We start from the raw sequence: 55,684 nt of genomic DNA on the forward strand, positions 1-55,684 counted from the left end.
GGCTCCCCGGAGACCGTTCCGGCGGTGTACCAGGAGTGCTCGCCGATCACCTATGTCGGCGCGGTCGCCGCGCCGGTGCTCGTGCTCGCCGGGGACAACGACCCCCGCTGGACGATCCGGCAGGTGGAGAACTACCTCGACCGGCTCGCCGCGCGCGGCATCCCGTACGAGTTCTACCGCTACGACGCCGGGCACGGTTCCCTGGTGATCGCCGAGACGATCCGGCAGACCGCCGCCGAGGTGCACTTCGCCCTCCGCACCCTCGGCCTCCGCTAGACCCTTTCATGAGGGGACCCCTCCAGACGGAATTTGTCCGGAGGGGTCCCCTCATGACAGACGGCTAGCGGCACTCCTCGTTCGGTGAGTCGACACCGCCAGCCTAGGGATCAGTGGTGGAAGGCGGTGCCGGTCGAGGAGTCCCGCACCGGCCCCGGCTGGCGTTCCAGATCGGGCAGGAGCCGTTCCAGGTCGCGCACCAGCAGGTCGGCGAGGTCGTGGGTGAAACCGTTGCGGCACACGATCCGCAGCACGGCGAGATCGGTCCGGTTCTCCGGGAAGGTGTAGGCCGGAACCAGCCAGCCGCGTTCCCGCAGGCGCCGGGACACGTCGAAGACGTCGAACGCGGTCACCTCCGGTTTCGTGGTGAACGCGAACACCGGGAGCTGATCGCCCCGGGTGAGCAGCCGGAACGGGCCGAGCTCGCCGATCCGGGCGGCCAGGCCGGTCGCCACGTCCCGGCTCGCCTGCTGGACCGCGCGGAAGCCGTCGCGGCCGAGCCGCACGAACGTGTAGTACTGCGCGGCGACCTCGGCGCCCGGGCGGGAGAAGTTGAGCGCGAAGGTCGGCATGTCCCCGCCGAGGTAGTTGACGTTGAAGATGAGGTCGGACGGCAGCGCCGCCTGGTCGCGCCAGAGCACCCACCCGACGCCCGGGTAGACGAGGCCGTACTTGTGGCCGGAGGTGTTGATCGAGGCGACGCGGGGCAGCCGGAAGTCCCAGACCAGGTCCGGATCCAGGAACGGGGCGATCATCGCGCCGGAGGCGCCGTCCACGTGGACGGGGATGTCCAGTCCGGTGCGCTCGTGCAGGCCGTCGAGGGCCCGGACGATTTCGGCGACCGGTTCGTAGCTGCCGTCGAAAGTGGACCCGAGGATGGCGACCACGCCGATGGTGTTCTCGTCGCAGCGCGCCACCGCCTCGTCGGCGGTGAGGTGGAAGCGGTCGCCCGCCATCGGCACCAGCCGCGGTTCCACGTCCCAGTAGCGGCAGAACTTCTCCCAGCACACCTGGACGTTCGCGCCCATCACCAGGTTGGGGCGGCCGGGGCCGGACCAGCGGCGTTTCAGGGCCATTCCGGCGAGCATGCACGCTTCGGACGAACCGACCGTGGAGCAGCCCATGACCGTCGCCGGGTCGGGCGCGTGCCACAGATCGGCGAGGATGTTGACGCAGCGCCGTTCCAGTTCGGCGGTGAGCGGGTACTCGTCCTTGTCGATCATGTTCTTGTCGACGCAGTCGGCCATCAGCTCGCGCGCCTGCGGTTCCATCCACGTGGTCACGAACGTGGCCAAATTCAACCGCGCGTTCCCGTCGAGCATCAGCTCGTCGCGGACGAGTTGCAGCGCCGTGTCCGGCGGGAGGGAATCGTCCCGGAGCCGCTCGTGCGGCAGCGTCAGCTCCGCCGCGAGTGCCGGATTCGCCCCGGTGTGGAGCGGATTCGTCCCGCCCACGCGGTCTGGACGGCTCGGTTTTCCCTGATGCAGCACCATGATTCGAACCCTAATGCGGAAACGGCCGCCCCGCGCGTGCGCGAGGCGGCCACTTCGTGCGAACCAGTGCCGGTCAGGCCTGCTGCGCCTGCCACATCCAGTGCGCCTTCTCCAGTTCCCGCGTGATCTCGATCAGCAGGTCCTGGGTGACCAGGTCGCTCTTGTCGGTCTCGTCGATCCGCGCGCGCAGGCGCCGGATCAGCTGGGCGAGGATGTCCACGATCGCCGCGACCGTGGCCTCCACGCTCTGCCAGTTGTCCGGGTACTCGGGCGCGCCGGAACTCTCCACCACGGTCTTCGCCTTGCCGTTCGGCGAAACCCCGATGGCGTTGGCGCGTTCGGCGACCTCGTCGACGTACTTGCGCGCGGTGTCGACCAGTTCGTCCAGTTGCAGGTGCGCGCTGCGGAAGTTCGGGCCCACCACGTTCCAGTGGGCCTGCTTGGCGATCAGCGAGAGATCGACCAGGTCGACCAGGGACGCCTGCAGCGCGTTGCCGGTGATTTCCTTGTCGCTCTCGGGGAGCGGGCTGTTGATCGGAGAACGGCTCACGAGTTCGTTCCTCTCTGTGTGCTCGTCGCTTACGTGGTGGCGGTGACCTCCACCTCGATGTTTCCCCTGGTGGCGTTGGAATACGGGCAGACCTGGTGCGCCTGGGTGACCAGTTCGTCGGCCTTGCCCTGTTCCATTCCGCGCAACGTGGTGTCCAGTTTGACGGTCAGCTGGAACTTGCCGGTCTCGTTCCGGCCGATGCCGACCCGCGCGGTGACCTCCGAATCACCGACGTCCACACCGGACTGTTTGGCGACCAGCCGGAGCGCGCTGTGGAAACAGGCCGCGTACCCCGCGGCGAAGAGCTGTTCGGGATTGGTGCGTTCCCCGCCGGGGCCGCCCATTTCCTTGGGCACGGCGAGTTTTTCGTCGATCACACCGTCGGACGAGGTGACCTCTCCGTTGCGTCCGTCGCCGCGAGCGGTTGCCTCGGCCGTGTACAGCGGCTCGACCATTGCGCGGTACCTCCTGTGCGAGTGTGCGGTCCAGCGTCTCACCGGTTTCAACGTTCCGCAGTCGCGAAACCGTGCCGCCGCATGGCAGGACTCACCCAGGGGAATACCCGAGCGGGCCTTCCTTCAACCCACCCGGGGGAGTGATCAATCGCTCGCTTCGCGCGTCCGGGCGAACTCGACCACGTGCCGTCCGATCAGGCGCAAGGTGTTGACGACCTTCGGGTCGGAGGCGCCACCCGCCTCGTCGAACTTGACCTCGGCGGAGTTCACCGACCCGCCGAGCGGGGTCGGCCACCCGCGCAGGGCGTGCGTGATCGTGCGCAGCTGGTCGAGCGTGGTCACCGCGGCCTGCCAGCCGTAGGCGACGGCCACCAGGCCGACCCCGCGGCCGTCCAGGTACGGCCGCCGGTCCGGGCGGAGATCCTCGACGTAGTCCAGGGCGTTCTTGATCAGTCCGGACAGCGCGCCGTGGTAGCCGGGCGAGACGATGATGAGCCCGTCCGCCTCCCGGATCCCCTCGATCAGGCGTTCGGCCTCCGGAGAACGTTCCTCCAGGGCGGAGTCGTAGAAGGGCAGTTGCAGTTCGGCACCGGTGATGGCCCGCGTCCGCGCCCCCGCTTCGGCCGCCCCGGCGAGCGCGATGTGCAGCGCCCGTTCGGACTGGGAGCCTTCGCGGAGCGAGCCGCCGATACCGAGCACTTTGACCGCGCTAGAAGAACTCACACACCCGAGGCTAACCCCTCTACTTAGGTTCAAGTCCACGTTCTGGGATCGAGTTCCCAGTCACAGGCATCCGTTCGGCGGATATGGCTTTGCTCACTACTGACTAGTAACGTCGTCCGGCAAGAGATCGGCGAGGAGGATTGCCCATGTCCATACCGCTCCAGATCCGGGTGCAGGCCGCCGCCGCGCAGCTGCTGTACGCCCTGCCGCAGCCCGTGCGCAGGCTCGTCGCCGGCCGGCCGATCCGGCTGGACGGGCAGGAACTCGCCCTCGACGCGCAGTTGCTGCTGCGGCTGCAGCAACTGTCCGGCGCCTCGTTCGTCAGCGACACCGTGGAGAAGTCGCGGCGCGACCTGGACGCGGGGCGGCACCTGGTCAGCGGCAAGCCGATCGAGCCGGTGCACACCCGCGAGGTCGCGATCCCCGGCGCGGGCGGCGACATCCCGGCCACCCTGTACACCCCGGCCGGCCTGCCGGAACCGTCCGGGCTGCTGATCTTCTACCACGGCGGCGGCTGGGTGGTGGGCACCCGGGAAAGCCACGACAACACCGCGCGGTTCTTCGCCCGGCACGCCGACGTGCGGGTGCTGTCCATCGACTACCGGCTCGCGCCCGAACACCCGTTCCCGGCGGCGGCCGAGGACGCGGTCTCGGCGTTCGACTACGCGCACGCGAAAGCCGCCGAACTGGGCGCCGATCCGGACCGGATCGCGGTCGGCGGGGACAGCGCGGGCGGCAACCTGGCCGCGGTGACCGCGCAGGTCACGGTCCGGCGCGGCGGGCCGTCCCCCGCGTTCCAGCTGTTGATCTATCCGGGCGTCGACGCGACCACGCGGCGCCGGTCGCGGGAGCTGTTCGCGGACGGGTTCTTCCTCACCGACGAGCACATGACCTGGTTCCTGGACCACTACGCCCCCGAAGGGGTGGACCGGACCGATCCGCGGCTGTCCCCGCTGCTGGCCGAGGACCTGAGCGGGCTGCCCCCGGCGTATGTCGCGACGGCCGGATTCGACCCGCTGCGGGACGAGGGCGAGGCTTATGCAAAACGGTTGCGGGAAGCGGGCGTGCCGACCGCATTGAGTCGGCAGCCCGATCTGATCCACGGTTATGTGAATTTCCTCGGCGTCGGCCGCCGCTTCCGTGAGGCCACCGCGGAAGCGGCGGGCGCGCTGCGCCTCGGGCTCAGTTTGCACAAAACGCGATAAAAGAAAGCGGGACGGCAGGAATCCGGTGCGGAAACGAGTTCCGCACCGGATTCCGCAACCTCCTTCAGCCGGGTCGCGTCACGGCGTCGGCAGCGGCGGAGTCGGCACCGGGAGCGGCGGGGTCGGCAGCGGGGGCAGGCTCGGCGCACCGCCGCCGAGCAGGCTCTTGACCAGCCCGCACAGGGCGTCCACCAGGCTCATCACCAGGTTCTTGACCATGGCCAGCGGGTCGCCGGGCAGCCCGGGCACCGGGGGCAGCTGGCGCGGGTCGGCCACGTACCGGGCCGTCTGGACGCCCTGTTTGTGCACGTCACCGGCCATGCTCTGGGATTCGGCCTGGATCGAGTAGCGCTTGCCGGCGGCGAGGTCGGCCAGCAACGGGTTCAGCTTGCCCAGCGTGCCGCTCGTCCTGGCGTTGTCGCCGGCGTAGGCGTCCCGGGCCAGCTGGTCGCGCAGTTTCACCACCTGCGCACCGGCCGCTTCGGTGCTGGAGTTCCCCTTGCCGCCCGCCGCGGCCACTCCGGCCGAAGTCAGGGCGACCACACTGCTCGCCACGATCACGGCAATGGATCGGACAATCCTGCCTTTCATTCCTTACCTCCTGGCCTCTTGGTGGATCGCCTGCACGTACGAACCAATGCACAATCGATACCAAGCGTGTCGAAGAATCACCACTCGACCACCAGGACGGGCAGTTTTCCAACCCTTACGTGCCGAATTCAATTCCAAAAACAGTCCCGCAATTGATTAACCCACCGATCTTGAGCCTCGCTCAGATGATCAACTTCCGGGGCATCGCCGTGCGCGCTGTGTGCTCGCCTCACCCGCCAGAACGGATCGGTAGTCCACACGGGTGTATTCGGTGATCGTTTTCGCTCATCACCCCGTTGTGCGGGCGTGTCGGATAGACCGCTGGTGCACATGTCCCCCACGTTTGGCGCAGTGACCACTGAGGTCACGGCCCAGACAGCGGAAGCGGCCCCGGTGAGCGAATACTCACCGGGGCCGCCGTGTTCCGTGGTGGGAGCGAAAACCTACTTCTGGAAGGCCTGGGCGACCTTGTCACCCAGGTTCTTGTCCACGTTGCGCCAGTACTCGAAGACGCGCTCCAGGACCGGCTGGGACACGCCGTTGGAGGCGTGGCCGACGATGTTGCTCACCAGCCGCTCGCGCGCGGCGTCGTCGAGCACCTCGCGGACCATCGTGCCCGGCTGGCCGAAGTCGTCGTCCTCCGCGTGCGGCTTGTACGCCGAGCGCAGCACCTCACCGGTGGCGCCGTACGCGGAAGCGGCCTCACCGGCGAGCGCGGCGTCGGCGTGCGGGCCGCCGTAGGAGTTCGGCGCGTACACCGGGTCGCCCGGGTTGCTGTAGCGCATGTGGCCGTCCCTGGAGTAGCTGTTCACCTCGGACTTGGCCGCGTTGACCGGCAGCTGGGTGTAGTTCGGGCCGATCCGGTAGCGGTGCGCGTCCGGGTAGGCGAACAGGCGGCCGAGCAGCATCTTGTCCGGCGACGGGCCGATGCCCGGCACCAGGTTCGCCGGCTCGAACGCGGCCTGCTCGATCTGCGCGAAGTAGTTCTCCGGGTTCCGGTCGAGCACGTACCGGCCGACCTTGATCAGCGGGTAGTCGCCGTGCGGCCACACCTTGGTCAGGTCGAACGGGTTGAACCGGTAGTCCGCGGCCTCGTCGTGCGGCATGACCTGCACGTACAGCGTCCAGCTCGGGTGGTCGCCCGCCTTGATGCTGTTGAAGAGGTCGGCGATGTGGTGGTCGCGGGACGAACCGGCGAGGGCGTCGGCCTCGCTCTGGGTCAGGAACTCGATGCCCTGGTCGGTCTTGAAGTGGTACTTGACCCAGAACTTCTCGCCCTTGGCGTTCTCCCACAGGTAGGTGTGCGAGCCGTAGCCGTTCATGTGCCGCCAGGTCTTCGGGATCCCGCGGTCACCCATCAGCCAGGTCACCTGGTGCGCCGACTCCGGGCGCAGCGTCCAGAAGTCCCACTGCATGTCGTGGTCGTGCAGGTGGTTGTCGGCGCGACGCTTCTGCGAGTGGATGAAGTCCGGGAACTTGATCGGGTCGCGGATGAAGAACACCGGGGTGTTGTTGCCGACGATGTCGTAGTTGCCCTGGCTGGTGTAGAACTTCACCGCGAAACCGCGCGGGTCGCGCACGGTGTCCGGGAAGCCCAGCTCGCCGGCCACGGTGGAGAAGCGGATCAGGCTCTCGGTGCGGGTGCCCGGCTGGAACACCGCGGCCTTGGTGAACTGGCTGACGTCCTCGGTGACCTCGAGGAAGCCGAACGCGCCGCCGCCCTTCGCGTGCACCACGCGCTCCGGCACGCGCTCGCGGTTGAACTGCGCGTTCTTCTCGATGAGGTAGTGGTCCTGCAGCAGGATCGGGCCGTTGGCGCCCAGGGTCAGCGAATCGTTGTCGCTGGCCACCGGGATGCCCACGTTGTTGGTGGTCGGCTTGGTCACGCCGAGTCCCTCCCTTGTCGTGGTGGGTTTTCTTGCTTTCGGGCACAGTCGGGGCACCGTCCCCAGAAGACCACCTCCGCCTCGTCGATCTGGAAACCCGCCGTGCCGGAGGGTTCGAGGCAGGGTGCCGAACCGTGGACGCAGTCGACGTCCTCGGTGCGTCCGCAGACTCGGCACACCAGGTGGTGGTGGTTGTCGCCGGTTCGCGTCTCGAACCGCGCCGGATGCCCGGCCGGTTCGATCCGCCGCACCAGGTCGGCGCCCGCGCACGCGCCCAGTACGTCGTAGACGGCCTGGGTGGACACCGAGCCGAGCCGCCGCCGGACACCCGTCGCGACCTGGTCGGCCGTGGTGTGCGGGTGCTCGGCGAGCCAGTCGAGCACGGCGATCCGCGGAGCGGTGACCCGGAGGCCGGCCGCCTTCAGGCGGTCGCGCGCGGGGCTTTCCTGGTGGGACATGACCCTGTCAGCTTGGCGCGTTTTCTGGAATGAGTCAAGAAAACACGCCGGACCGGGTGAGTGAAGGGCCCGTTTCGACCGTTTTTCGACAGCAAATCTCCCTCGCTCACGCCCATCGAGAGCAAAGGTCCCCCGCTGCCGTGGTTCTGGAGTGAAGGTCCCTTGCTCCCCGCACGATCGCCGCGCCGATACCGCCCAATTCCCCCGGTGACCAGCGCGATCCCGGCACGCCCGGCGAAGTCGTTCACAACGGCAACCCGTCCTCGAGGAGTTCGAGCGCGCGGTCGAAGTACTCCAGGAAGTCAGCCTGCCGCCCCTCCTCCAGCGCAGCGAAGAACGACGACATCACCACCCCGACGACCGCGCCCGCCCAGGTCCGGACCGCGTAGTCGCCCGGTTCGCGGCCGACCCGTTCGGCGACCGCGCCGACCAGCAGGCCCAGCCCGGACACGAACAGGTCGAGCAGCGCGGTCCGCAGTTCGGGCACGGTGAAGACCAGGCGCTGCCGGGCGAACTCGAGTTCGGACTCGTCGGCGGGCAGCCGCTCGAACACGTCGTGGAGCGCGCCCCGGACCGCGGCGATCGGCGTCAGCTCGGCGGGCTGCCGGAGGAACGAGTCGATCACCACCGGATCGAACTTGTCGTAGAGCACGGTGTCCTCTTTGGTCGGGAAGTACCGGAAGAACGTGCTCTGCGAGACCTCCGCCGCCTCGGCGATCTGCTCCACGGTCGTCGTCGCGTAGCCCTGCTCGAGGAACAGCCGCAACGCGTGCCGCTGGATCGCGGCGCGCGTTTTGGCCTTCTTGCGTTCACGCAGCCCCACGGGCTCACCCTGCGACGGAGACATGCTCCGATTCTGACCTGTCCTCCGCCACCCGCGGGAGGAAGGCCACCGCGAGCAGCACGCCGACCACCGCGAAGCCCGCGCACACCCACAGCGCGGCGCCCATTCCGTCCACGAACGCGCCGCGCACCGAGTCCAGCAGGCCCGGCGTGTGGGTGGTTCCGGCGACCCGCGCCCCGGCGGCCGCGCTGTCGCGGACCGCGTCGGCGGCGGGCGCGGGCAGTCCGGTCACGTCGACTCCGTCGCGGTACGCGGCGTTGAGCACGGTGCCCAGGATCGCCACGCCGAGTGTCCCGCCGACCTGCCGCAGGGCCTGCAGCAGCGCCGAGCCGACGCCGCTGTGCCCGGTGCGCAGCGCGCCCATCGCCACGTCCATGGCCAGCGGCATGGCCCAGCCGAGCCCGAGCCCGATCAGCGACGCCCAGATCGCGGTGAAGCCGTAGCCATCGGCGACGTCGGTGGCCGCGCCCAGCGCGAGCCCAGCGGCGATGAGCGCGAAGCCGAACGCGACATTCACCTTGGCGCCCAGTTTGAGGGTGAACTTCTGCACGATCTGCACGCCGACCAGCAGCCCGCCGACGATCGGCAGCAGCCGCAGCCCGGTGCCCAGCGCATCCGTCCCGCCGACCGCCTGGAAGTACTGCGGCAGCAGGAACATCGCGCCCATCATCCCGAAGGACGCGATGGTCGCGAGCACCGAACCCCAGGCGAATCCGGGCGAGGCGAACAGGCCGAGGTCGACCAGTGGCCGGGCCGCTCGCCGCAGCCAGCCGACGAACGCGCCGAGCAGCACCACGCCGGCGGCGATCGGCGCGAGGGCCGCGGCGGAACCCCACCCGCGCTCGCCCGCTTCGACGAGCCCGTAGGTCAGCGCGACCAGCCCGGTGCTGGACAGCAGCGTCCCGGGCAGGTCGAACCGCGGCCCACGCTTCCCCGGAGTGGCGGGCAGCAGCAGGGCCAGCGCGAGGATGCCGATCGCCACGAGCGGGACGTTGATGAGGAAGACCGAACCCCACCAGTAGTGGTCGAGCAGCCAGCCGCCGAGCACCGGGCCGAGGGGGATGCCGACGGCCATCGCGGTGGACCAGACCGCGATCGCGCGGCCGCGTTCCGCGGGGCTGAACAGCACGGTCAGCAGGGACATCGACAGCGGGACCAGCAGTGCGGCGCCGAGCCCGAGGACCGCCCGCGCGGCGATCAGCTGAGCGGCCGAATCCGCGTACGCGCAGGCGAGCGAGGCCAGCCCGAACAGCGCGAGCGCGCCGAGGAGCAGCCGCTTCTGCCCGAACCGGTCGCCGAGCAGTCCCGCCGGGAGCAGGCCCGCGGCGAGCACCAGCGTGTAGGCGTTCGAGAACCACTGCAGCTGGGTCGTCGAGGCGTGCAGATCGGTGGCCAGTGTGGGCAAGGCGACGTTGAGGATCGTCACGTCCAGGCCGAAGGCGAGCAGCGCCACCGCGAGCGCGCCCAGCGCCCACCAGCGGCGGGGGTCGGCAGTCATCATCACGAGCACCTTTCGACAGTAACTACCAATTGATAGTAGCTGTCACTTTTGCCCGGCGGCAATCTACCGTGACGTGAAAAGGATTTGCACGGACGTACCACGACACGGTGTCATCGCAGGTGTGGCGCTGCAGTCCTATCGCCGGGTCCTGGGCCGGCCGGGTGTCCGCACCTCGATGCTGCTGATGTTCTTCGCCCGGCTGCCGATCACGGCGATGGGCATCACGCTGACCCTGCACGTGGTCAGCGACCTCGGCCGCGGTTACGGCGCGGCGGGCCTGGTCGGCACCGCGACGACCCTCGGCTCCGCGCTCGGCGCCCCGCTGGTCGGCCGGATGATCGACCGCTACGGGCTGCGCCCGGTGACCGCGGTCTGCGCGGCCGCGTCGACCGCGTACTGGCTGAGCGCGGCACACCTGCCGTATGCGGCGCTGCTGGTGGCCGCACTGCCCGCCGGGGTGCTCGCGGTCCCGGCGGGGTCCATCGCCCGCCAGGTGCTCGCGGCGCTCGTGCCCGCGGAGGGGCGGCGGGCCGCGTACTCGCTGGACACCGTTTCGGTCGAGATGACGTTCATGATCGGCCCGGCGGTGGGCATCCTGGTGAGCACCCAGGTCTCGTCGACGGTGGCGCTCAGTTCGATCGGAGTCTGCTTCGCCCTGGCGGGGATCGCGCTGTGGTGGACGAATCCGCCGGTGCGCGGGCAGTTCGAAACCGTGGTCGCGCACACCCGGCCGCCGCTGCGGACCTGGCTCACCGCGCGGTTGACCGGCACCCTGCTGGTGGCCGTCGGCGCGCTGTTCGTCCTGGTGGGCATGGAACTCGCGATGCTGGCGGCGCTGCGCGAATCGGGCGAGGTCACCCAGACCGGGGTGCTGTTCGTGGTGATCTGCCTGGCCTCGCTGATCGGCGGGCTGGTGCACGGCGCGGTCCGGCGCTCGCTGCCGCAGTTGACGCTGATGCTGTTGCTGACCCTGCTGACGATCCCGGTCGGCCTGTTCGACCATCCGTGGTGGCTGCTCGCGCTCGCGCTGATCCCGTCGAACCTGGCCTGCGCGCCGACGATCGCGGCCACCACCGAATCGGTGAGCGCGCTCGCGCCCGCGCGCGTGCGCGGCGAGGCGATGGGCTTGCAGGATTCGGCGACCCGGGCCGGGCTGGCACTGGGCAGCCCGGTGGTGGGGTTCGTGATCGACCGGTCGTCGGCGGCCTGGGGTTTCGTCGCGGCCGGCGGCGGCGGGCTGCTCTTCGCCGTGGTGGCGGTGGTGTTGTTCCGCTGGGCCGCGACGCGTGCTCCGGCGACGGCGGGGAGTGTGGCATGAGCGAATCGGTCCTGGTCAACTTCGTCTACGCGCATCCGGTCGGGCACGCGATCGAGGCGCTGCAGTACTGCCTGGGCTACCACCTGGCCGATCCGGAGCGCCGCATCGGTCTCGTCCTCAACGAGGCCACCCCGGCCGAGCTGGCCCGCTGGTGCCCGTTCGTACACAACTTGTATACAACGCGTATGGACATGTTCGCCCCTGATCCGAGGGCCCTGGAGGGGGTGCCGCGGGACTGGGACTGGGTGGTGGACGATCCCCGGGGCTGGCAGGACGTGCAGCGTGCGGTGTTCCCCGGCCTGGCCGCCTACTACGACCTCGCGCGTGCGCATTTCCGTGCCCGCGCGGGGCATCACGAGGTCGGCGCGGGCGGGCCGGACTACCTGGCCGGGCACCGGTTGCGGCTGACGCCGCCACGCGAGGCGCGCGCCGCGGCGGAAACCCTGCTGCCCGCCACGGCCGGGCCGCGGATCGCGGTGCTGCCGGGCGGGAGCGCGGACCGTTCGCTGTACCCGTCGGTGGCGTCCTGGCGGCGCATACTCCGTGCGCTCGCGGCGCGGTTCCCGGACGCGACCTTCTGCCTGACCGGGAAGCTGGCCGACGACGGCCGCACGCGCACCACGTATTCCCGGGCGGAACTGGACGAGCTGCGCGCGGCGGTTCCGCGGTGCGTGCTCGCGCTCGATCTGCCGATCGCCGAGCAGCTGGCCGTGGTGGACCGCTGCGACGCGCTGGTCTCGCCGCATTCCGGGTTCGGCATGGCCGCGCTCGCGGTGGGCACGCCGTGGGTGGTGCTCGGCGGGAACAAGTGGCCGGAGTTCTACTTCAACCCGGGCGTGCCGTTCTATTCGGTGCTGCCCGACGTCGAACGTTTCCCTTGCTACACCGCGTTCGGCCCGGATCCCGAGCCCGTCGAGGACGACGGCCCGCGGTCACCGAGCATGTCGGCCGCCCGCATCGAGTCCGATGTGGACGAACTCGTCGAAGCGACCGCCCGGATCGTCGAGGGCCGCTGGGACTACGAAACCGCGATGACCGACCACTTCCGGCGGCTCACCGCGCTCTACGACGGCCACACCGAGTGGATGTACTCGGTGGACGGCGTGCACCTGCCGTATCTGCCGGGTTAGTCATCTCCGCGCTCCGGCGGCGGCTTTTGCCCACCACGGTGGCCTCCTCGCGCACGCAAGGGAACCGGGTGCCGGGGTCGTGAGGGTTCAGGCCGGTTGGAACCGGCCGGAACACTCACGACATCAGAGGCAGACCCTGCGCAGGCGGTCGAGGTTCTCGGTGTTGCGCTTGATCCAGTCGGACAGGTTGGCCAGCTCGTCGACGCGCTTCTTCTCGAGTTCCACGTACGAGTCGGCCATGGTGAACAAGGTCTGCTTGACGTCGGCCTCGGCGACCTGGTTGCCCAGCTGGCGCAGGCGCTCGGCCTTCTGCTGGGCCTCGTTCTTGATCTTCTCCGGCGCGGCGGCCGGGTTGAGGTTCGCCAGCCCGAGCGCCTCGCCGCAGGCGCTGACCTTGTTGGTGGCACTGGTCGCCTGGTCGACCGCGTTGTTCGCCTGATCGACCGCGTTGTTGACCTCGGCACACCCCGCCAGGAGGAAACCGAGTCCGACCACTCCGAGAACACCCCATCGCTGCATGAACCCACCATACCGGGTCGTCGGGTACTAACTTTTCCCCAACGTTTCTTGTTAATTGGCAACCTCGAAGTCATCCTGTGCGGGCCACTGGCAACCGGAGGAGAAGGGAACACCATGCGCTCCACCAAGCCGAAGAAGGCCGCGACCCTGTTCGCGGCGCTGGTGACCGCGTGCCTGGCGGTACTCACCGTGCCCGCGGACGCTTCGCCGCGGGCCGCGGATGTGCGGTCCGAGATCGCCCGGCACGCCAAGGGCGAAGTCGGCCAGGGCGAAACCCCGCCGGGCAGCAACTGCAACCCATACGGCCCGTGCGAATCGTGGTGCGCGCACTTCGCCACCTGGACCTGGCGCAAGGCGGGCATCGACATCCCGAACTACGGTTTCACCGGCGACATCTACACCTGGGGCAAGAAGCGGGACCGCGCACACGGCACCGACACCGGCATGCGGGTCGGCGACATCGTGCTGTACGGCACCGGCCCGGGCAACGTGGACACCGGCGTCGTGGTCGCGGTGTCCGACGGCAAGATCACCACGGTGGAAGGCAATTCGGGGGACAAGGTCGCCCGGCACGGCCCGTTCGACCCCCGCCACGCCAAGGCCGCCGGCCGCCCCGCCGACATCTACGGCTGGGTCTCCGCCGCCTGATCTTCTCGGCGCCCCAACCCCACCCCCCACCGCTCCCTTGGGGGGCGACCCCACGCCAAGCGTACCGGCACCATCCCCGGAGAAAGGTCCGTTCGGCGATCTGTGGACAACCTGGTATGCCACTCGCCTGCTGTGGACAACCGGGGAGGATGTGTCCTTTGTAGACAAACGAGGGCACTTCCGGCCACCGCGCCGGAAGCGCCCTCGAAACAAACCTCAGCCCTTGACGCAGACGACCTGCTTCAGGTGGGCGACCACCGACACCAGATCGGTCTGCGCCGCGATGACCGACTCGATGTCCTTGTAGGCCGCCGGAATCTCGTCGACCACACCGGAGTCCTTCCGGCACTCCACCCCGCTGGTCTGCTCCGCGAGGTCGGCGGCGGTGAACATCTTCTTCGCCTTGTTCCGCGACATCCGCCGCCCCGCGCCGTGCGACGCCGACTCGAACGAGGACTCGTTGCCCAGTCCCCGCACGATGTACGAACCGGTGCCCATGCTGCCCGGGATGATGCCCAGATCCCCGGACCCGGCCCGGATCGCGCCCTTGCGGGTCACCAGCAGGTCCACGCCGTCGTAGTGCTCCTCGGCGACGTAGTTGTGGTGGCACGAGATCGCGTCGTCGAACCGCACGCCGGGCACGGTGTCGGCCAGCGCCTGCTTCACCAGCGAGACCATGGTCGCCCGGTTGCGCGCCGCGTAGTCCTGCGCCCAGAACAGGTCCCGCCGGTAGGCCGCCATTTCCGGCGTGCCCGCGACGAACACCGCGAGGTCCGGATCCGGCAGGTCGGCGTTGTGCGGCAGGTCCCGCGCGATGCTCATGTGCCGCTTCGCCAGCTCGTTGCCGATACCGCGCGAACCCGAGTGCAGCATCAACCACACCCGCCCGGAGTCCCCGCCCTGCTCGAGGCAGACCTCGATGAAGTGGTTCCCGCCGCCGAGGCTGCCGATCTGCGCCCGCGCCCGGTCCCGCATCGACTGGACGCCGGGGTGCAGTTCGTCGAACGACTTCCAGAACGCGTCCCACCCGCCGACGCCGTGCACGCGCGCCGGGTTCACCGGCGTGCGGTGCATCCCGAAACCGACCGGCACCGCCGCCTCGATACGCCGGCGCAGCGCGCCGAGGTCGTCCGGAAGATCCTTGGCGTACAAGGAAGTCCGCACCGCGCTCATCCCGCACCCGATGTCCACGCCGACCGCGGCCGGGGACACCGCGTCGCGCATGGCGATCACGCTGCCGACGGTCGCGCCCTTGCCGTAGTGCACGTCCGGCATCACCGCCAGGCCGTGCACCCAGGGCAGGTTGGCGACGTTGTGCAGTTGCCGCATGGCGGCTTCGTCGACCGACTGTGGATCGGTCCACATCCGGATCGGCACCCGTGCGCCCTCGACCGCGCTGTACATGACTTCCCCTTCGTTCGTCCTGCAGCCAGGACACCCGAAAAGGGCGGAACGCACAACCCGATTTACCGATCGAGTCCACTATGGACGGCAGCGGCCCAGGTCGACCTCGGCCACCGCCCCGCGCGCCACCACGACCGGCACCCGCTGCCGCCCGCAGCTCACCGTCCACGCCTCCCGGATATGCGTGGACAGGTACTGGCTCGGCCGCGGGGACGGGTTGACCTGCCAGTCGAACCGCCCGCCGGCGGGCACGGTCATCGTCGACCGCAGCGTCACCGGGAACGGTTCGACCAGCCCGCCCGCCCCCTGCACGGGCGAGGTGTCCAGGGTGAAACTCTTCTCCACGGTCAACTTCGCCCCGGCCGGCGCCCGGCCCCGGAGCACCGCGTGCCGGGCCGGATCCGCGGCCGCCTCCAGCGCGGTCAGGAACGCCGCCCGCGCGCTCGATCCGGGATAGGCGCCGGTGCCGAAGTACTGGTCGATCACGAACGGGTAGGGCGGGTGGAACCCGCGCCCGCCCGGGGTGTGCTCGAAGGTGAACGAGAACGTCCCCGCCGAGTAGTACGCCGTCTCCTCGGTCGTCCCGCTCGCGGGGTAGTAGATGTCCGGCCACGGCCCGGCCGGCCAGTTCAGGTCCTTGCCCAGCGCCTGGGCCAGCGCGTCGTACGGCGCCTCGTCGGCGGGCCGCGGTTCGTTCGGCGCGCTCGGCACCCGCAGCACCTTCGCGTCCGGGGTGTGGTTGCTGACCGCGACGGTGACCTGGTTCGCGGCCATCAGCTCGCGGATGTTCCGGATCTCCGGTTCGGAGAACGGCGCCGCGCCCCGGTAGTTGCTCGCCGTGGCCGCGACGCCCGCGCCCGGGCCGCCCCAGAAGGCGCCGTAGTTGCGGTTGAGGTCCACGCCCTTGTCGGCGTTCGCGGGATCCGCGCATTCGACCCAGGTCGGGATCCGGCCGTCGGCCACCCGGCAGTTCTTGCGCTTCTGCTCCTGCACCAGGCCGCGGGACAGGTCGAAACCGTCCGGGTTCACGATCGGCACGACGATCACCCGGGCCCGGTCCAGCAGCGAGGTGAGCCGCGGCTCCCGGCCGTCGTTCTGGAGCAGGTCCCAGGCGAATTCCATGGTCAGCTCGACGGTCGGCCACTCCCGCGAGTGGTGCAGGCCGGTCATGAGGAACACCGGCTTGCCCGGGTTCTCCCGGACCCGGTGCGAGATCTCCAGGCCCCAGATCTCCTGGCCCAGCAGCGACCGGTGCGGCAGCCGGAACCGCTTGACCTGCCCGGGATACGTGCGCGCGATCCGCTCGAGTTCGTTGTTCGTCTCGCTCAACGTCCGGTACGACACCCGGCCGGTCGGCAGCGGTGACGTGGCCAGTGCCCGCGCCCGGCCCTCTTCCTCGGCACGCGCGGCCCGGTTGCGCGCGGTCACGTCGGCGACCAGCACCTCGGGCAGGAAACCCGCGCCGCGCAGGCGGGTTTCGTCGGCGGCGCCGTGCAGCATCACGTTGACCGAACCCGCCCGGGCGTCCATCAGGTCCAGATCGAGCGCGACCAGCCGGTCCCGCGCGGCCCGGTCCGCCACCCGCACCTTGACGATGCTCACGCGGTCCGCGACCGGTTGCGCGGCGGCCGCCACCCCGGACGCGAGGAGCACGGCGACCAGCAGCATCGCCGGAAAACCCTTACGGTGCGGTCGCGAACCCGGACGGGACATGGGAATCCCTTCGCCCGCGCGCCGCAGCGCGCCGATCGGCCCCCGCAAGATCAGCGTCGCGTGCTGATCATCCCGAGTCAACCGGCCGATCGGCGCAGTCGCCTGGTCCGTTGATCATGGTGACGCAGGGCACGGCCGCGCGTCGCAACGCGCGGGGCTAAAAGCACGATAAGGAATTCGTTCCGCGGACAGATCAAGGCTATGGTGACCTCCGATGTCGGGGAGACGAGCCTTGGGGAGGCTTCACCCGATCATGCCGGTTTCCGTTCGCGCGGCCGTCGCGGTCGCGCTGCTCGCCGCGCTGCCCGCCTTGCCGGCCGGGCTGCTCGGCGGCCTGGCCGCCCTCGAGATCGTGGCGTTCACGCACTCGATTTTCCTTGGCGCCAAACTGTTCCTGCTCACCGTGCCGCTCGGTGTGGCCCTGGTGCGCGGCCTGTTCGCGCTGGAACGCCCGGTCGACGAACCGGTCAACGGCATCCCGGTCACCCCCGCCGCGCAACCGGAACTCTGGGCCCTGGTGACCCGGCTCGCCGGACAGGTCGGCACGCGGGCGCCGGACGAAATCCTGGTCACCGCCGAGGCGAACGCGTCGGTGACCGAGCAGACCCGCCTGCTCGGCCTGCGGGTCCTGCGCCGCCGGATGTTCATCGGCGCGCCGCTGCTCGCCGGGTTCACCGAACCCCAGCTCGCCGCGGTGCTCGCGCACGAACTCGCCCACTACGGCAACGCCGACACCCGGCTGGCCGGACTCACCTACCGCGCCCAGCGCGCGATGGTGCGCGCGATCGCGCACCTGGATCCCGGCCACTGGCTGCAACGCCTGGTCGGCAAGCTCTTCTTCGCCTACGCCAAGGTGTTCTTCCGGATTTCGAACGCCGTGTGCCGCCGCCAGGAACTCGCCGCCGACGAGGCCTCGGCCCGGATCGCCGGCCCCTGCGCCGCCGCGAGCGCGCTGCGCGAGGTGCCGGTGCTCGACACGGTCTGGCACCTGTTCCTGAACAACTACGCCACCCTCGGCTGGCGAGCCGGTTACCTGCCCGCCCGGTTCTTCGACGGTTTCGCCGCGATCCTCGCCGACCCCGAGATGCGCCCGAAACTGGCCGAGATCCGCGCCGATCCCGCCGACGACGCACCGTCGGCGTACGACTCGCATCCCCCGCTCGCCGCGCGCATCGCCGCGCTCGAGGCGTTGCCGCCCGGCCCGCCGCGGAACCTTCCCGACCGGCCCGCGCGCGAACTGCTGCGCGACGGCGAAGCGCTGCTGGACGCGGCCTTGCTGGACGGCCTGGTCGACGAGGCGCACGCGAAACACCGCGTCGGCTGGGCGGAACTCGTCCACCTCGGCTGCCGCGACCAGGCGCTGGACCCGGCCCGGGCACTCCTCGACGCCGCCGGGGCGGCGCTGGCGGGCCCGCCGACGCTGGGCACGCTCCTCGACGCACTGGACGCCGGGCGGCTCGTCGAGCTGTCCCCGCCGGACGCCCGGCCCGCCGAGGACGCGGGACCCCGCGCCCGCCGCGCGCTCGCCCGGTTGTCCGTCCGAACCGGACTGTCCACAGTGGTCACTTTGGCGCTCGCCGACGTGGGCGCGGCGCGCTGGGAGCTGTCCTGGTCCGCACCCGCCGAACCGGTGGTCGGGGCACCGTATGCGGCCGGACTGGAAGCCGCACTGGACGCCGCCGTCGCCGAAGAACCCGACACCTCGCCGCTGCGCGCGACGCTTGCTGCCGCGGGCGTCGGCCTCGACTACCGACCCACGCGCGAACCGGTCGCGACACCGGTCCGCTGAACGAAATCGGAGCCCCGTTCCATGGTCCTGTCCCTGCTGTTCAAACCCCGCGACCTCAAGGCCGTGCTGACCCTGATGCGCGCAGCCAAGCGCCGCGGGATCAGCGTGGAGGAACTCGGGGACGTCCTCACCCCGGCGGAGATGGCCGCGCTGGTGCTGCCGCCGAGCGGGGCCGAGAAGTTCGGCCTGGTGCCCGACGCCGAGGTCAGCGCGGATCCGTTCCTCGACGATCCCGCGCTGGACGCCGCGCGGGCCGGAGCCCGCGCCGGGGACTGGACGGCCGCGGCGCGGCTGCTCGCGGGCACCGGAACCGAATGGGACCGGCGGGCCCGGATCGTCGGCGAACTCGCCTCGGTCGCGGCCGACGACGACGGCTGGCTGCGGGCCTGGCGCGCGGCGCGGCCGGACGATCCGCACGCGGCGGTGGTGCACGCGGAATCGCTGGTGCGGCTGGCCTGGCAGATCCGCGGCGGCCAGACCGCCGACCGCACGACCGCGGCCCAGTTCAGCGGTTTCCACAGCGTGCTGGTCGAAGCGGAGAAGGCGGCCCGGCACGCCGTCGACCTGCTGCCCGCCGATCCGACCCCGTGGCTCAGCCTGGTGACCATGGCCCGCGGCCTGCAGCTCGGCCACGACCGGTTCGCCACGATCTGGCGGGGCCTGCTCGAACGCGCGCCGCACCACCGGCAGGGCCACGGCCAGGCGCTGCAGTACTGGTGCGCGAAGTGGGCGGGCTCGGCCGAGCGGATGTTCGCGTTCGCCGAGGAGGCCGCGGCCAAGTCCCCGGCCCTGCTGGGCCTGCCGCTGCAGGCCGCGCTCGAGCACCAGGGCGAGGACCGCGGCATCTGGAAGTCGGCAGGCACCCGGCGGGCGCTCGACGCGCTGCTGGAACGGCTCGCCGGGGAAGGCGCCGACGACGTGGCGCTGCGCTCGGACCGCGGCTTCGCCGCCTACGCCCTGGTCGAGAACAAGCGGTACCCCGAGGCCGTCGAGCAGTTCCGGATGCTCGGCGCCCGGGCCGACGCCGGACCGTGGTCGAGCTTCGAAGAACCCCGCCTGGTGTTCCTCACCACCCGGGCCACCGCCTGCCGCAAAGCCCGCCGCCGCTCGTGAACGTGCTGGGCCCCGAAAGTGCCGCCACTTTCGGGGCTCAGGCGGCCTAGGCGAACTCGGGAGCCAGCTGCTCGGCGACCTCGTAGGTGTTGAGCGCGGCGCCCTTGCGGAGATTGTCGCCGCAGACGAAGAAGTCCAGGGTGTTCGGGAAGTCCAGCGCCTGGCGCACCCGGCCCACATACGTCGGGTCGCCGCCGACGACATCGGCGGGCGTCGGGAACTTCCCGTTCTCCGGGTCGTCGACCAGCACGATCGACGGCTGCGCGGTGAACACCTTGTGCGCCGCCTCCACCGTCACCTCGCGCGCGAACGTCGCGTGCACGGCGAGCGAATGCGTGGTCACCACCGGCACCCGCACGCAGGTCGCCGAGACCTTCAGCCCCGGGATGCCGAGGATCTTGCGGGATTCGTTGCGCACCTTGAGTTCTTCGGAGAACCAGCCGTCGCCCTTGTACGAGCCCGCGGACGGCACCACGTTGAACGCCAGCGGCGTACCGGCGAACGGACTGTCCGAAAGGGACAGACCGGCGGCCTCGAGCGCTTCGCGGACGTCCCCGGCGCGCGCGCCGAGCCCCTTGCCCGCGGTCGCGTCCAGCTCCGCGTAGAGGCGGTCGATGCCGCCCTGACCGGCGCCGGAAGCCGCCTGGTAGGAGGCGACCACCAGCTCGGTCAGCTCGAACTCGCGGTGCAGCGCGCCCAGCGCCGCCATCATCGACAGCGTGGTGCAGTTCGGGTTCGCGATGATCCCCTTCGGACGGTCGGCGACGGAGTCCGCGTTGACCTCGGGCACCACCAGCGGCACCTGGTCGTCCATCCGGAACGCGCCGGAGTTGTCCACCGCCACCGCGCCGCGCGCGGCGGCGATCGGCGCCCATTCGGCGGAGATCTCGTCCGGGACGTCGAACATCGCCACGTCCACCCCGTCGAACGCCTCCGGCGACAGCGCGACGACGGTCAGCTCCTCACCCCGCACGGTGATCTTCTTCCCGGCCGAACGCGGCGACGCGATGAGCCGGATCTCGCCCCACGGCACGGTTTCCCGGCCGTTGATGATGTCGATCATGACGGTGCCGACCGCGCCGGTCGCGCCGACCAGAGCCAGTGTTGGTGCCATCAGCGACCACTCCCCGCGTAGACGACGGCCTCTTCATCGCCGCCGAGTTCGAATGCCTCGTGGATCGCGCGCACCGCGTCGTCCAGCTGCGCGTCCCGGATCAGGACCGAGATCCGGATCTCCGAGGTGTTGATGATCTCGATGTTCACGCCCGACTGGGCGAGCGCCTCGCAGAACGTGGCGGTGACCCCGGGGTGCGACCGCATTCCCGCGCCCACCAGGGAGACCTTGCCCACGTGGTCGTCGTAGAGGACGGAGGTGAACCCGATGTCGTCCTTGATCTTCTCCAGTTCCTCCACCGCCTTCGGCCCGTTGGCCTTGGACAGCGTGAACGTGATGTCGGTGCGCCCGGACTCGGTGCTGGAGATGTTCTGCAGCACCATGTCGATGTCGATCTCGGCGTCCGCGACCACGCGGAAGATCCGGGCCGCGGCGCCGGCGTGGTCCGGCACCCCGGTCACCGTGATCTTGGCTTCGGATCGGTCGTGCGCCACACCGGTGATCAGCGCTTGTTCCACGGGGATCTCCTCAATCGAGCCGGCGACGGTGGTGCCCGGCTTGTCGCTGTAGGACGAACGGACGCGAATCGGTACGCCATAACGGCGCGCGTACTCGACCGAACGCAGGTGCAGGATCTTCGACCCGCTCGCGGCCAGCTCCAGCATCTCCTCGTACGGGATCGTGTCCAGCTTGCGCGCGTTGGAGACGATCCGGGGATCGGCGGTGTACACACCGTCCACATCGGAATAGATCTCGCACACGTCGGCGTTCAGCGCGGCGGCCAGCGCCACCGCGGTGGTGTCCGAACCACCGCGGCCGAGCGTGGTGATGTCCTTGGTGTCCTGCGCGACGCCCTGGAAACCGGCCACCAGCGCCACATACCCCTGTTCCAGCGCCTCGGTGACCCGGCTCGGCGTGACGTCGATGATCCGCGCGTTGCCGTGCACCGAGGTCGTCACCACCCCGGCCTGCGAACCGGTGAACGACCACGCTTCGGCGCCGAGCGACGAGATCGCCATCGCGACCAGCGCGTTGGAGATGCGCTCACCCGCGGTGAGCAGCATGTCCATTTCCCGCTCGGGCGGCACCGGATTCACCTGTTCGGCGAGATCCAGCAATTCGTCGGTGGTATCACCCATCGCGGAGCAGACCACCACGACATCGTTGCCGGCCTTCTTCGTCGCGACGATCCGTTCGGCCACGCGCTTGATCCGGTCAGCGCTCTCCAACGACGAACCGCCGTACTTCTGGACTACGAGCGCCACTTCGCCCGAACCTCCTAGCCGGAACGAGGTCGGCCCTCGCGAGTCCGAGAGCCCCCGCGTCCCACTTTTGCGGTGAAGCCTACCGGGGGCGCGTCAAACGGCCACCCCTTTGTGTGGTCCCGACCACTTCCGGCGTAATCGTTGCCTGGCATTATGCGGCGATGGCCGAGTTACCACGCAAGCCCGCCGAGACCAGCGTCCCGGTGGAAAACACCATCGCCGAACGCTGGAGCCCGCGAGCATTCGACGAGGGCGCGGCGGTGAGTGACCGCACAGTGCGCGCGTTGCTGGAAGCCGCCCGCTGGGCGCCGTCGTTCGGCAACACGCAACCCGCCCGCTACCTCGTGGGCCGCCGCGGCGACGGCACGTTCGAACGCATCCTGGGCACGCTCAACCCGGGCAACCAGGCCTGGGCGCACCGGGCCGCGGTGCTGCTGATCGGCGTAATGGTGACCCGCAACGAGAAGGGGGAAATCCCCTATGCGGAGTACGGACTCGGCCTGGCGAGCCAGAACCTGGTGCTGCAGGCGGTGGCCGAAGGCCTGGCCGCGCACCAGATGGCCGGGTTCAGCGCGGACGCCGTGCGCGCCGAATTCGCCCTGCCGGACGATGCGGTGCCGAAGGTCGCGATCGCCGTCGGCGCGCAGGCCCCGGCGGAGGTTCTGGGCGACGAACGCGGTGTCGCCCGCGAACTCGCGCCCCGTTCCCGGCTGCCGCTCGCCGATTTCGCGTTCACCGATTCGTGGACCAATCCCGCCTTCTGACCCGGACTTCCGGAATTGCCCAGCCCGAAAGTGGCAGCACTTTCTGCGCCGAATGCCGTACCCGGCGGGCAATTCGCCGCCGAAAGTCCTGCGCGAGGCTAAAGACTTTCGTCATCGAGTCGCGTGGTCCCGATTGGCGCGAGATCGAAATTCGAGTCGCCCGCTCAGCGGGCGAGGGCCTCAGTGGTCTGGTCGGAGAGCCAGCGTTCGATGTCGGAGCCGTCGGCCGGGACGAACGTGCGCTGCCTGCTCCCGTCGGGCCGCACGGTCGTGGTCACCATGAACCGGCCCTCGGCGGTGTCGAAGAACTGCACCCCGCCGCGATCGGTGAGCTGGCCGTCCTGCCCGCGCACCGACAGCTCGAAGCTGCCGAACCGCTCGATCGGCCAGGACAGGAACTCGCGCATCGGGTCCACCACGTCGTCGGCCATCGGCCGGGCCTCGCACGGCACCGGCCCGAGCTCCGGCAGCTCGGCGAGCACGCGGCCGATCAGCGACTCGGCCGCGCACACCTCGAACACGACCCGCTCGCCCGCCTCCCCGGCGAGCACCCCGAGGCCGCCCGCGGCCATCGCGCGGTACCGCAGGTCGCCCTGGCCGGTGGTGTGACTGGACCGGCCGACGATCAGCACCTCGGGCCGCGCCCACACGCGTAACGCACTCTGCACCCTGAGCAACCTAGTGGACGCGGAGATCCGCTAGGAGGTCGCGCCGCCGACCCGGCGGATGATGCGCGCCAGGATGGCCGACACGATGAGCCAGAACAGCGCGGCGATGCCGTAGTTCACCAGCACCCGGAGCTTGACGTCGTCCGGGGTGAACAGGTCCTTGAACCCGATCGACAGCCCGTCCGCCCAGCTGGAGATCCAGGACACGATCCCGTTCTCGGTGTTCGCCTCGCCGATCACGAAGATCACGTGCAGCACGAGGATGGCGGCGAAGATCAGGCCGACCCAGCGGACCAGCGAGGCCAGGAAGACGGCCACCTTGCCGGCGAACGCCCGCCAGTCCACGGCCGCGGCGCGCCTGCTGGTGCGGGGCGGCTCCCGATCTTCCTCGGGACTCTTCGACGAGGACGTGACCGGCGGGAGCGCCTGCGTGGCGTCATCCCGGTTTTTCTTGTCAGTTCTCTCGGCGTGTTCGCCCATGCCGGGCAGTCTGGCACGTCTTGCACCCGAATGCTACGGGCGAGTAACCCGGGAGGACCAGCGCACGTAACAGTTCGATCGCGACGCTGGGTTTCCCATCGCGGGGATGCGTGGTTAAAGTGGGTGACGTGGCACGCGCTCTCCTGCTTCGCTGCCGCGACGGGGCCTGATCGGACCGGCCCCCCGTCGCGGGGCTTCGTGATGCCGCCGGTCGACAGCCGACCCTTTCCCTGGCAGGAGACCTTCCCAGCATGACCACTTCGGACGTATCGCCCGCTGCGACCAGCCGCATCCGCACGCCGTCGCGGCCCGCCCCCGACGGCCAGGCCGCCTGGAACCCCCAGCGCGGCACCTCGATGCCGGTGCACCGCTACCGCCCCTGGTACCAGCTCGTCGAGAACATCGAACTGCCCGACCGCACCTGGCCGGACCGCCGCATCGAGCGCGCGCCGCTGTGGTGCGCGGTCGACCTGCGCGACGGCAACCAGGCCCTGATCGACCCGATGTCCCCGGCCCGCAAGCGCAAGTTCTTCGACCTGCTGGTGCGGATGGGGTACAAGGAGATCGAGGTCGGCTTCCCGGCCGCGAGCCAGACCGACTTCGACTTCGTCCGCGAGATCATCGACGAGGGCGCGATCCCGGACGACGTGCACATCCAGGTGCTGACCCAGTGCCGCCCCGAGCTGATCGAACGCACGTTCCAGGCGCTGGAGGGCGCCCCGCGCGCGATCGTGCACATCTACAACTCGACCTCGATCCTGCAGCGCCGGGTGGTGTTCCGCGAGGAGCGCGAGGGGATCAAGAAGATCGCCCTGCAGGCCGCCGACCTGGTGGTCGAGTACGCCGCGAAGTACTCCGACACCGACTTCCGCTTCCAGTACTCGCCGGAGTCCTACACCGGCACCGAGTTGAGCTACGCCGCCGAGGTGTGCAACGCGGTCACCGACATCTGGCAGCCGACCCCGGACCGCCCGGTGATCCTGAACCTCCCGGCCACGGTCGAGATGGCCACCTCGAACGTGTACGCGGATTCCATCGAATGGATGAACCGGAACCTGGAGCGCCGGGACGGGGTGATCCTGTCGCTGCACCCGCACAACGACCGCGGCACCGGGGTCGCCGCCGCCGAACTGGGCTACCAGGCGGGTGCGGACCGGATCGAGGGCTGCCTGTTCGGCAACGGCGAGCGCACCGGGAACGTCGACCTGGTCGCGCTGGGCATGAACCTGTACAGCCAGGGCATCGACCCGCAGATCGACTTCTCGGACATGGACGAGATCAAGCGGACCGTCGAGTACTGCAACCAGCTGCCGGTGCACGAGCGCAGCCCGTGGGGCGGGGACCTGGTGTTCACCGCGTTCTCGGGCAGCCACCAGGACGCGATCAACAAGGGCCTGGACGCGCTGCAGCGCGAGGCGGACAAAGCCGGGGTGCCGATTTCCGAGTACCCGTGGGAGGTGCCGTACCTGCCGATCGACCCGAAGGACGTCGGCCGGAACTACGAGGCCGTGATCCGGGTGAACTCGCAGTCCGGCAAGGGCGGCGTGGCCTACATCATGAAGAGCGAGCACCAGCTCGACCTGCCGCGGCGCCTGCAGATCGAGTTCTCGCAGGTCATCCAGCGGCACACGGACACCGCGGGCGGCGAGGTCGACCCGGCGACCATGTGGAACGCGTTCGCCGCGGAGTACCTGGAGCCGCGGGTCCCGCTGGAGCTGGTGCGCCAGCACGTGACCGACAACGGCGGCGGCGAGTACGCGATCGCCGCGACGGTCCGGGTGGACGGCGACGAGCACGACATCACCGGCACCGGCAACGGGCCGATCGCCTCGTTCTTCGACGCACTGTCCACTGTGGGCTTCGACTTGCGGCTCCTGGACTACAGCGAGCACACGCTCACCCCGGGCGACGACGCGAAGGCGGCCTCGTACATCGAGTGCGCCATCGGCGACCGGGTGTTCTGGGGCATCGGCATCGACCCGTCGATCGTGACGGCGTCCCTGCGCGCGGTGGTGTCCGCGGTGAACCGCTCGCACCGGTAGTCGTGTCCCGCTCGCATACCGCGCGGGCAGAACGCGCGGTATGCGAGCGGACGACTCCGCGCGAATCCCCTTTCCGGTCGACGAAATCCACGCTCGGGCAAGCGAATTGCACGTTCGCGCAAGCGAAATACACATTCGGGCACGCGAACCGCACCTCCACGCACGGATCCCGGGGGGCGGCCCACGCCCCCGAGCCTCAGCTCAGGCCCGGAAGCTGCCTCCGGTGTGCAATTCGCCTACCCGAACGTGCAACTCGCTTACCTGAGTGTTGAACTCGCGGGCTGGCTTGGTTTCGGGGTGGAGAACACGCGCATCCTTTGCGGTGAAGGTCCGCGCGGTGACTCCACCCCGCCGACCCGCCGCTCTACCGTGGCGTGTCATGAGGACCACACCGTTCGAGTCGACCGCGCGAGGCCGCGAAATCGGCTACTTCTTGAGACAACTGCGCGAGACGACGACCGACCTGTCCACCATCAAGATGGCCGACAAGCTCGCCTGGCCGAAGAGCAAGCTGTCCAGGGTGGAGCTGGGAAAGTTCCGAACGTCCGATGTGGACGTTGCGACCTACTTGGCCTCCTTCGGGCAAGTGGTCCGCGAGGATTTCAAACGAATGCTGCAACTCGCCCGCGAGCCCGAAACCGACTACTGGGTTCGCCCGCACAGGCCGGATATGCCGCAGGAGTTGCGATCGCTGATCGTGGCGGAGACCACCGCCAGCTCGATCGCCAGCTACCACCCGCTGACCGTGCCGGGGCTCTTGCAGACCGAGCAGTACATGCGGGAACTCTTCAAATGGAGCACGAAGTTCTCGCCAGAAGAGATCGAACTGCGAGTGCAAGCAAGGCTTGCCCGGCAAAAGTTGTTGCGCGGGCTGCATGGGCCGGAATGCACCTTCTTCATCCACGAGCGCGCACTCAACATGGTGGTGGGCAGTCCTGGTCTGATGAATGAGCAGCTTCTCCATCTGGTATTCGCGGATTCGCTGCCGCGCTGCTCCATTCGAGTGGTTCTGGATGAGGCTGGGCCCATGGGTGCGCTGGGCCCGATGTTCGGCTATATGAGGTATGCCGAGCATCCACCGGCTGTATACACGGAAACCCATGTCGCGACGCTGTTCTTGGAGAAGCGCGAGGATCTCGCCTCCTACCGCGAGGTTCTGGCGGTGCTCGCTCGGTATGCCCTGAAAGAGGCACAATCGCGGGGGTGGATTGCTCACCGAGCAAGCACCTTCGATCGAGTGGAGGCCTCGACCCTATGCCCACCCGCGAACGGACCGGACTGACCTGGCACAAGAGCAGCTACAGCGACAACCCCAACGGCGACTGCGTCGAAGTGGGCTGGCGCAAGAGCACCTACAGCATCAATCCCAACGGGGATTGTGTCGAGGTCACCGCCATCGCGGATGCGGTGGCGGTGCGGGATTCGAAGGATCCGGCGGGTGGGTGGTTAGAGATCGAACCGAGTGCGTGGGGAGTGTTCGTCAGTCGCATGAAGGGGTGACCGCGGCGGCTTCCGCCTGAAGGGCCGCCAATACCGTCGCCACGGCGGGGCGGGCAGAGGAGCCGGTGCGGAGCACCGCTTCCACATGCCTCGCGGCGCGGATTCCGGCGAGGGGGCGGCGGACCAGCAGGTCCGCGTTCTTGATCGCGTAGCGCGGGAGCAGCGCGATGCCGTGGCCGTGGGCGACCAGGGCCTCGATGATCCGGAAATCATTGATCCGGTGCACCACCTGCGGGCGCACGCCGGTGCGAATGGCCAGCGAGCGCAGCACGTCGTCCACCGGGAAGCCGACGTCGACGCCGATCCAGCGTTCGCTGGCGAGTTCGGTGAGGTCGATGCGGTCGTGGTCGGCCAGGTGGTGACCCGGCGGCAGGGCGACATCGAGGGGTTCGCGCAGCAGGTGCACGACTTCCAGGCGATCGGCGGGGAACGGTTCCGCGTGCTCGTCGCGGTGGGTGACCACCACGTCGAAATCCGCGACCAGGCCGGGGACCTCCGGCGGGGTCATGTCGATATCCCGGATGTCCACCTCGAGTTCGCCGAATTCGGCCAGGCGGGCGAGCAGGCCGGGGAGCAGCATCAACGCGCCGGACGGAAATATGGCCACGCGGACGCGGCCCTTCGGTGCGCTGCGGTAAGTGTCCAATTCGGACTCCGCACGTTCGAGGGCGGCGAGGACCTCGTCGGCGCGGACGACCAGTGCACGACCGGCATCCGTGAGCCGCAGGCCGCGGCCCGCGGGTTCGGTGAGCTGGAGGCCGACCTCCGCCTGCAGCGCGCGCAACTGCTGGGACACCGCCGACGGCGTGCAGTGCAGGGCCTGGGCCGCGGCGGTGACGCTGCCGCGGTCGGCGAACTCGCGCAGGGTGCGCAGCCGTCCGATGTCCACCCGACCATCCTATGTGAAGCTCAGCTACAAGATCCTTGCAGGTTTTCTCGCTGGTCCTTCACGATCGACTCCCCCAGAGTGGAGGCATGCCCACCCGCGATCGCCTGCTGGCCGTGCTCGTCGCCGTCCTCTGGGGCTGCAACTTCCTCGCCATCCACGCGATGCTCGGGCAGTTCCCGCCGCTGTTCGCCGCCGCACTGCGGTTCGCGGTGATCGCGATCCCGACCATCCTCTTCGTGCCGTGGCCGGGGGTGAAGATCCGCTGGCTGATCGGGTACGGGCTCGGGTTCGGCACGCTCCAGTTCGCGTTCCTGTTCATCGCGCTGGACAACGGCATGCCGACCGGGCTCGCTTCGCTCGTGCTCCAGGCATCCGCGCCGTTCACCGTGCTGCTCGGCGCGGTGCTGCTGAAGGAAAGGGTCTCACCGCGACAGCTCGTCGGCATCCTGCTCGCGGTCGGCGGGATGGCGGTCATCGCCTGGCAGCAGGCCGACCACGCGGCCCTGCTTCCCGTGGTGCTCACCCTGCTCGGCGCGCTGAGCTGGGCGGTCGGCAACCTCAGCTCGCGGCAGGCGAAACCGGCGAACGCGCTGCACTTCACGCTCTGGATGTCGGTGGTGCCGCCGCTGCCGATGTTCGCGCTGTCGCTGGTGGTCGAAGGACCGGCGGCGCAGTGGCACTCCTTGTATACAATCGGTATGCAGCAGGGATGGATCGGGATCGCCGGGCTGGTCTACGTGGTGCTGATCGGGACGATCGCCGGATCCGGGATCTGGACGACCCTGATGAACCGCAACCCGGCCGGGGTCGTGGCGCCGTTCTCCTTGCTGGTGCCGGTGGTCGGGATGTCGACCGCGTACCTGTTCCTGGACGAGCGGCCGACGCTGATCGAAATCCTCGCCGGGCTGGTCGTGGTCGGCGGCGTCCTCCTGGGCTCGCTTCAGCGGCGGGCTTCGGCGGTTTCCCCGGCGGCGGGCTCGTCCTCGTCCTCGCGGGGAGCCATGCGCTTCTTGACCACGAGGGTGACCACCAAACCCACGGCCACGGCGACGAGCAAGCCGATCCAGGAGAACCGGGACAACCACTTCTCGGCCACCACGCCGAGGTAGTACACGGCCGCCGTGGTGCCGCCCGCCCAGACGATCCCGCCGAGCGCGTTGGCGACCAGGAACCGGCCGTACGGCATGTGCAGGGATCCCGCGAGCGGACCCGCGAGAATGCGCAGCAACGCGATGAACCGGCCGAAGAACACCGCCCATACCCCGCGTTTTTCGAACAGCGCGCGGGCCTTGCCGATATGTTTCGGGCCGAAATGTTTGGGGAATTTCCGGCCCGCCCAGGCGAACAGCCGATGGCCGCCCTTGCGGCCGATGAGGTACCCGATGCTGTCGCCGACAATGGCGCCGCCGCTGGCGCAGATCCCGATCCACAGCGGGCTCAGGCCACCGTGCTGGGAGGCCAGCAAAGCGGCGCTGACCAGCACGATCTCACCGGGCAGCGGGATGCCGAGGCTTTCGCACCCGATCACCAGGCCCACGATGAGATACACCGAGAGTGGCGGAATCGTTTCCAGCCATTGGTCGATGTGCAATTCCTGCCCCTTGCTGCGCCGTTGTCCCCGATGTCCGGTTTATTGAAGTTACCGGCTTTGTCGCAGGGTATCGCAGGAAAGGGCGGGCTCAGCTAACCGAGGCGAGTGCGCTGCTGACCGGAATTTCGCCGGTGACCACGTCGAATCCGCGGTTCTCGGTACGCGGTTCGTGCAGCGAGGCGGCCAGCACCGCGGCCACGTCCGGGCGGGGCACGCGGCCGGGTTCGAGGTGCCCGGCGATGCGGACGCGGCCGGTCGGCGGCTCGTCGGTCAGGGTGCCGGGGCGCACCAGCGTCCAGATCAGGCTGGACCGCTGGAGCGCGATGTCGGAGACCTGCTTCGCCAGCAGGATCGACCGGACCAGCCGGTCGCCCTGGTCCGGAGCGTCGGCGAACTGCGCGGAGAGCTGGACGAACCGGGGCACGCCCGCGCGCTCGGCTGCCTCGACGGCGGCGATCGAACCGTCGCGGTCAACCAGGTTCACCGCGGACGGATCGGGATCGGCCGCGCCCGCTGTGTTGATCACCGCGTCAGCGCCGGTGAACGCCTCGAGCAGCGCGTCGGCGCCCGAGGCCAGGTCCGCGAGCACCGGCGTCGCGCCGAAGCGGGCGACCTCCGCGCCGCGGTCGCGGCTGCGCAACCCGGCACGCACGGTATGCCCGTGGCGCATCAGCAGGCGGACGACGTGAATCCCGGTGCGCCCCGAAGCGCCGAGCACGGTGACCAGCATGCGCGTCTCCCCCGCCAGCCAGTGGCGGAGCCCCTGCGCACCGCCGACCCGCCTCGATCCTGCCGTGTCGGCGGCCCGCGCGCACCTGCCGACCGGCGGAAACCACGCCGTCGGGGTCGTGAGTGTTCAGGCCGGTCAAGTAAGGGAACCAAGTGCTGGGTCGTGAGTGTTCCAGCCGGTTAGAACCGGTCCAAACACTCACGACCCCCAACACCCGGCCACCTCACCGGAGTCCCGCGAAGCCAGCCTGGCCCCCGGAAATGTCGGTGCCACGCGCTACCGTTGAATCAAGGGGTCCCCCTAGCCGCATGAACGGACCGTTCGTGCGGAGGGCGTTGGTGCGGGGGTCAGCTTTCCAGCAGTTCCTCCACCGAGGACGCGCCCGCGGGCACGGCGTCCAGGTCGAGGCCGCCGTCGGCCGCGACCAGTTCCGCGGTGACCTCGTGCGGTTTGATCAGGCCGTCCCGGATCTGCTCCGCGTAGTGGCACGCCACCCGGTGCCCGGAGCCGATCTCGCGCAGCGCGGGCCGCTCGTCGTCGCACCGGGTCTCCTGCCGCCACGGGCAGCGGGTGTGGAACCGGCAACCGCTCGGCGGCCGGGCCGGGGAGGGCAGGTCCCCGGCGAGCAGGATCTGCTCGCGCGAGTCCTCGACCTCCGGGTCCGGCACCGGGATCGCCGAAAGCAGCGCGCGGGTGTACGGGTGCAGCGGCTCCTCGTAGAGGGTGTCCGAATCGGCTTCCTCGACCATCGAGCCCAGGTACATCACGCCGATCCGGTCCGAGATGTGCCGCACCACGGCCAGGTCGTGCGCGATGACCAGGTAGGTCAGCCCGAACTCGTCCTGCAGTTCCTCGAGCAGGTTGATCACCTGGGCCTGCACCGACACGTCCAGCGCGGACACCGGTTCGTCGGCCACGATCAGATCCGGTTCGACCGCGAGCGCGCGGGCGATCCCGATCCGCTGGCGCTGGCCGCCGGAGAACTCGTGCGGATACTTCCGCAGCACGGTTTCCGGCAGGCCGACCGCGGAAAGCAACTCGTTGAGCCGTTTCCGGGTCTGCTCCTTGTTCAGGTCCAGGCCGTGCGCCCGCATGCCCTCGACCAGAATGGACTCCACCGACTGGCGCGGGTCCAAACTGGACAGCGGATCCTGGAACACCATCTGCATGCGGCGGCGCATCCGGCGCAGTTCCTCGCCTTTCAGCGTGGACAGGTCGATGCCGTCGAACACGACCCGCCCGCCGGTCGGCTCGACCAGCCGCAGCAGGCCCCGGCCCAGCGTGGTCTTGCCGCAGCCGGATTCGCCGACCAGGCCGTAGGTCTCGCCGCGCCGGATCTCCAGGTCCACCCCGTCGACCGCGTAGACGTGGCCGACGGTCCGGTCCAGGATGATCCCGCGCTTGATCGGGAAGTGCACCTTGATGTCCTCGACGGACACCAGCACGTCCTTTGTGGACTTCTGTTCCTCGGTCACGCCCCTGCCCCCTCCTTCACCGCGGCGGCCGGTTCGACCGGGTTGTGGCAGCGCAGCATGCCACCGCCGTCCGGCACGAGTTCCGGCGACTCCTGGCGGCAGACATCCAGCGCGTTCGGGCACCGCGGCGCGAACGCGCAACCACCGGTCCACGGGATGTTGTCCGCGACGGATCCCTTGATCGGCACCAGTTTCTCCCCCCGCGGCGCGTCCAGCCGCGGGATCGACGCGAGCAGCCCGTGGGTGTACGGGTGCCGGGAACGGGCGAACAACTCGTGCCGCTCGGCGCGTTCCACGATCCGGCCGCCGTACATCACGTTCACCTGGTCGCACAGCCCGGCGACCACGCCGAGGTCGTGCGTGATCATGATCAGCGCGGTGTCCGTGCCCGCGACCAGTTCGGACAGCAGGTTCAGGATCTGCGCCTGGATGGTCACGTCCAGCGCGGTGGTCGGCTCGTCCGCGATGAGCAGCCGCGGGCGGCAGGCGAGCGCGATGGCGATCAGCGCGCGCTGGCGCATCCCGCCGGAGATCTGGTGCGGGTACTCCGAAATCCGGCGTGCCGGGTCCGGGATGCCGACCTTGTTCAGCAGGGTGATCGCCTCGGCGGTGGCCGCCTTGCGGGTCATCCCGCGGTGGCGCTCCAGCACCTCGGTGACCTGCAGCCCGATCGGGATGACCGGGTTCAGCGAGGACAGCGGGTCCTGGAACACCATGCCCAGCTCGCGGCCACGGCGATCGCGCATTTCCTTGTCGGACAAGGAAAGCAGGTCCTCGCCCTCGAACTTCACGGAACCGGTGACCTGGGCGCCCCGGGCCGGGAGCAGGCCCATGATCGCCAGCGAGGTGACCGATTTCCCGCAGCCGGATTCGCCGACCAGCCCGACCGTCTGGCCGGGTTCGACGTCGAAACTCACCCCGTCCACCGCGGTGAACGCCTTCTCGCCACGGCGTTTGAACACGACGCTGAGGTCGCGCACTTCGAGCAGTGCCATTTCAGCTCACCGCCTGTTCTTCGGGTCGAGGGATTCGCGCATGGATTCGCCCAGCAGTGTGAAACCCAGTGCCACCAGGATGATCGCGATCGCCGGGTACAGCGCGAGCTCGAACCGGATGTCCAGGAACGAGCGGGCCGCGTTGCCCAGCATCAGGCCCCATTCCGCGCGGCTCGGGTCCGGGTCGCCGAGGCCGAGGAACGACAGCGCGGCCGCCTCGATGATCGACGTGGCCAGGGTCAGCGTGGCCTGCACGATCACCGGGCCGAGCGAGTTGGGCAGCATGTGCCGCAACACGACCGTGTGCCGCTTGACGCCGAGCGCGGTCGCGGCGAGCACGTGGTCGCTGGATCTCTGCGCGAGCATCGAACCGCGCAGCAGGCGGGCGAAGATCGGCACGGTGATCATGGCGACCGCGATGATCACCGTCCACTGGCTCGGTTTCGCGGCCAGCGCGGCGATCGAGATGGCCAGCAGCAGGCTCGGGATGGACAGCATGACGTCGACGAACCGCATGAGCACGGTGTCGACCCAGCCGCCGAACGCCCCGGCGAGCCCGCCGATCAGCATCCCGATGGCCAGCCCGATCAGCGTGGCCATCACGCCGACCACCAGCGTCTGCTGGGAGCCGATGATCATGCGGGAGAGCATGTCCCGGCCGTCGACGTCCACGCCGAGCGGGAATCCGGCCTGCGGGCCGGGAATGATGCCCGCGCCGAGCTGGACCTGGTCGGCCAGGTAGCGCTCGTAGGGGTCCTTCGGCGCGAGCCACGGCGCGAAGATCGCCAGCAGGACGAACAGGCCGATGATGACCGCGCCGGTGATGGCGACCGGGTTGCGGGACATCCGGCGGAACGCTTGCGCGGCAAGGCTGGTCCCGGCCGAGGCGGCCAGGTCGTCGATCTTTTCCTTGCGGCGGGTGAGAAGACTGCTCATCGGACACGCACCCTCGGGTCGATGAGGCCGTAGGAGATGTCGACCAGCATGTTGACCAGGACGTACACCACCGCGCCGAGCAGGACGAGTGCCTGCAGTCGCGGGTAGTCCCGGCGGTCGATCCCTTCGGCCAGCAAAAATCCGATGCCGCGGAAGTTGAAGACCCGTTCGGTCAGCACCGCGCCGCCGAGCAGCAACCCGGTCTGCAGGCCGATCGTGGTCGACACCGGGAGCAGCGCGTTGCGCAGCACGTGCCGACGGCGGATCGTCGGCTGGCCCAGGCCCTTGGACCGGGCGGTGCGGATGAAGTCCTCGTCCAGCACGTCCAGCACCGAGGCCCGGGTGATCCGCACGATCACCGCGAGCGGGATGGTGGCCAGGGTGAGCGCCGGCAGGATCAGATGCCAGAGCGCGTCCCAGGCGGCGTCCCATTCCTGGGTGAGAATGCCGTCCAGCACCGCGAAATGGGTGACCGTGGTGGCGTCCAGACCCGCCGCCTGCCGCCCGGAGGCCGGGAACAGCGCGAGGTCCTGCGCGAACACGTACTTGAGCACGTACCCGAGGAAGAACACCGGGACCGCGACGCCGACGAGCGTGCCGAGAATGGTCAGGTTGTCCAGGGAGCGGCCGCGGAACCGGGCGGCCAGGTAGCCCAGCGGGATGCCGAGGCCGACCGCGAAGATCAGCGCCATCACCGAGAGTTCGATGGTGGCGGGCAGCGCGAAACCGATCTCGGACAGGACCGGCTGGGTCGAGGCCAGCGAGTTGCCGAAGTCGCCGGTGAACACGCGGCCGAGGAATTTGAAGTACTGGATGAAGATCGGCTGATCGAGGCCGAGGATGTGGTTGAGTTCCGCGACCTTCTGCGGGGTGGCCTTGTCGCCGAGCAGGGCGCCGGCCGGACCCCCGGGCAGCGAACGCAACCAGGCGAACACCAGGACGGACAGGATCAGCAGCGTCGGAATCGCTTGTAGCAGCCGGCGCACGATGAATCGGAGCATGGAATTCCCTTGCTAAAAGCCCTCAGGTGGCGGGGCAGGGGGCAGGCGAGGTGCGCCTGCCCCCTGCTCGGCTACTCAGCCCGGGCTATCCCTTGCTCACGGTGTTGAACCGCTCATCGGTGAGCGGGCTCGGCACCATGCCCTTGATCTTCGGACCGACCACCAGCGCGGGGGTCGGGTACGCGATCGGGATCGCGGGCAGGTATTCCATGACCTTCTTGTTGGCCTGCTGGTAGGCCGCGGCGTGCGGCTGACCCGGCGCGGCGGCGTCGGCGTCGGCCAGCGCCTTGAACAGCTCGGGGTTGTTGAACCCGAACTCCGGCTTCTCCCGGCCGAAGAACGTGCCGATGAAGTTGCCGGCGTCGTTGTAGTCACCGGTCCAGCCGAGCAGGTGGATGTCCTGCTTCCCGGACTTCTGCACGTCGTCCTTGTAGCCACCGTTCCACGGCTTGGCGATCGGCTCGATGTTGACGCCGATCTTCTTCAGGTCCTCGGAGATCGAGGTGAAGGCGCTGGCCGGGTCCGGCAGGTACGGCCGGGTGACCTCGGTCGGGTAGTAGAACTTCAGGGTCAGCCCGGTGGCCCCGGCCTCGGCGAGCAGCTGCTTGGCCTTCTCCGGGTCGTACGGGTACTTGGTGACGTCGTCGGTGTAGCCGTCGATGACCTTCGGCACGAACTCGGTCGCGACCTCGGAGCCCTCGGCGAGCTTGCCCTTGACGAACTGCTCGCGGTTGATGCCGTAGGCCAGGGCCTGGCGCACCTTGATGTCCTGGAGCTTCGGGTTGCCCTTCTGGTTGATGCCCAGGTACAGGATGTTGAACGACGGGCGGATCAGCACGTTCTGGCCGTCGTTGCGCAGCAGCTGGTAGTCGGCGGGCGCCGGGTAGTCGTAGCCGTCGATGTCACCGGACTTGAGCGACTGCTTGCGCGCGTTCTCGTCCGGGACGACCTTGAAGACCAGCTTCTCCAGCTTGGCCTTCTCCCAGTGGTCCTCGTTGCGGACCAGGGTGATCTCGCCCTTGCCCTGGTCGTACCCGGCGAACTTGAACGGGCCGGTGCCGGTCGGGTGCAGGTTCGCGTAGTCGCTGTAGGCGAAGGAGTCGCCGGACTGGGTGACCTGGTCGGCGTTGTACTTCTTCAGCGCGTCCGGGCTGGACATGGAGAACGAGGGCAGGGTGAGCGCGGCCGGGAAGGCGCCCTTGGCCTTGTTCAGGTTGAGGACCGCGGTGGACTCGTCCTTGGCCTCGCAGTTCTTGTAGACCGGCTGGCCCTTGGTGTCGCCCTCGTTGGCGGCGAAGCCCTCGAAGACGTCGCCGTAGTAGATCATCTGGCTCTGGGCGGCCTGGCCCTTCATGTTGAACCAGCGATCGAAGTTGAAGCAGACCGCGGCGGCGTTGAACGGGGTGCCGTCGTGGAACTTGACCCCCTTGCGCAGGGTGAAGGTCCAGGTCTTGTTGTCGTTGCTCGGCTCCCACTTCTCGGCCAGCGCGCCGACGACCTCGGCGGTGCCGGGCTTGTTCATCAGGAGCGTGTCGTACATCTGCCGGACGATCCGGAAGGTCTCGCCCTCGTCGTTGAAGATCGGGTCGAACATCTTCGGGTTGCCGGCGGCGCCGAAGATCATCGTTCCCCCGGCGGCGCCCCCGCCCGAGTCGCGGTCGGACTGGGCACAGGCGGACATGGAGACCGCAAGCGCGCCGGCAAGCCCGATCAGGGCGATGCGGCGCGTTCGAGCCACCCGCTTTTGGAGCATTTGGCACCCCTTGTGAGATGTTCGGTTTGCGTACCGGCCGATCGGTCAGGAAGTCCACGATCGGCGGGTGTGGTCGCCGACACTAGCCTGAAGTCGCCCCGCACTTAAGCACGTGAGGTTACGATCGCGCTACGTGGACGCTGATGTCACCGCACAGTGTCGGTAAATAATCACGAACCGTAGCCGAATTTGGCACCGCTAGGGCTCCTAGCGGACTACCGCTACTCCGAATGAGGTATCGGCGTGCTGCGCGGGGCAATCCACCGCGAACCAGCCCCGTTCGAACTTCTGCCAGCTTTCCAAGGCATTCCTGCTGGGCTCCCCGTCACGCCGCACGGCCCGCTCCAGCCGGGCTTCCGGGGACGGCCCGTCGATCCAGCAGAGGTGTGCGAGATGCCGCCGGACCGAGGCCCGCCCGGCGGAAACCCCTTCCAGCACGAGCACTTCGGGCACCTGGACGGTTTTGCGCGCGCCCAGCCGGGGCTCGCCGGTGGTCCAGTCCATTACCCGGTAACTGCCCGCGGTGCCGTGTTCCAGGGGTTCGAGGACGCCGTCCACCAGCCGTGGCCACCAGGCGACCGGGTCGTCCCAGGTGGCGAAGTCGTCGGTGGACACGAGTCCGGTGCGGACACCCCGCCGCCGGAACTCCTCGACCACTTCCCCCGCATACGTCGACTTCCCGGCGCCGGAGGGCCCGTCGATCGCCAGCACCCGGACCCCACCGAGCCGCGCGGGCGCGGCGAGCACCTGGTCGACGAGTTCGTCTGTCATGAGGGGACCCCTCCTGACGAATTTTGTCCGGAGGGGTCCCCTCATGACAGGTCTCGGGGTGTTCAGAGGGCGCGGCGGCCGGAGAGGGCGCGGCCCAGGGTGAGCTCGTCGGCGAACTCGAGGTCGCCGCCCATCGGGAGGCCCGAGGCCAGCCGGGTCACGGTGAGCCCGGGGAAGTCGCGCAGCATGCGCACCAGGTACGTGGCGGTCGCCTCGCCCTCGGTGTTCGGATCGGTCGCGATGATGACCTCGGTTACGTCGTCGGCGCCGATCCGGGCCAGCAGTTCGCGCATGCGCAGCTGGTCCGGACCAACGCCGGACAACGGGTCGAGCGCGCCGCCGAGCACGTGGTAGCGGCCCTTGAACTCGCGGGTGCGCTCCACGGCGAGGACGTCCTTGGGCTCCTCGACCACGCAGATGACGCTCAGATCGCGGCGCGCGTCCCGGCAGATCCGGCAGGTCTCCTGTTCGGAGACGTTGCCGCAGATCTCGCAGAACTGCACGCCCTCCTTCACCTTGCCCAGGACGTCCTGCAGCCGCCCGATGTCCGCGGGATCGGCCGCGAGGAGGTGGAACGCGATCCGCTGGGCGCTTTTGGGTCCGATACCGGGCAACCGCCCGAGCTCGTCGATGAGGTCCTGGACTACACCCTCGTACAAATTGTGTCTCCGCTAACCGAGGCCGCCGGGAAGGCCGAAGCCGCCGAGGTCGGGCATGCCGCCGCCACCGCCGAGGCCGCCGGCGAGCGGGCCGAGCTTCTCCTCGGTCAGTTTCTGCGCGCCCGCGGTCGCGTCCCGGACGGCGGCCACCACCAGGTCGGCGAGGGTTTCGGTGTCCTCGGGATCGACGACCTTGGGGTCGATGGTGAGGCTCTTCAGTTCCATACCGCCGGTGACCACCGCGGTCACCAGGCCACCGCCCGCGGTGCCGGTCACCTCGGTCCGCGCGAGCTCCTCCTGCGCGTCGACCAGCTGCTGCTGCATCTGCTGGGCCTGCTGCAGGATCGCCTGCATGTCGGGCATTCCGCCACCGGGTTGCACCATGATTCGGTTCCGCTCTTTCGGTTGCACGTGCCTACCAGCCTAGCCGTCACGGCTGTGGCACCGTGGTCACCGTGCGGAAGCTTCTGGTCGTGGTGGGTGCGGTGTTGCTGGCGGGGTGTCAGGCCGCTCCGGCACCGCCGCCGCCCAGCACTCCCGCACCGGGCGCGGTTCCGCCGGAGCCCAGCGCCTCGGCGCCGCCGAGCAGTACGCGAGCGGCGCCGCGTGGCGTGGTCGTGGTGCTGGATCCCGGGCACAACGGCGGCAACGCCCGGGACCGCGCGGCGATCAACCGGCCGGTGCCCGCGGGGCGGGGGCGGACCAAACCGTGCAACACCACCGGGACCGCGACGAACGCCGGGTACACCGAGCACGCGTTCACCTTCGACGTGGCCCGGCGGGTCGGGCAGGCGTTGTCCACACACGGTATACAGGTTGTATACACCCGGGATACCGATGACGGGGTCGGGCCGTGCGTGGATCGGCGAGCGGCGATCGGGAACTCGGCGGGGGCCGCGGCGGTGGTGTCGATCCACGCCGACGGGTCGAACGCGGCGAGTGCGACCGGTTTCCACGTGGCGTACTCGGCGCCGCCGTTGAACCCGGCCCAGGGCGAGCCGTCGACGCGGCTGGCGAACACGCTGCGGGACGGGATGCGGTCGGCGGGATTCACGCCGTCCAACTACATCGGCAGCGGCGGGCTTTCCCCGCGGGACGATCTGGCCGGGCTGAACCTTTCCGAGCGCCCGGCGGCACTGGTGGAATGCGGCAACATGCGCAACGCGACCGAGGCCGCCGCCATGTCCACTTCGGACGGTCGGCAACGCTACGCCGACGCCATCGCGGCCGGAATCGAACGCTACCTCGCCCGCTGACCACTCCCCACTCACGCACTTGGCCGACAAAGTCATCCTTGCGCCCTGGTGGGCGGGCCCGGTGCGGGCGGGCGCAAGGGAACCGGGTATTGGGGGTCGTGAGTGGCTAGACCGGTTCTAACCGGCCAGAACACTCACGACCCCGCCAGCGCACGGGAGCCCGAAAGCGCGCGCACTTTCGGGTCCCCCGGGCCGTCAGTTGTCGAGGGGGCGGGCGCCGAGGTGTTCGGAGAGGAGGCGGTGGGCGGCCTCGTCCGGATCGATTTCGGCGGCGGGTTCGGCTTGGGGCGCCGGGCCCGCGTCCTGGGCGATCGGGTCTTCCTCGTCCTCGGGTTCCGGGGGCAGCGGGATGTCCGGTTCGGTGGTCACCGGCCGGGGGCGTTCGGGCTGGGCCGAGGACGGGCGCTGGAACGACCGCTGCGGCGCTTCCTGCTGCGGGGGCGTTTCCCGTTGGGGCGCTTGACTTTGCGGGGCCGGAGCACTCGGGCGCTGCGGGGCCGAGCGCGGGGCGGGCGGGTTCGCGGGCGGGGCGGCGGCGCCGCTGCCGTGGACGCAGCGCACCTGCCACTGGCCGCCGAGCACCTCCCGGAGCGCACCGGCGATGAACTCGGCGTTGCGGGACTCGGACAGCCGCTTGGCCAGCGGGGCCGCGGTGTGCGCGAGCACCACCGTCGACCCTTCGACGCTCTGCACGGTGGCGTTGGTCAGCATGGCCTCGGTGCTGCGGCTGGTCTTGCGGATGGCCGCGAGCAGATCCGGCCACACCCGGCGGACGGCGGTGGCGTCGATGCCGCCGACCGCGGACGGTTCGGGGGGCGCGGCGGGCTCGGGTTCCGGCTGCCAGTCGGCGGCGGCCGGTTTCGGTTGCGCCGCAACGGGTTTCGGTTCGGCGGGCGCGGGGCGGCTCGGCGCCGGGGCGGGCGGCTCGGGCGCGGCGGCACGCTGCGAAGGGCGCTGGAAGGCGCGCTCGGGCTGAGCCGCCGGGGCGGCGGGCGCCTCGGGGGCCTGCCCGCCGGAGCCGCCGACGGTGACCCGGCGCTCCAGCCGCTCCAGCCGTTGCAGGACCGCGGCTTCGCTTTCCGAGGCCGACGGCAGCAGCATCCGCGCGCACAGCAGTTCCAGCAGGAGGCGGGGCGCGGTGGCGCCGCGCATCTCCAGCAGTCCATTGTGGATGATCTCGGCGTAGCGGGACAGCGTGGCCAGGCCGATCCGCTCGGCCTGCGCGACCATCCGGCCGAGTTCCTCGTCCGGCGCGGACACCAGGCCGCGCGCGGCCGCGTCCGGCACCGAGCGCAGCAGCACCAGGTCGCGCAGGCGGTCGAGGAGGTCGGTCGCGAAGCGGCGCGGGTCGTGGCCCGCCTCGGCGAGTTTCTCGACGGTGCCGAACACCGCCGCGGAATCGTCCGCGGACAGCCCGTCGACCATGTCGTCGATCAGGGCGACGTCGGTGACGCCGAGCAGCGCCACCGCGCGCTCGTAGGTGACCCCGTCCGGCCCGGCCCCGGCGAGCAACTGGTCGAGCACCGACTGGGTGTCGCGGGCGGAACCGCCACCGGCCCGGATGACCAGCGGGTACACCGCGGGTTCGACCGGGACGCCTTCGGCGGCCACGTTGCGTTCCAGCAGTTCGCGCATGGCGCTCGGCGGGATCAGCCGGAACGGGTAGTGGTGGGTGCGCGAGCGGATGGTGGTGAGCACCTTGTCCGGCTCGGTGGTGGCGAAGATGAAGATGAGGTGCTCGGGCGGTTCCTCGACGATCTTCAGCAGGGCGTTGAAGCCCTGCGTGGTGACCATGTGCGCCTCGTCGATGATGAACACGCGGTAGCGCGATTCGGCCGGGGCGTAGAAGGCGCGGTCGCGCAGCTCGCGGGCGTCGTCGACGCCACCGTGACTGGCCGCGTCGAGTTCGGTGACGTCGATGCTGCCCGAGCCCTCGGGCGCGAGCGCGCGGCAGGAATCGCATTCGCCGCACGGGTCCGGCGTCGGCCCTTTGACGCAGTTCAGCGAGCGCGCCATGATGCGCGCACTGGAGGTCTTGCCGCAGCCGCGGGGGCCGGAGAAGAGGTAGGCATGGTTGATGCGCCCGGCCGCCAGCGCGGTGCGCAGCGGATCGGTCACATGCTCCTGACCGACGACCTCGGCGAAGGTCGCCGGACGGTACTTGCGGTACAGCGCGAGAGCCACCCCGCGAGCCTACCGGCCAACCCCGACAGCAAAAGGCTGGGTGCGCCCCCTCCGGATTCGGCAACCGCCACTGGTCCGCAGGAAATTCAAACCGGCGCTGGTCCAAGTCCAACGCGCTCAGCGCTCGCCAAGGTGAGGAGCTCGTAACGTGGGGGGGGTCGCCCCCACAGTGAGACAAGGTCGCCGCGAAGCCCCGCAGGGGCGAGCAGCGGAATAGGGGACCCCGCGCACCCGCCAGAGCCTGCTTATCCTTGCTGCCTTCCGGCCCTGGGGAGGTTCACAGGGTGGACGCCGCGCGGGGTCCGTGGACCAGTGTAGCGAGCCGGGGGTGCGCGGTGCGTAACCGGGCCGGGGCATAAGGCCGCCTGATACCGCCGGAGCGGGCTTTCTTGGAGGCGCGGCCCGCGCGCGGGCAGGGTGGGAGCATGACCAACCTCACCGACATCCCGACCGTCGCCGATGTGCATTCGGCGGCCCTGGCGATCCGGCCGTACGTCCGGCGGACGCCGTTGCTGCCCGTCGAGGTCGACGGCCGCCCGTTGCTGATCAAGCTGGAGCACCTGCAGCGCAGTGGTTCGTTCAAGCTGCGGGGCGCGGTGAGCGCGTTGCTCTGCGGGCCGCGGCCCGCGCGGGTGGTCACCGCTTCGGGTGGCAATCACGGTCTCGGGGTGGCGACGGCGGCGGCGTTGCTGGGGGTCCCGGCGACGGTGTTCGTGCCGCGCGGGGTGCCCGAGGGCAAGGCGCGGCGCATCGAGGCGGCGGGGGCGAGCCTGATCCGGCACGGGGACACCTACGCGGAGGCGGCCGCGGAGGCGCGGGAGGCGGCGACCGCCCCGGGCACGCGGTACCTGCACGCCTACGACGAGCCCGCGGTGATCGCCGGGCAGGGCACGGTGGCGGCCGAGGTGATCGCCGAGGTGCCGGAGACCGACGCGGTGGTGGTCGCCGTGGGTGGTGGCGGGCTGGCCGCGGGGACCGCGCTGGCGATCGGCGGGCGCACCACGTTCGCGGTGGAGCCGCGGAACTGCTGCTCGTTGCGGGAGGCGTTGCGGGCGGGTGAACCGGTGGACGTGGCGGTCGATTCGGTCGCCGCGTCCGCGCTGGGCGCGACCCGGGCGGGCACGCTCGCGTTCGCGGTGCTGAACACGCCGCGGACGGTGCCCGTGCTGGTGGACGACGACGAGATCCTCGCCGCCCGGGACCGGTTGTGGGAGGAGTTCCGGCTGGCGGTGGAACCGGCCGCCGCGGCGCCGTTCGCGGCGTGGCTGGCGGGCCGGATCCCGGCCGAGTTGCCGTGCCTGGTGCTGTGCGGCGCGAACACCGACTGGGCGCCGGAGTGAGTCAGCGCGGCCGGGTGAGGTCGTACACCGTGGTTCCGCCGACGGTCAGCGGGGTGAAGGTGTCCTCGACCCAGGTCGCGATCTCGTTCGCTCCGCCGCGCGTGCGGCCGCCCGCGAGGAAGTAGCGCACCTCGCCGTTGGCCACATACTGCTGGAACCGTTCGAGGGCCGGCGCCGGGTCGCGGCCGGAGAAGCCGCCGATCGCCATGATCGATTTCCCGGTGCTCAGGGCGAGTCCGGCGGCTTCCTGCGCCCCGCCGGTGGCCGCGGCCCATTTCGTGGTCGTGCCGGTGAGCAGCGCGGTGAGTTCGTCGTCGGTCGGCTCACCGGGGCGGCCGAAGCCGCTCGAGACCGGCCCGGCGTTCGGGATGCCCCCGGAATGCGAGGTGGCCGCGGTCGCGACCGCGTACGAGGACATCCCCAGCAGCCCCGCGCACACCATGGCCACCAGCAGCGGTTTCGCGGCGCCGCGGACGCGGTCCGCGCCGAACAGCAGGGCGAACACGGTCACCGCGACCAGCACGAGCACCAGGAAACGCAGCCAGGGATGCCAGGAACCGTTGCGGGACAACAGGATGAACGTCCACACCCCGGTCGCGGCGAGCATCAGGGCGAGCGCGGCGCGGGCGGCGAAGTTGTGGCGGCCGCGCCAGAGTCCGGTTCCCGCGAGGGCGGTCAGCGCGGCGGCCGCGGGGGCGAGCGCGACCGTGTAGTAGGGGTGGATGATGCCGCTCATCAGGCTGAAGGTGAGCCCGGTGCCGACGAGCCAGCCGCCCCAGAGCAGCACTGCGGCGCGGGTGCGGTCGGTGCGGGGCGCGCGGCGGGTGAACCACAGCCCGGCGATCAGCGCGATGAGCGCCGCGGGCAGCAGCCAGGACACCTCGAGGCCGAAGCTCTCCCCGAACATCCGGCCGAGCCCGGCCTCCCCGCCGAATCCCCGGCTTCCGCCAGGGCCGATCATCATCCCGGGACCGCTGCCGCCGGGGTCGCCGTCACCGCCGAGGATGCGGCCGAGCCCGTTGTAGCCGAGCGCGAGTTCCAGCGCGCTGTTCGTCGTGGAGCCGCCGATGTACGGCCTGGACGCGGCGGGCCAGAGGGCGACGGCCGCGACCCACCAGCCCGCGGACACGATCACCGCGCCCGCGGCGGCGCACAGGTGCGCCAGGCGGCGGCCGAACGAGGTCGGCGCGGCGACCAGGTACACCAGCGCGAACGCGGGCAGCACCAGGAAGGCCTGCAGCATCTTGGTGAGGAAGCCGAATCCGATCGCGACGCCCGCGAGGACGAGCCAGCGCGCGCTCGCCTGCTCGGTGGCGCGGACGGTGCAGTACGCGCCGGCCACCAGCAGCAGGACCAGCACGGCGTCCGGGTTGTTGTAGCGGAACATGAGCGCGGCGACCGGGGTCAGTGCGAGCGCGGCGCCCGCGACCAGTCCGGCGGCAGGGCCGGAGACGCGGCGGACCGCGGCGTAGAGCAGGCCGACCGAGGCGACCCCGGCGAGGGCGTCCGGGACCAGCATGCTCCAGCTGGAGAACCCGAAGATCCGGCCGGACAGCCCCATCAGCCACAGCGCGGCGGGCGGTTTGTCGACCGTGATCACGTTGCCGGGGTCGAGCGCGCCGAAGAACCACGCCTTCCAGCTCTGCGTGCCCGCCTGGACGGCCATGGCGTAGTAGTCGTTGCCGTATCCGGAGGAACCGAGGCGCCACAGGTACAGCGCGGCCGTGGCGATCAGCAGGACGGCCAGGGCGGCGCGGTCCGCGGTGATCCGGGGCGCTTTGACCGGCGGCGGGTTCTCGACACGGCTTAGGGCGGGCGCACTCGTCATGGCCCCACCGTCGCGGCCACCGATGTGCCTACGTTGTGCACTCCCTGTGCGCGGGCTGTGAGTGGGCGGGACGTGGAATCCGGGTTCCCGAGTGTTGAACTCGCTTGCCTGAATGTGCAATTCGTTTACCGGAACGTGCGACTCGTGCCGAAACGGGGGAACTCGGGCTACCGGAACGGGGGACTCGCGCGACGGGAACGGGGGACTCGCGGGGTCAGGGTTTGTAGGGGAGGTGGGTGGCGGGGTCGGGGAAGGTGACGGTGAACGTGGTGCGGCCGGGTCGGCTGTCGACGCGCACGTCGCCCCGGTGCGCGGCGACGACGGCGGCCACGATCGCCAGGCCGAGGCCGGTGCTGCCCGCGGCACGGGAACGGGACGTGTCGCCGCGCGCGAAGCGTTCGAACACCTCGGGCAGGAGCACCGGCGGGATACCGGGCCCGTCGTCGCTGACCGCGAGCGTCACCAGACCGTCGCTTGTGGACAGTGCGGTGGTGACCTCGGTCCCCGGCGGGGTGTGCGTGCGCGCGTTGTTCAGCAGGTTGAGCACGACCTGGTGCAGCTGGCCGGAATCGCCGAGCACGGTGATCGGTTCGGCGGGCACGTCGAGCGGCCACTCGTGGTCCGGGCCCGCCGCGTGCGCGTCGGCCACCGCGTCGGCGACCAGGCGGGACAGGTCCACCGGCTCGTGCACGACCGGTCGCCCGGAATCCAGGCGCGCCAGCAGAAGCAAGTCCTCGACCAAGGTGGTCATCCGGGCCGATTCGGATTCGACGCGGGACAGCGCGAACGACACGTCCGGCGGCAGTTCGTCGGCGTGGCGGCGGCTCAGTTCGGCGTACCCCCGGATCGCGGCCAGCGGCGTGCGGAGTTCGTGGCTGGCGTCGGCGACGAACTGGCGCACCTTGCTCTCGCTGTTCTGGCGGGCGGACAGGGCGTTCGCCACGTGCCCGAGCATCCGGTTCAGGGCCGCGCCGAGCTTGCCCACCTCGGTCCGCGGATCGGTGTCCACATCGGACACCCGCACGGAGAGCGCGACCTCGCCGCGGTCGAGCGGCAGTTCGGCGACCTGTGCGGCGGTGGTGGCGAGCCGGTCGAGCGGGCGCAGCGTCTTGCGGATGGTCAGCGCGCCGACCGCGCCGGTGACCAGCAGCGCGCCGAGCGCGACCCCGCCGAAGATGAATCCCAGCTGCCACAAGGTTTCCGACACCTCGCCCATGGGCAGGCCGGTGATCAGCACGTCCCCCGCCGGGCCGCGATGCGCGACCAGCCGGTACTCGCCGAGCGATCCGAGGTTCCGGCTCTGCGGCGCCCCGTTCCGGGGCAGGTTCACCAGCACGGCCAGCTGGTCGGTCGGCACGTGGTCGAACTGGATCCGGTCGCGCTGGGCCGGATCGGTGTTCGCGCGGAGCACCCCGGCGCGGACCTCGCCGTCCGGTCCGATGTGCGCGGCGAGCGTGCCGACGCCCTGGCCGACGGCGCGCAGCGCGTCCGGCGGCGGCCGGTCGATGCCGGGAAAGCCCGGCCGGTTCGGCGGCGGCGGACGGTTGCCGCGCTCGCTGGCCGCGGCGAGCCGGTTGTCCAGCTGGCCGAGCAGGAACTCGCGCAGCGCGAACTCGGTCACCACGCCGACCACCAGGCACACCAAAGCCAGCAGCCCGGCCAGCTGGGCGATCAGGCGCCGCCGCAGCGACCAGCGGTTAGCTCGCCGGTTTGAGGACATACCCGGCGCCGCGCATGGTGTGGATCATGGGCTCCCGGTCGGCGTCGATCTTCTTGCGTAGGTAGGAAATATAGAGCTCGACGATATTCGCCTGCCCACCGAAGTCGTAACTCCACACGCGATCGAGGATCTGCGCCTTGCTCAGCACCCGTCTGGGGTTCCGCATCAGGAACCGCAGCAGCTCGAACTCGGTGGCGGTGAGCGGGATCGACTCGCCCGACCGATGCACCTCCCGGCTGTCCTCGTCCAGGGTGAGGTCGCCGACCACCAGCTTCGAGCCCTGGCTGCCGGACACCCCGTGCGCCCGGCGCAGCAGCGCGCGCAGGCGCAGCGCGACCTCCTCCAGGCTGAACGGTTTGGTCACGTAGTCGTCGCCGCCCGCGGTGAGCCCGGCGATCCGGTCCTCGACGGCGTCCTTCGCGGTGAGGAACAGCACCGGGAGGTGGGGCGCCCCGGCGCGCATCCGGCGCAGCACCTCGAGGCCGGAGAAGTCCGGCAGCATCACGTCGAGCACGACCACGTCCGGCCGGAACTCCCGCGCGACCCGGACCGCTTCGGCGCCGGTCCCCGCGGTGCGGATCTCCCAGCCTTCCATGCGCAGGGCCATGGACATCAGCTCGGCGAGGGTGGATTCGTCGTCGACCACCAGCACGCGCACCGGCGTGCCGTCGGCGCGGCGCAGCTCGGTCGGAGTTTTCACGGTGTCATCTTGAACGGTCCGGATGGGCCGAAGCTGTGCCCCTTCTGTGTATTTGCTGTGAGCGGTCCACAGTCCTCGCCTACCCGTGGCACAGCTCGCGCACAGCGTGCGCGGTGAAGCTGGGCGGCGACGGCACCAGGAGGAAGGACCGAAGATGACTACCGATCCCGCCCAGCGACCCGAGGGTGCGAACTGGGGCGACCCGCCGCCCGCCGAGCCGGCCAAGCGCTGGTCCGGCAAGAAGACCGCCGCGGCGGCCGGGATCGCGGTGGCGATCGCGGCGGCCGGTGGCGTGGCGATCTACGCGGGCACCAGCGCCAACGGGAGCGAGCAGGCGGGCGGGCGGATGACGGGGCCCGGCGGCGGGATGGGCGGGGCGCCGCGGGAGGCGCTGCACGGCGACTTCGTGGTGTCCGACGGCAACGGCGGGTATACGACCGAGCGGATGCAGACCGGCGAGGTGACCGCGATCAGCGCGACCTCGATCACGGCGGCCAGCAAGGACGGCTACACGCAGACGTACGCGATCGACGCTGGCACGCGGAAGACTTCGGATCCGAAGACCGGGGACACGGTCACGGTGATCGCGAAGGTCACCGGGCAGACGGCCACCGCGACCAGCATCGGCGAGGGCGACGCGATGCGGGGGCAGCCGCCGGGCATGGGCGGCCAGCGGCAACCCGGTCAGCAAGGCGGCCGCCGCGGCGACGGCACCTGAGCCCGCCGCACCCCTTCCGCGTGAATGGTCCGTTCATGCCGCTAGGGGGACCCCTTGATTCAAGGGTAGCGAGTGGTACCGACATTTCCGGTGAGGTTTCCGCAGGTGAGGTTCCTCATGCGGAGCCGGGCCGGGGTTCCTCAGCGTGACCAGGTTTCCCAGCGGGGCCGGGGTTCCCAGCGGGGCCGGGGTTCCTCAGCGGGGCGGGGATTTCGTAGCGGCGGTGCGAAGGTTGGGGTTGTGAGTGTTTGGGCCGGTGCCAACCGGCCTGGCCGGTCCCGCCTTCCAAGACCCGGCTCCTTGCGTGTGCGCGGCGGGCGCGGGGCGCGGCTTGTGCCAGAGTGATCCGCGTGCGGGACGTCAGCGGGTCACTCACCCGGCAGTCGCTGCTCGTGGCCGGGGTGTGCCTGGTCGCGGACGTCGGCCTGTTCCTGATCGCCGGGCCGCCGCTCGGCGGGAACTGGCGGGCCTGGGTCGTGCTCGCGGGCTTGGTGGCCTTCGACGCGGCACTCGCCGCGCCCGCCCGCTTCTCCGGGCTGGTGGCCGCCGGGCACGCCGTGTTGCTGGTCGTCTCGCCCCTCCTGCTGTGCAAATGCGGCTTCGACCGGGTGCCGGACAACGCGGGCGTGCTGATCGCCGGGTACCGCGCCGGAGCCTGGCTGCGCACCCCGCAGGGCCTGGCCGCGCTCGCCGTGGTGTGCGGCGGGCTCACCGCGTCCCAGCTCATCGTGGACAACCGCTCGGCCCACGACTGGCGGCTGCTGGTCATCAACGTGCTGGTCACCGCGGTGCTGCCGTGGCTGGTCGGCCGGTACACCACCGCGCGCAGCGGCTACCTCGAGGAACTCGACCGCCAGGCCGAACGCCGCCGCCACGACGAGCAGGAGGCGGTACGCCGGGCGGTCACCGAGGAACGCAGCGCCATCGCCCGCGATCTGCACGACGTCATCTCCCACCACGTCAGCGCGATCGGCGTGCACGCGGGCGCGGCGCGGCTCGGGCTGTCCGGCGATTCCGCGCAGGTGCGGCGGTCGCTGTCCGCGGTGGAATCGGCGAGCCGCTCGGCCATGGTCGACCTGCGCCGGCTGCTGGACCTGCTGCACGGTCAGGACACCCGTTCGCAGCGCCAGCCCGGCCTCGGCAACCTCGACGAACTGCTCGACGGTCTGCGCTCGGCCGGGTTGCCGGTCCGGTTCACCCGCTACGGCACGGCCCGGGAACTCCCCGGTTCGCTGGACATCGCGCTGTACCGGATCGCCCAGGAGGCGCTGACGAACGCGTTGCGCCACGGCGACGGCGGGCCGGTCGAGGTCGAGCTGGCGTTCCGGCAGACCGAGGTCTCGTTCACCGTCACCAACCCGGTCGCGCCGGACCGGCCACCGGCGACCCCCGGCGAGTGGCCGCACCTCGGGCTGACCGGGATCCGCCAGCGGGTCGCGCTGTTCGGCGGCGAGGTCGCCTACGGTCCCCGCCCGGACGACCGCTGGCAGATTCGGGTGAGCTTTCCGTTGGAGGTGCCGTGACCCTGCGCATCCTGCTGGCCGACGACCACGCGATGTTCCGCTCCGGCATGCGGGCCGTGCTGGACACCCAGCCGGACCTGGAATGCGTCGGCGAGGTGGCCGACGGCCGGGCCGCGGTGGCCGAAACCGAGCGGCTGCGGCCGGATGTCGTGGTGCTCGACGTCCGGATGCCGCGGCTGGACGGGCTCGCCGCGACCGAGGCGATCCTGTCCGCCCCGGGCAACGACACCCGGGTGCTCGTGCTGACCACCTACGACCTGGACGACTACGTGTACCGGGCGCTGCGGGCAGGGGCGAGCGGTTTCCTGCTGAAGAGCCTGCCCCCGGAGGAACTGGTGTCCGCGATGCGGATCGCCGCGCGCGGGGACGCGCTGATCGATCCCTCGGTGACCCGGCGGCTGGTCGCCCGGTTCACCACCAGCATCGAACCGCCCGCGAGCACACCCGAACTGGAACGCCTGACCACGCGCGAACGCGAGGTGCTGTCGCTGATCGCCCGCGCGCACAGCAACGCCGAGATCGCCGAGGCGCTGCGCGTCGGCGAGGAGACCGTGAAGACGCACGTTTCCCGGGTGCTCGCGAAACTCGGCTTGCGCGACCGGGTGCACGCGGTGGTGTACGCCTACCGCCACGGCCTCGTCGAACCGGAGCCCTAGCTCACGGCGCGCTGTCGCGGAGCCTGCGCAGCAACAGGGCCAGGTGGAGCCGGAACCGCCCGTGCGGGCTGTCCAGCGCGAAACCCAGCACCTCCTCCGCGTGCACCATGCGCGTCGCGATCGTGCTGTGGTGGCGGTACACCGCGGTCGCGGCCTTGCGCACGGAACCGGTGGCGCAGAACGCCTGCAGCACGGCGAGCAGATCGGCGCCGGTGGGCTCGGCGGCCAGCCGGTCGAGGGCGGCCACATCGGTCACCCCGGCGATGTCGGCGGCACCCAGCTTGTCCGCGAGCAGCGCGAGCCCGCCGAGGCCCTCCGCCCAGACGATCGGCATGCTCGCCGCGTCGGTGAACCGCAGCGCGGAACGGGCGTCGCGCCACGAACCCGGTGCGTCGATCGCGTTGACCCGCGGGCCGATCCCGGCGCGGACCCCGGCCGGGACGAGCCCGGCGGGATCGTCGTGACCGGGCAGCAGCACCGCCCGCCAGGCGCCCAGCGCGGCGGACCGCACGTCGTCGAGCGCCGGAATCGCCTCGCCGCCGGGATCCAGGGCCAGCACGCGGATCGGGGCGACCGGGGTGAGCCCCATCAGGTGCAGTGCCCGGGAACGTTCCGCTTCCCCCGCCGAATCGGCGAGCGCGAGTTCGAGCAGGGCCGGATCGCCGAGTTCGGGCAGCGCGCCACGCGGGCGGTCCAGCACCAGCGCGACGGCGATCGCGAACCGTTCCAGCAGCATCTCGTCCAGCGGCAGGGCCGCGCCGGACCGTTCGAGCCAGCACCGCAGGCCGTCGTCGAACTCCCGCTTCGCCGCGCCCGCGGGGGTCCGGCCCGCGGCGCACACCTCGCCGCGGGGATCCGCGCGCAGCCAGACGCCCTGCCCCGGCACGTGCACGCCGATCGGACATTCGGCGAGCGCGGAAGCGTTGCGCAGCAGGGTCTCCAGGCCGACCTTGCGAGCCACCAGGCTGTCGAAGAAGCCGATGACGCGCACGGCGTTCTCCGCGTCGGCATCCAGCGCGGACAGCCTGAGCAGCAGTCCTTCCATCTCCGTGAGGTTACCGCCGGATTGGCGGATCAGCGGGCGCGGTTCGGCGACAGGTGTCGGCTGCGCACGCGCGCCGCGACGGGGCATGCTCGGCCACCCGGCGTCAAGGAGGATTCCGCCATGAGTTACCGGTTCGACCCCGAACTCGCCCCGTGGGTGGCGATGCTGCCGAACGTCGACCTGACCGATCCGGTCGCGGCCCGCGCCGAACTGCGGGCGATGTTCGCCGCGCAGGCGGCGGAACCGCTGCCGGAGGCCGTGTCGTTCCGGGACACCGCGGCGCCGGGCGTGCCGGTGCGGATCTACACGCCGACCGGCCGCCCTGGTCCGCTGCCCGCCCTGGTGTACCTGCACGGGGGCGGTTTCGTGCTCGGGGACTTGGATTTCGGGCACGCGGACACGGCGTGGCTGGCCGCCGACGTGGGCGCGGTGGTGGTGTCGGTGGACTACCGCCTCGCGCCGGAAAATCCGTTCCCCGCCGGGCTCGAGGACGCCTACGCCGCGGTGCGCTGGGCGGCGGAGAACGCGGAAGAACTGGGGATCGACCCCGCGCGGCTCGGGGTCGGCGGGGACAGCGCGGGCGGCGGGCTGGCCGCGGCGACGGCGTTGCTCGCCCGCGACCGGGGCGGCCCCGCGCTGTGCTTCCAGTACCTGGGCATCCCGGAACTGGACGACCGGCTGGACACCCCGTCCATGCTCCGGTTCCACGACACCCCGATGTGGAACCAGCCGAAGGCGGTGCTGAGCTGGAAGTACTACCTCGGTGGACCGACCACTGTGGACGGTCGAGACGGGCTGTGCTACGCGGCGCCCGCGCGGGCGGAGGACCTCACCGGGCTGCCCCCGGCGTATGTCACCGCGTGCGAGTTCGATCCGTTGCGGGACGAGGGATTGCGGTATGCGCAACGGTTGCTGGCGGCGGGGGTGACCGTCGAACTGCACCACTACCCGGGCACGTTCCACGGCTCCGGCCGGATCCGGGAAGCGGCGGTCACCCAGCGGATGCGCGCCGACCAGCGCGCCGCACTGCGTCGCTTCCTTCTGGGCCGCTTCCTCCGCGCCTGACCGCGCGGGCCCTGTCGGGGCCGGGTCCCCTGGGCGGGGGACGGGAACTCCCCCGGCGCCGTGACGATTCGGGGGGCCCGGCTGGTTAGCGTCGGCCGCGATGGACGGCATGGGGCGGGGACGGCGCGCGCTGGTCGTCGCGCTGTGCTCGGTGTTGCTGTGCCTGAGCGGCGCGACGCCCGCGCTCGCCGACGGGATGCCCGCCGGATCCGATCTGCACGTCGCCCAGTCGCTCGGCGAGCGCGAACTGACCGTGGTCATCCGGCGCGCCGAGCCGGTTCCCGGGCCGCTGCGGGTCGAACTCGTCACGCACGCCGGATCGCCGCCGGGCACGCTCACCCTCCGCGTCGCACCGACCGGCGCCGGGGCGGCCGGGGGCGAGCTGCCGCCCACCGGCACGGTCGTCAGCGAGGAACGCGTGGCGCTGGGCGACCGGCCCGGCCCCTACGCGAGCACGTTGCGCGTGGACCGGCCGGGCCCGTGGGAACTGGCGATCGACGACGGCCAGCGGGTCGCCCGCGTGCCGTTCCTCGTCGCCGCGCGCATCGTGACGCCGTGGGAGAAGGCGACCTACGGCGGGTTCGTCGCCGCCGGGGCGCTGCTGCTGGTTTCGCTGGTGGTGGCCGTGCGGGCGAAACGCGGCTGGGCCGCGCTGGTGCCCGCCGGCGGGATGGTCGCCGCCCTCGCGGTCGCGGTCACCGGCGCGCTGCTGTCCGCCGCGATGCCCCCGCCCGCCGAACCCGGGCGGCTCCTCGACCCCACCGCCGGGAACATCACCGACCCCTACCCCGGCCGCCGTTTGTCCACAGTGGACTACTCGCGGCCGCCGGTGAACGTCACCGCGAACGCGGGTGACGCGAGCGCGGGCCGCCCGGCCGAATTGGCGCTCACCGTCACCGACGGCGCGACCGGCCGCCCGGCCGACGACCTGCTCGTCCACGACAGCGCGCTCGTCCACCTGATCGTGATCGGCCCGTCCGGGAACCTGTGGCACCTGCACCCGATCCGCACCGCGCCGGGCGACTACCGCGTCCGGCTGACCCCGCCGGAACCGGGTGTGTACGCGGTCGCCGCCGAACTCTCCCGCCGCGGCGGTGGCGTGCAACTGGTCCGGACCACCTTCCGGGTCGCCGAGCGTCATGAGGGGTCCCCTCCTATCGAAAAACGTCCGGAGGGGACCCCTCATGACACCACCGTGGAGACCGGGGTACGGGCGGCGGGGACGGCGAGCACGATCACCGCGCGGTTCGGCGGCGCCGCCGATCTGCAGCCGTGGCTCGGGATGCTCGGCCACCTGATCGTCATCGGCCCGCTGCCGGACGGCCCGCCGGTGGGCGAGGCGGCGGCCGGGGCGCCGATCTGGGCCCACGTGCACGCGATGGCGCCGACGACTCCCGGGGCGACCGGCGGTATGCCGGACGAAACGGTCGCGGCCTACGGCCCCGGCGTGCGGTTCACCTACACGTTCCCGCTGCCCGGCCGGTACCGGCTGTGGCTGCAGGCCGAACGCGGCTACGCGGTGACGACCGTGCCGCTCACCGTCGACGTCCCGGACACCGAAGGAGCACGCCGATGACGACCGAGGCGGTCCGGCGGAAACCGGTGGCGCTCATCGCCGGGGTCGTGGTGGCCGCCGGTGTCCTGCTGGCCTGGCTCCTCTGGCCCGCCGGGGACTCCGGGCCGAACGTGCTGCGCGGCGGCACCGAGCGCTACGCGGTCGAACTGTCGCTGGACAACCCGCGGGTGGGCGCGAACTCGGTGGCCCTGCTCGTCACCGATCCGCGCGGGGCGCCGGTCGCGCTGGACTCGGTGACCGTGGAACCGGTGATGCCGCAGATGGGTCACGCCATCACCCCGGTCCCCGCCGGCCCGGACGGGCCGGGCCGGTACCGGGCGCACGATCTGGTGCTGCCGATGAGCGGGCAGTGGGAACTCACGGTGCGCCTGCGCGGCGCCCCCGGCCCCGATCAAGTCGTCTTTCCCTTGCTGGTCAACGGATAGGGAGTTGGTATGGATCTCACCGCATCGGGCGCCGGAATCCGCGGCGCCTCGGCGACCCGGGCCGCGGCACGGGGACGGCCCGCCGCGCTGACCCTGCTCTGCGGCACCGTGCTGTCCCTGACCGGCCTCACCTGGGACGTGCAGTGGCACAGCGACGTCGGCCCGGACACGTTCTTCACCCTGCCCCACCTCTTCCTGTACGCGGGCAGCGCGATCGCCGGGCTGGCCAGCCTCGCGGTCGTGCTCGCGACCACGGCGGCCCAGCGCGCCGGGCGGCCGATCGACCCGTCGGTCGGCGGGCGCGCGGTCGCGGTGTTCGGCCGGACGTTCGCCGCGCCGCTCGGCTACCTGGTGTCCGGGGTCGGCGCGGCCTCGTTCCTGCTCTACGGATTGTGGGACCAGTGGTGGCACGGCCTGTACGGCTTCGACGCGGTGATCGACTCGCCGCCGCACATCGGGCTGCTGCTGTCGATCACGGTCACCATGATCGGCGCGGTGATGGTGTTCTCCGCCGCCGGGCACCAAACCTGGGGCGCGCTCGGCGCGCTCGTCGGCGTCGCCGTGCTGATGGCGTTCAGCACGGTGACCGTGCTCGGGCTGCAGGACGTCGACGGGGTCGTGAACGCGATCGACGCGGGCACGGCGTTCCTCTCCGTGCTGCTGGTCCTGCTGGCCGCGGGCCTGCGCGCCCGGCCGGGCGGCGCGCTGATCGCCGCGGCGATGCTCGCCGTGCTGCAGGCGGTGTTCTGGTGGTTCTCGCCCTGGGCGGCGCACGTCTACGCGGACGCGGTCGGGCTCCCGGTGCGCGACTACATCCTCGGCATACCGGAAATGCCCTCGCTGTTCCCGATGTGCCTGGTCCCGGTCGCCGCGGTGGTCGAACTCCTGCTGTGGAACGCCCGCCGCCGCGGCGCTCCGCCGCGCTGGACCCCGGTCCTCGCGGGCGGGATCGGCGGCCTGCTCGTCGCCGCCTGCGCCCCCGTCCAGAGTTCCTGGATCTATCCGATGTCCCATTTCCCGGATGCCGCGACCATGATCGCCACCAGCGTGGCCGGAGCCCTGCTCGGTTTGCTCGCGGGCTTCCTCGGCTGGCGGTTCGGCCGCATGCTCCGCCTGCTCACGCCTGCGGGAGGACAGTAAGTATGCGCGTTGTATACAAGCTGCGTACAGCCGGTGCGCTCCTGGTGACGATCCTCGGATTGGTCCTGACCACCGGCGGCACGGCGTCGGCCTACGAGCCGGTGAACATCGTGCACACCGAACGCGTGCAGGCGGGCCCGTACGGGCTGACCGTCGGGTTCAGCACCTGGCCGCTGCGCGCGATGCAGTCGCTGGACTTCACGTTCATCCCGGACGGCGGCATCGACGACAAGTCCGGCACGCTCGCCAAGCTGACCCC

General features: G+C 70.6%; 53 protein-coding genes, 1 other RNA gene and 1 pseudogene (1 of these 55 running past the window's edge). 22 read left to right on the forward strand and 33 right to left on the reverse strand.

Annotation, left to right across the window (positions count from 1 at the left end):
• The coding region (locus FXO23_RS51680; protein ID WP_246257721.1) for an alpha/beta hydrolase family protein at positions 1 to 276 on the forward strand (276 nt) is incomplete at its 5' end.
• 110 nt (positions 277 to 386) lie between these two features.
• Here the strand turns inward: FXO23_RS51680 and gad are convergent.
• The 4 genes from gad to FXO23_RS23885 all read right to left on the reverse strand — a co-directional run bounded on the left by gad (position 387) and on the right by FXO23_RS23885 (position 3,473).
• A complete protein-coding gene (gene gad, locus FXO23_RS23870; protein ID WP_158887628.1) occupies positions 387 to 1,769 on the reverse strand; it encodes a glutamate decarboxylase in 1,383 nt (460 codons plus the stop codon).
• Between the two features lie 73 nt (positions 1,770 to 1,842).
• A complete protein-coding gene (locus FXO23_RS23875; RefSeq protein WP_158887629.1) occupies positions 1,843 to 2,319 on the reverse strand; it encodes a Dps family protein in 477 nt (158 codons plus the stop codon).
• A gap of 29 nt (positions 2,320 to 2,348) precedes the next feature.
• Positions 2,349 to 2,774, reverse strand: a complete 426-nt coding sequence (locus FXO23_RS23880) for an organic hydroperoxide resistance protein (protein ID WP_158887630.1) — start codon at positions 2,772 to 2,774, stop codon at positions 2,349 to 2,351.
• Positions 2,775 to 2,918: 144 nt separating this feature from the next.
• Positions 2,919 to 3,473: an NADPH-dependent FMN reductase gene (locus FXO23_RS23885; RefSeq protein ID WP_158887697.1), complete on the reverse strand. Its 555-nt coding sequence runs from the start codon at positions 3,471 to 3,473 to the stop codon at positions 2,919 to 2,921.
• Positions 3,474 to 3,643: 170 nt separating this feature from the next.
• Here FXO23_RS23885 and FXO23_RS23890 point away from each other — a divergent pair, with 170 nt between their 5' ends.
• Positions 3,644 to 4,702, forward strand: a complete 1,059-nt coding sequence (locus FXO23_RS23890) for an alpha/beta hydrolase (RefSeq protein ID WP_158887631.1) — start codon at positions 3,644 to 3,646, stop codon at positions 4,700 to 4,702.
• A gap of 78 nt (positions 4,703 to 4,780) precedes the next feature.
• Here FXO23_RS23890 and FXO23_RS23895 read toward each other — a convergent pair whose 3' ends face one another.
• From FXO23_RS23895 to FXO23_RS23915, 5 genes are all read right to left on the reverse strand, one after another.
• Complete coding sequence (locus FXO23_RS23895; RefSeq protein WP_158887632.1) at positions 4,781 to 5,293, reverse strand: hypothetical protein; 513 nt, start codon at positions 5,291 to 5,293, stop codon at positions 4,781 to 4,783.
• Between the two features lie 443 nt (positions 5,294 to 5,736).
• Entirely contained in the window at positions 5,737 to 7,179 is a 1,443-nt protein-coding gene (locus tag FXO23_RS23900; protein ID WP_158887633.1) for a catalase, read from the reverse strand.
• Positions 7,176 to 7,637, reverse strand: coding sequence for a Fur family transcriptional regulator (locus FXO23_RS23905; RefSeq protein ID WP_158887634.1), 462 nt, complete (start codon positions 7,635 to 7,637; stop codon positions 7,176 to 7,178). The genes FXO23_RS23900 and FXO23_RS23905 overlap by 4 nt, the downstream gene beginning before the upstream one ends.
• A 244-nt stretch (positions 7,638 to 7,881) precedes the next feature.
• The gene (locus FXO23_RS23910; protein ID WP_246257723.1) at positions 7,882 to 8,460 is read right to left on the reverse strand and encodes an acyl-CoA-like ligand-binding transcription factor; all 579 of its coding nucleotides are present in this window, start codon (positions 8,458 to 8,460) and stop codon (positions 7,882 to 7,884) included.
• Between the two features lie 4 nt (positions 8,461 to 8,464).
• Positions 8,465 to 9,982 carry a DHA2 family efflux MFS transporter permease subunit gene (locus tag FXO23_RS23915; protein ID WP_246257725.1) on the reverse strand — a complete coding sequence of 506 codons (1,518 nt, stop codon included), beginning with the start codon at positions 9,980 to 9,982 and terminating at the stop codon, positions 8,465 to 8,467.
• A 121-nt stretch (positions 9,983 to 10,103) separates the two neighbouring features.
• On the opposite strand from FXO23_RS23915, the gene FXO23_RS23920 reads away from it, so the two are divergent.
• Both FXO23_RS23920 and FXO23_RS23925 read left to right on the forward strand, forming a co-directional pair.
• On the forward strand, positions 10,104 to 11,300 hold the full coding sequence (locus FXO23_RS23920; protein WP_246257727.1) for an MFS transporter: 1,197 nt from the start codon (positions 10,104 to 10,106) through the stop codon (positions 11,298 to 11,300).
• Positions 11,297 to 12,430: a glycosyltransferase family 9 protein gene (locus FXO23_RS23925; RefSeq protein ID WP_158887636.1), complete on the forward strand. Its 1,134-nt coding sequence runs from the start codon at positions 11,297 to 11,299 to the stop codon at positions 12,428 to 12,430. The genes FXO23_RS23920 and FXO23_RS23925 overlap by 4 nt, the downstream gene beginning before the upstream one ends.
• Positions 12,431 to 12,553: 123 nt before the next feature.
• Here FXO23_RS23925 and FXO23_RS23930 read toward each other — a convergent pair whose 3' ends face one another.
• Positions 12,554 to 12,949, reverse strand: a complete 396-nt coding sequence (locus FXO23_RS23930) for a hypothetical protein (protein ID WP_158887637.1) — start codon at positions 12,947 to 12,949, stop codon at positions 12,554 to 12,556.
• 114 nt (positions 12,950 to 13,063) lie between these two features.
• Here FXO23_RS23930 and FXO23_RS23935 point away from each other — a divergent pair, with 114 nt between their 5' ends.
• Positions 13,064 to 13,597, forward strand: a complete 534-nt coding sequence (locus FXO23_RS23935; protein ID WP_158887638.1) for a CHAP domain-containing protein — start codon at positions 13,064 to 13,066, stop codon at positions 13,595 to 13,597.
• Positions 13,598 to 13,813: 216 nt separating this feature from the next.
• Here the strand turns inward: FXO23_RS23935 and FXO23_RS23940 are convergent, their stop codons facing one another.
• Positions 13,814 to 15,001, reverse strand: coding sequence for an RtcB family protein (locus tag FXO23_RS23940; RefSeq protein ID WP_158887639.1), 1,188 nt, complete (start codon positions 14,999 to 15,001; stop codon positions 13,814 to 13,816).
• A gap of 78 nt (positions 15,002 to 15,079) precedes the next feature.
• On the reverse strand, positions 15,080 to 16,669 hold the full coding sequence (locus tag FXO23_RS23945; RefSeq protein ID WP_246257729.1) for a M14 family zinc carboxypeptidase: 1,590 nt from the start codon (positions 16,667 to 16,669) through the stop codon (positions 15,080 to 15,082).
• 298 nt (positions 16,670 to 16,967) lie between these two features.
• Here FXO23_RS23945 and FXO23_RS23950 point away from each other — a divergent pair, with 298 nt between their 5' ends.
• Together FXO23_RS23950 and FXO23_RS23955 are read left to right on the forward strand one after the other, a co-directional pair.
• Complete coding sequence (locus FXO23_RS23950; protein WP_158887640.1) at positions 16,968 to 18,503, forward strand: M48 family metallopeptidase; 1,536 nt, start codon at positions 16,968 to 16,970, stop codon at positions 18,501 to 18,503.
• A gap of 21 nt (positions 18,504 to 18,524) precedes the next feature.
• On the forward strand, positions 18,525 to 19,616 hold the full coding sequence (locus FXO23_RS23955) for a DUF4034 domain-containing protein (protein ID WP_246257731.1): 1,092 nt from the start codon (positions 18,525 to 18,527) through the stop codon (positions 19,614 to 19,616).
• 46 nt (positions 19,617 to 19,662) lie between these two features.
• On the opposite strand, the gene FXO23_RS23960 is transcribed toward FXO23_RS23955, so the two are convergent.
• Together FXO23_RS23960 and FXO23_RS23965 are read right to left on the reverse strand one after the other, a co-directional pair.
• On the reverse strand, positions 19,663 to 20,730 hold the full coding sequence (locus FXO23_RS23960; protein WP_158887641.1) for an aspartate-semialdehyde dehydrogenase: 1,068 nt from the start codon (positions 20,728 to 20,730) through the stop codon (positions 19,663 to 19,665).
• A complete protein-coding gene (locus FXO23_RS23965) occupies positions 20,730 to 21,995 on the reverse strand; it encodes an aspartate kinase (RefSeq protein ID WP_158887642.1) in 1,266 nt (421 codons plus the stop codon). The genes FXO23_RS23960 and FXO23_RS23965 overlap by 1 nt, the downstream gene beginning before the upstream one ends.
• 161 nt (positions 21,996 to 22,156) lie before the next feature.
• On the opposite strand from FXO23_RS23965, the gene FXO23_RS23970 reads away from it, so the two are divergent.
• On the forward strand, positions 22,157 to 22,759 hold the full coding sequence (locus tag FXO23_RS23970) for a nitroreductase family protein (protein ID WP_158887643.1): 603 nt from the start codon (positions 22,157 to 22,159) through the stop codon (positions 22,757 to 22,759).
• A 164-nt stretch (positions 22,760 to 22,923) separates the two neighbouring features.
• Here FXO23_RS23970 and FXO23_RS23975 read toward each other — a convergent pair whose 3' ends face one another.
• Together FXO23_RS23975 and FXO23_RS23980 are read right to left on the reverse strand one after the other, a co-directional pair.
• The gene (locus tag FXO23_RS23975) at positions 22,924 to 23,427 is read right to left on the reverse strand and encodes an ESX secretion-associated protein EspG (protein WP_158887644.1); all 504 of its coding nucleotides are present in this window, start codon (positions 23,425 to 23,427) and stop codon (positions 22,924 to 22,926) included.
• A gap of 30 nt (positions 23,428 to 23,457) precedes the next feature.
• A complete protein-coding gene (locus tag FXO23_RS23980) occupies positions 23,458 to 23,907 on the reverse strand; it encodes a hypothetical protein (protein WP_158887645.1) in 450 nt (149 codons plus the stop codon).
• A gap of 251 nt (positions 23,908 to 24,158) precedes the next feature.
• On the opposite strand from FXO23_RS23980, the gene leuA reads away from it, so the two are divergent.
• From leuA to FXO23_RS23995, 3 genes are all read left to right on the forward strand, one after another.
• Complete coding sequence (leuA, locus tag FXO23_RS23985) at positions 24,159 to 25,949, forward strand: 2-isopropylmalate synthase (RefSeq protein ID WP_179956857.1); 1,791 nt, start codon at positions 24,159 to 24,161, stop codon at positions 25,947 to 25,949.
• Between the two features lie 379 nt (positions 25,950 to 26,328).
• Positions 26,329 to 27,231: a DUF5753 domain-containing protein gene (locus tag FXO23_RS23990; protein WP_158887646.1), complete on the forward strand. Its 903-nt coding sequence runs from the start codon at positions 26,329 to 26,331 to the stop codon at positions 27,229 to 27,231.
• Complete coding sequence (locus FXO23_RS23995) at positions 27,204 to 27,449, forward strand: DUF397 domain-containing protein (RefSeq protein WP_158887647.1); 246 nt, start codon at positions 27,204 to 27,206, stop codon at positions 27,447 to 27,449. Before FXO23_RS23990 ends, FXO23_RS23995 begins: the two co-directional genes overlap by 28 nt.
• Here the strand turns inward: FXO23_RS23995 and FXO23_RS24000 are convergent.
• A complete protein-coding gene (locus tag FXO23_RS24000) occupies positions 27,430 to 28,338 on the reverse strand; it encodes a LysR family transcriptional regulator (RefSeq protein WP_158887648.1) in 909 nt (302 codons plus the stop codon). The two genes, FXO23_RS23995 and FXO23_RS24000, sit on opposite strands and share 20 nt — an antisense overlap.
• 86 nt (positions 28,339 to 28,424) lie before the next feature.
• Between FXO23_RS24000 and FXO23_RS24005 the strand changes: the two genes are divergently transcribed.
• Entirely contained in the window at positions 28,425 to 29,447 is a 1,023-nt protein-coding gene (locus FXO23_RS24005) for an EamA family transporter (protein ID WP_158887649.1), read from the forward strand.
• A gap of 14 nt (positions 29,448 to 29,461) precedes the next feature.
• Here the strand turns inward: FXO23_RS24005 and FXO23_RS24010 are convergent.
• From FXO23_RS24010 to FXO23_RS24055, 10 genes and pseudogenes are all read right to left on the reverse strand, one after another.
• A pseudogene (locus FXO23_RS24010) lies at positions 29,462 to 29,887 on the reverse strand (DedA family protein); the annotation flags it as partial.
• A gap of 130 nt (positions 29,888 to 30,017) precedes the next feature.
• The gene (locus FXO23_RS24015; RefSeq protein ID WP_158887650.1) at positions 30,018 to 30,659 is read right to left on the reverse strand and encodes an SDR family oxidoreductase; all 642 of its coding nucleotides are present in this window, start codon (positions 30,657 to 30,659) and stop codon (positions 30,018 to 30,020) included.
• A gap of 347 nt (positions 30,660 to 31,006) precedes the next feature.
• Positions 31,007 to 32,134 carry an ABC transporter ATP-binding protein gene (locus tag FXO23_RS24020; protein ID WP_158887651.1) on the reverse strand — a complete coding sequence of 376 codons (1,128 nt, stop codon included), beginning with the start codon at positions 32,132 to 32,134 and terminating at the stop codon, positions 31,007 to 31,009.
• A complete protein-coding gene (locus tag FXO23_RS24025; protein WP_158887652.1) occupies positions 32,131 to 33,129 on the reverse strand; it encodes an ABC transporter ATP-binding protein in 999 nt (332 codons plus the stop codon). Before FXO23_RS24025 ends, FXO23_RS24020 begins: the two co-directional genes overlap by 4 nt.
• Positions 33,130 to 33,135: 6 nt before the next feature.
• Positions 33,136 to 34,065 carry an ABC transporter permease gene (locus FXO23_RS24030; protein ID WP_158887653.1) on the reverse strand — a complete coding sequence of 310 codons (930 nt, stop codon included), beginning with the start codon at positions 34,063 to 34,065 and terminating at the stop codon, positions 33,136 to 33,138.
• On the reverse strand, positions 34,062 to 35,066 hold the full coding sequence (locus tag FXO23_RS24035; protein WP_158887654.1) for an ABC transporter permease: 1,005 nt from the start codon (positions 35,064 to 35,066) through the stop codon (positions 34,062 to 34,064). The genes FXO23_RS24030 and FXO23_RS24035 overlap by 4 nt, the downstream gene beginning before the upstream one ends.
• An 85-nt stretch (positions 35,067 to 35,151) precedes the next feature.
• Positions 35,152 to 36,819 carry an ABC transporter substrate-binding protein gene (locus FXO23_RS24040; RefSeq protein WP_179956858.1) on the reverse strand — a complete coding sequence of 556 codons (1,668 nt, stop codon included), beginning with the start codon at positions 36,817 to 36,819 and terminating at the stop codon, positions 35,152 to 35,154.
• A gap of 207 nt (positions 36,820 to 37,026) precedes the next feature.
• The gene (locus FXO23_RS24045) at positions 37,027 to 37,590 is read right to left on the reverse strand and encodes a uridine kinase family protein (protein WP_158887655.1); all 564 of its coding nucleotides are present in this window, start codon (positions 37,588 to 37,590) and stop codon (positions 37,027 to 37,029) included.
• A 62-nt stretch (positions 37,591 to 37,652) separates the two neighbouring features.
• Positions 37,653 to 38,249: a recombination mediator RecR gene (gene recR, locus FXO23_RS24050; RefSeq protein ID WP_158887656.1), complete on the reverse strand. Its 597-nt coding sequence runs from the start codon at positions 38,247 to 38,249 to the stop codon at positions 37,653 to 37,655.
• Between the two features lie 12 nt (positions 38,250 to 38,261).
• Positions 38,262 to 38,633: a YbaB/EbfC family nucleoid-associated protein gene (locus FXO23_RS24055; RefSeq protein WP_158887657.1), complete on the reverse strand. Its 372-nt coding sequence runs from the start codon at positions 38,631 to 38,633 to the stop codon at positions 38,262 to 38,264.
• A gap of 62 nt (positions 38,634 to 38,695) precedes the next feature.
• Here FXO23_RS24055 and FXO23_RS24060 point away from each other — a divergent pair, with 62 nt between their 5' ends.
• A complete protein-coding gene (locus FXO23_RS24060) occupies positions 38,696 to 39,505 on the forward strand; it encodes an N-acetylmuramoyl-L-alanine amidase (RefSeq protein WP_158887658.1) in 810 nt (269 codons plus the stop codon).
• A gap of 195 nt (positions 39,506 to 39,700) precedes the next feature.
• Here the strand turns inward: FXO23_RS24060 and FXO23_RS24065 are convergent, their stop codons facing one another.
• Positions 39,701 to 41,689, reverse strand: coding sequence for a DNA polymerase III subunit gamma and tau (locus FXO23_RS24065; RefSeq protein ID WP_158887659.1), 1,989 nt, complete (start codon positions 41,687 to 41,689; stop codon positions 39,701 to 39,703).
• A 212-nt stretch (positions 41,690 to 41,901) separates the two neighbouring features.
• An RNA gene (gene ffs, locus FXO23_RS24070) (signal recognition particle sRNA small type) lies at positions 41,902 to 41,996 on the reverse strand.
• Between the two features lie 118 nt (positions 41,997 to 42,114).
• Here ffs and FXO23_RS24075 point away from each other — a divergent pair.
• Positions 42,115 to 43,029 carry a serine/threonine dehydratase gene (locus FXO23_RS24075; RefSeq protein WP_158887660.1) on the forward strand — a complete coding sequence of 305 codons (915 nt, stop codon included), beginning with the start codon at positions 42,115 to 42,117 and terminating at the stop codon, positions 43,027 to 43,029.
• A 1-nt stretch (position 43,030) separates the two neighbouring features.
• Here the strand turns inward: FXO23_RS24075 and FXO23_RS24080 are convergent, their stop codons facing one another.
• The 3 genes from FXO23_RS24080 to FXO23_RS24090 form a co-directional block, all read right to left on the reverse strand.
• The gene (locus tag FXO23_RS24080; RefSeq protein WP_158887661.1) at positions 43,031 to 44,857 is read right to left on the reverse strand and encodes an ArnT family glycosyltransferase; all 1,827 of its coding nucleotides are present in this window, start codon (positions 44,855 to 44,857) and stop codon (positions 43,031 to 43,033) included.
• A 214-nt stretch (positions 44,858 to 45,071) separates the two neighbouring features.
• A complete protein-coding gene (locus tag FXO23_RS24085) occupies positions 45,072 to 46,577 on the reverse strand; it encodes a sensor histidine kinase (RefSeq protein WP_158887662.1) in 1,506 nt (501 codons plus the stop codon).
• Positions 46,555 to 47,277: a response regulator transcription factor gene (locus tag FXO23_RS24090; RefSeq protein ID WP_281356583.1), complete on the reverse strand. Its 723-nt coding sequence runs from the start codon at positions 47,275 to 47,277 to the stop codon at positions 46,555 to 46,557. Before FXO23_RS24090 ends, FXO23_RS24085 begins: the two co-directional genes overlap by 23 nt.
• A 154-nt stretch (positions 47,278 to 47,431) precedes the next feature.
• Here FXO23_RS24090 and FXO23_RS24095 point away from each other — a divergent pair, with 154 nt between their 5' ends.
• The 3 genes from FXO23_RS24095 to FXO23_RS24105 all read left to right on the forward strand — a co-directional run bounded on the left by FXO23_RS24095 (position 47,432) and on the right by FXO23_RS24105 (position 50,174).
• Entirely contained in the window at positions 47,432 to 47,995 is a 564-nt protein-coding gene (locus tag FXO23_RS24095; protein ID WP_158887663.1) for a hypothetical protein, read from the forward strand.
• Between the two features lie 350 nt (positions 47,996 to 48,345).
• Positions 48,346 to 49,518, forward strand: coding sequence for a sensor histidine kinase (locus tag FXO23_RS24100; protein WP_158887664.1), 1,173 nt, complete (start codon positions 48,346 to 48,348; stop codon positions 49,516 to 49,518).
• Positions 49,515 to 50,174 (forward strand): response regulator, encoded by a 660-nt coding sequence (locus tag FXO23_RS24105; protein ID WP_158887665.1) that lies wholly within the window; start codon positions 49,515 to 49,517, stop codon positions 50,172 to 50,174. Before FXO23_RS24100 ends, FXO23_RS24105 begins: the two co-directional genes overlap by 4 nt.
• A 1-nt stretch (position 50,175) precedes the next feature.
• Here the strand turns inward: FXO23_RS24105 and FXO23_RS24110 are convergent, their stop codons facing one another.
• Positions 50,176 to 51,219 (reverse strand): helix-turn-helix domain-containing protein, encoded by a 1,044-nt coding sequence (locus FXO23_RS24110; protein ID WP_158887666.1) that lies wholly within the window; start codon positions 51,217 to 51,219, stop codon positions 50,176 to 50,178.
• Between the two features lie 120 nt (positions 51,220 to 51,339).
• Between FXO23_RS24110 and FXO23_RS24115 the strand changes: the two genes are divergently transcribed.
• From FXO23_RS24115 to FXO23_RS24135, 5 genes are all read left to right on the forward strand, one after another.
• Positions 51,340 to 52,284 carry an alpha/beta hydrolase gene (locus tag FXO23_RS24115; protein ID WP_158887667.1) on the forward strand — a complete coding sequence of 315 codons (945 nt, stop codon included), beginning with the start codon at positions 51,340 to 51,342 and terminating at the stop codon, positions 52,282 to 52,284.
• Between the two features lie 100 nt (positions 52,285 to 52,384).
• Positions 52,385 to 53,860, forward strand: a complete 1,476-nt coding sequence (locus tag FXO23_RS24120; protein WP_343034506.1) for a hypothetical protein — start codon at positions 52,385 to 52,387, stop codon at positions 53,858 to 53,860.
• Positions 53,857 to 54,285 (forward strand): FixH family protein, encoded by a 429-nt coding sequence (locus FXO23_RS24125; protein ID WP_158887668.1) that lies wholly within the window; start codon positions 53,857 to 53,859, stop codon positions 54,283 to 54,285. Before FXO23_RS24120 ends, FXO23_RS24125 begins: the two co-directional genes overlap by 4 nt.
• A gap of 9 nt (positions 54,286 to 54,294) precedes the next feature.
• Complete coding sequence (locus FXO23_RS24130; protein WP_158887669.1) at positions 54,295 to 55,425, forward strand: hypothetical protein; 1,131 nt, start codon at positions 54,295 to 54,297, stop codon at positions 55,423 to 55,425.
• A 2-nt stretch (positions 55,426 to 55,427) separates the two neighbouring features.
• Positions 55,428 to 55,684, forward strand: the 5' portion of a protein-coding gene (locus FXO23_RS24135; RefSeq protein WP_179956859.1) for a hypothetical protein. Its footprint extends 292 nt past the window's final position; the window shows 257 of its 549 coding nt (coding positions 1–257); the start codon lies at positions 55,428 to 55,430; the stop codon falls past the right edge of the window.

Origin of the sequence: Amycolatopsis anabasis (assembly GCF_009765355.1) — a bacterium.
GTDB classification, from domain to species: domain Bacteria; phylum Actinomycetota; class Actinomycetes; order Mycobacteriales; family Pseudonocardiaceae; genus Amycolatopsis; species Amycolatopsis anabasis.

Bases quoted from the DNA above. Each gene is read 5' to 3' on its own strand.
- gad (WP_158887628.1), bottom strand. From the start codon at position 1,769: ATGGTGCTGCATCAGGGAAAACCGAGCCGTCCAGACCGCGTGGGCGGG.
- FXO23_RS23880 (WP_158887630.1), bottom strand. From the start codon at position 2,774: ATGGTCGAGCCGCTGTACACGGCCGAGGCAACCGCTCGCGGCGACGGA.
- FXO23_RS23890 (WP_158887631.1), top strand. From the start codon at position 3,644: ATGTCCATACCGCTCCAGATCCGGGTGCAGGCCGCCGCCGCGCAGCTG.
- FXO23_RS23895 (WP_158887632.1), bottom strand. From the start codon at position 5,293: ATGAAAGGCAGGATTGTCCGATCCATTGCCGTGATCGTGGCGAGCAGT.
- FXO23_RS23905 (WP_158887634.1), bottom strand. From the start codon at position 7,637: ATGTCCCACCAGGAAAGCCCCGCGCGCGACCGCCTGAAGGCGGCCGGC.
- FXO23_RS23915 (WP_246257725.1), bottom strand. From the start codon at position 9,982: ATGATGACTGCCGACCCCCGCCGCTGGTGGGCGCTGGGCGCGCTCGCG.
- FXO23_RS23925 (WP_158887636.1), top strand. From the start codon at position 11,297: ATGAGCGAATCGGTCCTGGTCAACTTCGTCTACGCGCATCCGGTCGGG.
- FXO23_RS23930 (WP_158887637.1), bottom strand. From the start codon at position 12,949: ATGCAGCGATGGGGTGTTCTCGGAGTGGTCGGACTCGGTTTCCTCCTG.
- FXO23_RS23935 (WP_158887638.1), top strand. From the start codon at position 13,064: ATGCGCTCCACCAAGCCGAAGAAGGCCGCGACCCTGTTCGCGGCGCTG.
- FXO23_RS23940 (WP_158887639.1), bottom strand. From the start codon at position 15,001: ATGTACAGCGCGGTCGAGGGCGCACGGGTGCCGATCCGGATGTGGACC.
- FXO23_RS23945 (WP_246257729.1), bottom strand. From the start codon at position 16,669: ATGCTGCTGGTCGCCGTGCTCCTCGCGTCCGGGGTGGCGGCCGCCGCG.
- FXO23_RS23950 (WP_158887640.1), top strand. From the start codon at position 16,968: ATGCCGGTTTCCGTTCGCGCGGCCGTCGCGGTCGCGCTGCTCGCCGCG.
- FXO23_RS23955 (WP_246257731.1), top strand. From the start codon at position 18,525: ATGGTCCTGTCCCTGCTGTTCAAACCCCGCGACCTCAAGGCCGTGCTG.
- FXO23_RS23960 (WP_158887641.1), bottom strand. From the start codon at position 20,730: ATGGCACCAACACTGGCTCTGGTCGGCGCGACCGGCGCGGTCGGCACC.
- FXO23_RS23970 (WP_158887643.1), top strand. From the start codon at position 22,157: ATGGCCGAGTTACCACGCAAGCCCGCCGAGACCAGCGTCCCGGTGGAA.
- FXO23_RS23980 (WP_158887645.1), bottom strand. From the start codon at position 23,907: ATGGGCGAACACGCCGAGAGAACTGACAAGAAAAACCGGGATGACGCC.
- leuA (WP_179956857.1), top strand. From the start codon at position 24,159: ATGACCACTTCGGACGTATCGCCCGCTGCGACCAGCCGCATCCGCACG.
- FXO23_RS23990 (WP_158887646.1), top strand. From the start codon at position 26,329: ATGAGGACCACACCGTTCGAGTCGACCGCGCGAGGCCGCGAAATCGGC.
- FXO23_RS23995 (WP_158887647.1), top strand. From the start codon at position 27,204: ATGCCCACCCGCGAACGGACCGGACTGACCTGGCACAAGAGCAGCTAC.
- FXO23_RS24005 (WP_158887649.1), top strand. From the start codon at position 28,425: ATGCCCACCCGCGATCGCCTGCTGGCCGTGCTCGTCGCCGTCCTCTGG.
- FXO23_RS24015 (WP_158887650.1), bottom strand. From the start codon at position 30,659: ATGCTGGTCACCGTGCTCGGCGCTTCGGGGCGCACCGGGATTCACGTC.
- FXO23_RS24025 (WP_158887652.1), bottom strand. From the start codon at position 33,129: ATGGCACTGCTCGAAGTGCGCGACCTCAGCGTCGTGTTCAAACGCCGT.
- FXO23_RS24030 (WP_158887653.1), bottom strand. From the start codon at position 34,065: ATGAGCAGTCTTCTCACCCGCCGCAAGGAAAAGATCGACGACCTGGCC.
- FXO23_RS24035 (WP_158887654.1), bottom strand. From the start codon at position 35,066: ATGCTCCGATTCATCGTGCGCCGGCTGCTACAAGCGATTCCGACGCTG.
- FXO23_RS24040 (WP_179956858.1), bottom strand. From the start codon at position 36,819: ATGCTCCAAAAGCGGGTGGCTCGAACGCGCCGCATCGCCCTGATCGGG.
- FXO23_RS24045 (WP_158887655.1), bottom strand. From the start codon at position 37,590: ATGACAGACGAACTCGTCGACCAGGTGCTCGCCGCGCCCGCGCGGCTC.
- FXO23_RS24055 (WP_158887657.1), bottom strand. From the start codon at position 38,633: ATGGTGCAACCCGGTGGCGGAATGCCCGACATGCAGGCGATCCTGCAG.
- FXO23_RS24075 (WP_158887660.1), top strand. From the start codon at position 42,115: ATGACCAACCTCACCGACATCCCGACCGTCGCCGATGTGCATTCGGCG.
- FXO23_RS24080 (WP_158887661.1), bottom strand. From the start codon at position 44,857: ATGACGAGTGCGCCCGCCCTAAGCCGTGTCGAGAACCCGCCGCCGGTC.
- FXO23_RS24085 (WP_158887662.1), bottom strand. From the start codon at position 46,577: ATGTCCTCAAACCGGCGAGCTAACCGCTGGTCGCTGCGGCGGCGCCTG.
- FXO23_RS24095 (WP_158887663.1), top strand. From the start codon at position 47,432: ATGACTACCGATCCCGCCCAGCGACCCGAGGGTGCGAACTGGGGCGAC.
- FXO23_RS24110 (WP_158887666.1), bottom strand. From the start codon at position 51,219: ATGGAAGGACTGCTGCTCAGGCTGTCCGCGCTGGATGCCGACGCGGAG.
- FXO23_RS24115 (WP_158887667.1), top strand. From the start codon at position 51,340: ATGAGTTACCGGTTCGACCCCGAACTCGCCCCGTGGGTGGCGATGCTG.
- FXO23_RS24120 (WP_343034506.1), top strand. From the start codon at position 52,385: ATGGACGGCATGGGGCGGGGACGGCGCGCGCTGGTCGTCGCGCTGTGC.
- FXO23_RS24125 (WP_158887668.1), top strand. From the start codon at position 53,857: ATGACGACCGAGGCGGTCCGGCGGAAACCGGTGGCGCTCATCGCCGGG.
- FXO23_RS24130 (WP_158887669.1), top strand. From the start codon at position 54,295: ATGGATCTCACCGCATCGGGCGCCGGAATCCGCGGCGCCTCGGCGACC.